The organism is Agrobacterium pusense, from assembly GCF_900102105.1.
GTDB lineage: Bacteria > Pseudomonadota > Alphaproteobacteria > Rhizobiales > Rhizobiaceae > Agrobacterium > Agrobacterium pusense.
The window spans coordinates 334,744-391,552 of the sequence record NZ_FNBB01000001.1 but is presented as its reverse complement, the minus strand read 5'-3'; the positions used below and the strand labels follow the sequence as shown (position 1 = coordinate 391,552).

At 59.9% G+C, this 56,809-nt stretch carries 53 protein-coding genes (1 of these 53 cut by a window edge); 28 read left to right on the top strand and 25 right to left on the bottom strand.

All coding sequences use genetic code 11. The annotated features are described in order from the left end of the window. Positions 1-259: 259 nt before the first annotated feature. The 4 genes from moaB to BLU28_RS01980 all read right to left on the bottom strand — a co-directional run bounded on the left by moaB (position 260) and on the right by BLU28_RS01980 (position 4,789). Positions 260-805 carry a molybdenum cofactor biosynthesis protein B gene (moaB, locus tag BLU28_RS01995; protein WP_072494866.1) on the bottom strand — a complete coding sequence of 182 codons (546 nt, stop codon included), beginning with the start codon at positions 803-805 and terminating at the stop codon, positions 260-262. Positions 806-831: 26 nt separating this feature from the next. Then, positions 832-1,731, bottom strand: coding sequence for a 4-(cytidine 5'-diphospho)-2-C-methyl-D-erythritol kinase (locus tag BLU28_RS01990; RefSeq protein ID WP_077986657.1), 900 nt, complete (start codon positions 1,729-1,731; stop codon positions 832-834). A gap of 6 nt (positions 1,732-1,737) precedes the next feature. Continuing rightward, positions 1,738-3,582, bottom strand: a complete 1,845-nt coding sequence (locus BLU28_RS01985; RefSeq protein ID WP_077986842.1) for a tetratricopeptide repeat protein — start codon at positions 3,580-3,582, stop codon at positions 1,738-1,740. Positions 3,583-3,772: 190 nt separating this feature from the next. After that, positions 3,773-4,789: a polyprenyl synthetase family protein gene (locus BLU28_RS01980; RefSeq protein WP_004440110.1), complete on the bottom strand. Its 1,017-nt coding sequence runs from the start codon at positions 4,787-4,789 to the stop codon at positions 3,773-3,775. Between the two features lie 111 nt (positions 4,790-4,900). Here BLU28_RS01980 and BLU28_RS01975 point away from each other — a divergent pair, with 111 nt between their 5' ends. The 12 genes from BLU28_RS01975 (at position 4,901) to BLU28_RS01920 (ending at position 16,803) form a co-directional block, all read left to right on the top strand. Then, positions 4,901-5,131: a putative signal transducing protein gene (locus tag BLU28_RS01975; protein ID WP_077986658.1), complete on the top strand. Its 231-nt coding sequence runs from the start codon at positions 4,901-4,903 to the stop codon at positions 5,129-5,131. 6 nt (positions 5,132-5,137) lie between these two features. After that, positions 5,138-5,938: a tRNA1(Val) (adenine(37)-N6)-methyltransferase gene (locus tag BLU28_RS01970; protein WP_004440112.1), complete on the top strand. Its 801-nt coding sequence runs from the start codon at positions 5,138-5,140 to the stop codon at positions 5,936-5,938. 90 nt (positions 5,939-6,028) lie between these two features. Next, positions 6,029-6,895 (top strand): S49 family peptidase, encoded by an 867-nt coding sequence (locus tag BLU28_RS01965; protein WP_006699473.1) that lies wholly within the window; start codon positions 6,029-6,031, stop codon positions 6,893-6,895. 20 nt (positions 6,896-6,915) lie between these two features. Next, positions 6,916-7,110 (top strand): NfeD family protein, encoded by a 195-nt coding sequence (locus BLU28_RS01960; RefSeq protein ID WP_004440115.1) that lies wholly within the window; start codon positions 6,916-6,918, stop codon positions 7,108-7,110. A 205-nt stretch (positions 7,111-7,315) separates the two neighbouring features. After that, complete coding sequence (locus BLU28_RS01955; RefSeq protein ID WP_077986659.1) at positions 7,316-8,296, top strand: acyltransferase family protein; 981 nt, start codon at positions 7,316-7,318, stop codon at positions 8,294-8,296. A 96-nt stretch (positions 8,297-8,392) separates the two neighbouring features. After that, positions 8,393-9,355 (top strand): glycine--tRNA ligase subunit alpha, encoded by a 963-nt coding sequence (locus BLU28_RS01950; protein ID WP_020813609.1) that lies wholly within the window; start codon positions 8,393-8,395, stop codon positions 9,353-9,355. Between the two features lie 107 nt (positions 9,356-9,462). Continuing rightward, complete coding sequence (locus BLU28_RS01945; protein ID WP_223215408.1) at positions 9,463-9,846, top strand: hypothetical protein; 384 nt, start codon at positions 9,463-9,465, stop codon at positions 9,844-9,846. Positions 9,847-9,965: 119 nt separating this feature from the next. Next, complete coding sequence (locus tag BLU28_RS01940; RefSeq protein ID WP_006699477.1) at positions 9,966-10,517, top strand: LemA family protein; 552 nt, start codon at positions 9,966-9,968, stop codon at positions 10,515-10,517. 74 nt (positions 10,518-10,591) lie between these two features. Then, positions 10,592-11,869 carry a 3-phosphoshikimate 1-carboxyvinyltransferase gene (gene aroA, locus BLU28_RS01935; RefSeq protein WP_022555660.1) on the top strand — a complete coding sequence of 426 codons (1,278 nt, stop codon included), beginning with the start codon at positions 10,592-10,594 and terminating at the stop codon, positions 11,867-11,869. Between the two features lie 21 nt (positions 11,870-11,890). Next, the gene (locus tag BLU28_RS01930) at positions 11,891-13,828 is read left to right on the top strand and encodes a DUF2207 domain-containing protein (RefSeq protein WP_077986660.1); all 1,938 of its coding nucleotides are present in this window, start codon (positions 11,891-11,893) and stop codon (positions 13,826-13,828) included. Positions 13,829-13,925: 97 nt separating this feature from the next. Next, on the top strand, positions 13,926-16,079 hold the full coding sequence (glyS, locus tag BLU28_RS01925; RefSeq protein WP_077986661.1) for a glycine--tRNA ligase subunit beta: 2,154 nt from the start codon (positions 13,926-13,928) through the stop codon (positions 16,077-16,079). Positions 16,080-16,308: 229 nt separating this feature from the next. Further along, complete coding sequence (locus BLU28_RS01920) at positions 16,309-16,803, top strand: 2-thiouracil desulfurase family protein (protein ID WP_077986662.1); 495 nt, start codon at positions 16,309-16,311, stop codon at positions 16,801-16,803. 55 nt (positions 16,804-16,858) lie between these two features. On the opposite strand, the gene BLU28_RS01915 is transcribed toward BLU28_RS01920, so the two are convergent. From BLU28_RS01915 to purD, 3 genes are all read right to left on the bottom strand, one after another. Further along, a complete protein-coding gene (locus BLU28_RS01915) occupies positions 16,859-18,682 on the bottom strand; it encodes a methyl-accepting chemotaxis protein (protein ID WP_004440129.1) in 1,824 nt (607 codons plus the stop codon). A gap of 316 nt (positions 18,683-18,998) precedes the next feature. Further along, on the bottom strand, positions 18,999-19,514 hold the full coding sequence (locus BLU28_RS01910) for a plant virulence effector HPE1-like domain-containing protein (protein ID WP_022555665.1): 516 nt from the start codon (positions 19,512-19,514) through the stop codon (positions 18,999-19,001). Positions 19,515-19,670: 156 nt separating this feature from the next. Further along, positions 19,671-20,942, bottom strand: coding sequence for a phosphoribosylamine--glycine ligase (gene purD, locus BLU28_RS01905; protein ID WP_077986664.1), 1,272 nt, complete (start codon positions 20,940-20,942; stop codon positions 19,671-19,673). A gap of 423 nt (positions 20,943-21,365) precedes the next feature. Here purD and BLU28_RS01900 point away from each other — a divergent pair, with 423 nt between their 5' ends. From BLU28_RS01900 to ubiA, 4 genes are all read left to right on the top strand, one after another. Then, complete coding sequence (locus BLU28_RS01900; RefSeq protein ID WP_077986665.1) at positions 21,366-23,690, top strand: Tex family protein; 2,325 nt, start codon at positions 21,366-21,368, stop codon at positions 23,688-23,690. Positions 23,691-23,858: 168 nt separating this feature from the next. Beyond that, the gene (locus BLU28_RS01895; RefSeq protein ID WP_022555668.1) at positions 23,859-25,115 is read left to right on the top strand and encodes an SAM-dependent methyltransferase; all 1,257 of its coding nucleotides are present in this window, start codon (positions 23,859-23,861) and stop codon (positions 25,113-25,115) included. Between the two features lie 283 nt (positions 25,116-25,398). Beyond that, entirely contained in the window at positions 25,399-26,199 is an 801-nt protein-coding gene (locus tag BLU28_RS01890; protein WP_077986845.1) for a MipA/OmpV family protein, read from the top strand. Positions 26,200-26,318: 119 nt separating this feature from the next. Then, positions 26,319-27,272: a 4-hydroxybenzoate octaprenyltransferase gene (ubiA, locus tag BLU28_RS01885; protein ID WP_037090847.1), complete on the top strand. Its 954-nt coding sequence runs from the start codon at positions 26,319-26,321 to the stop codon at positions 27,270-27,272. Between the two features lie 76 nt (positions 27,273-27,348). On the opposite strand, the gene BLU28_RS01880 is transcribed toward ubiA, so the two are convergent. Next, the gene (locus BLU28_RS01880; RefSeq protein ID WP_004440141.1) at positions 27,349-27,915 is read right to left on the bottom strand and encodes a DUF6101 family protein; all 567 of its coding nucleotides are present in this window, start codon (positions 27,913-27,915) and stop codon (positions 27,349-27,351) included. A 366-nt stretch (positions 27,916-28,281) separates the two neighbouring features. Between BLU28_RS01880 and BLU28_RS01875 the strand changes: the two genes are divergently transcribed. Continuing rightward, complete coding sequence (locus BLU28_RS01875; RefSeq protein ID WP_077986666.1) at positions 28,282-30,720, top strand: DUF1217 domain-containing protein; 2,439 nt, start codon at positions 28,282-28,284, stop codon at positions 30,718-30,720. Between the two features lie 52 nt (positions 30,721-30,772). Here the strand turns inward: BLU28_RS01875 and BLU28_RS01870 are convergent, their stop codons facing one another. Continuing rightward, positions 30,773-31,723 (bottom strand): LysR substrate-binding domain-containing protein, encoded by a 951-nt coding sequence (locus BLU28_RS01870; RefSeq protein ID WP_004440144.1) that lies wholly within the window; start codon positions 31,721-31,723, stop codon positions 30,773-30,775. Positions 31,724-31,926: 203 nt separating this feature from the next. Here BLU28_RS01870 and BLU28_RS01865 point away from each other — a divergent pair, with 203 nt between their 5' ends. After that, a complete protein-coding gene (locus BLU28_RS01865) occupies positions 31,927-32,208 on the top strand; it encodes a YjiS-like domain-containing protein (RefSeq protein WP_004440146.1) in 282 nt (93 codons plus the stop codon). A 178-nt stretch (positions 32,209-32,386) separates the two neighbouring features. On the opposite strand, the gene BLU28_RS01860 is transcribed toward BLU28_RS01865, so the two are convergent. From BLU28_RS01860 to BLU28_RS01830, 7 genes are all read right to left on the bottom strand, one after another. Then, complete coding sequence (locus tag BLU28_RS01860; protein WP_077986667.1) at positions 32,387-33,760, bottom strand: glutamate--cysteine ligase; 1,374 nt, start codon at positions 33,758-33,760, stop codon at positions 32,387-32,389. Between the two features lie 117 nt (positions 33,761-33,877). Further along, the gene (locus BLU28_RS01855) at positions 33,878-34,615 is read right to left on the bottom strand and encodes a 16S rRNA (uracil(1498)-N(3))-methyltransferase (protein WP_045532672.1); all 738 of its coding nucleotides are present in this window, start codon (positions 34,613-34,615) and stop codon (positions 33,878-33,880) included. 14 nt (positions 34,616-34,629) lie between these two features. Further along, positions 34,630-36,135: an inorganic phosphate transporter gene (locus BLU28_RS01850; RefSeq protein WP_006699491.1), complete on the bottom strand. Its 1,506-nt coding sequence runs from the start codon at positions 36,133-36,135 to the stop codon at positions 34,630-34,632. Positions 36,136-36,296: 161 nt separating this feature from the next. After that, entirely contained in the window at positions 36,297-36,737 is a 441-nt protein-coding gene (locus BLU28_RS01845; RefSeq protein WP_034495984.1) for an NUDIX hydrolase, read from the bottom strand. A 287-nt stretch (positions 36,738-37,024) separates the two neighbouring features. Continuing rightward, a complete protein-coding gene (locus BLU28_RS01840; RefSeq protein ID WP_077986669.1) occupies positions 37,025-37,771 on the bottom strand; it encodes an HAD-IIB family hydrolase in 747 nt (248 codons plus the stop codon). Beyond that, positions 37,768-39,114, bottom strand: coding sequence for a glycosyltransferase family 4 protein (locus BLU28_RS01835; protein WP_168247074.1), 1,347 nt, complete (start codon positions 39,112-39,114; stop codon positions 37,768-37,770). Before BLU28_RS01835 ends, BLU28_RS01840 begins: the two co-directional genes overlap by 4 nt. A gap of 103 nt (positions 39,115-39,217) precedes the next feature. Beyond that, the gene (locus BLU28_RS01830; RefSeq protein WP_077986670.1) at positions 39,218-39,991 is read right to left on the bottom strand and encodes a FadR/GntR family transcriptional regulator; all 774 of its coding nucleotides are present in this window, start codon (positions 39,989-39,991) and stop codon (positions 39,218-39,220) included. A 288-nt stretch (positions 39,992-40,279) separates the two neighbouring features. Between BLU28_RS01830 and BLU28_RS01825 the strand changes: the two genes are divergently transcribed. Next, entirely contained in the window at positions 40,280-41,554 is a 1,275-nt protein-coding gene (locus BLU28_RS01825; protein ID WP_077986847.1) for a DUF3422 family protein, read from the top strand. A 3-nt stretch (positions 41,555-41,557) separates the two neighbouring features. Here the strand turns inward: BLU28_RS01825 and BLU28_RS01820 are convergent, their stop codons facing one another. Further along, entirely contained in the window at positions 41,558-42,457 is a 900-nt protein-coding gene (locus tag BLU28_RS01820) for a LysR family transcriptional regulator (protein ID WP_035211467.1), read from the bottom strand. Between the two features lie 105 nt (positions 42,458-42,562). Between BLU28_RS01820 and BLU28_RS01815 the strand changes: the two genes are divergently transcribed. The 3 genes from BLU28_RS01815 (at position 42,563) to glcF (ending at position 46,718) form a co-directional block, all read left to right on the top strand. Continuing rightward, positions 42,563-43,996: an FAD-linked oxidase C-terminal domain-containing protein gene (locus tag BLU28_RS01815; protein ID WP_077986671.1), complete on the top strand. Its 1,434-nt coding sequence runs from the start codon at positions 42,563-42,565 to the stop codon at positions 43,994-43,996. Positions 43,997-44,198: 202 nt separating this feature from the next. Continuing rightward, on the top strand, positions 44,199-45,413 hold the full coding sequence (glcE, locus tag BLU28_RS01810) for a glycolate oxidase subunit GlcE (protein WP_077986848.1): 1,215 nt from the start codon (positions 44,199-44,201) through the stop codon (positions 45,411-45,413). A 3-nt stretch (positions 45,414-45,416) separates the two neighbouring features. Further along, on the top strand, positions 45,417-46,718 hold the full coding sequence (gene glcF / locus BLU28_RS01805; RefSeq protein WP_077986672.1) for a glycolate oxidase subunit GlcF: 1,302 nt from the start codon (positions 45,417-45,419) through the stop codon (positions 46,716-46,718). 232 nt (positions 46,719-46,950) lie between these two features. On the opposite strand, the gene BLU28_RS01800 is transcribed toward glcF, so the two are convergent. After that, a complete protein-coding gene (locus tag BLU28_RS01800) occupies positions 46,951-47,610 on the bottom strand; it encodes an outer membrane beta-barrel protein (RefSeq protein WP_077986673.1) in 660 nt (219 codons plus the stop codon). 263 nt (positions 47,611-47,873) lie between these two features. Then, the gene (locus BLU28_RS01795; protein ID WP_035211477.1) at positions 47,874-48,650 is read right to left on the bottom strand and encodes a L,D-transpeptidase; all 777 of its coding nucleotides are present in this window, start codon (positions 48,648-48,650) and stop codon (positions 47,874-47,876) included. A 234-nt stretch (positions 48,651-48,884) separates the two neighbouring features. On the opposite strand from BLU28_RS01795, the gene BLU28_RS01790 reads away from it, so the two are divergent. Together BLU28_RS01790 and BLU28_RS01785 are read left to right on the top strand one after the other, a co-directional pair. Beyond that, complete coding sequence (locus BLU28_RS01790) at positions 48,885-49,514, top strand: DNA-3-methyladenine glycosylase I (RefSeq protein ID WP_004440176.1); 630 nt, start codon at positions 48,885-48,887, stop codon at positions 49,512-49,514. Then, positions 49,511-49,954: a hypothetical protein gene (locus BLU28_RS01785; RefSeq protein WP_004440178.1), complete on the top strand. Its 444-nt coding sequence runs from the start codon at positions 49,511-49,513 to the stop codon at positions 49,952-49,954. The genes BLU28_RS01790 and BLU28_RS01785 overlap by 4 nt, the downstream gene beginning before the upstream one ends. Positions 49,955-49,968: 14 nt before the next feature. Here BLU28_RS01785 and BLU28_RS01780 read toward each other — a convergent pair whose 3' ends face one another. Next, entirely contained in the window at positions 49,969-51,012 is a 1,044-nt protein-coding gene (locus BLU28_RS01780) for a YeiH family protein (RefSeq protein WP_092651130.1), read from the bottom strand. Between the two features lie 81 nt (positions 51,013-51,093). Here BLU28_RS01780 and BLU28_RS01775 point away from each other — a divergent pair, with 81 nt between their 5' ends. Next, complete coding sequence (locus BLU28_RS01775; RefSeq protein ID WP_077986674.1) at positions 51,094-52,011, top strand: LysR substrate-binding domain-containing protein; 918 nt, start codon at positions 51,094-51,096, stop codon at positions 52,009-52,011. A 145-nt stretch (positions 52,012-52,156) separates the two neighbouring features. On the opposite strand, the gene copM is transcribed toward BLU28_RS01775, so the two are convergent. Genes copM through relB form a run of 5 tightly spaced genes read right to left on the bottom strand, consistent with a single transcriptional unit; the run spans position 52,157 to position 54,271 of the window. Beyond that, the gene (gene copM / locus BLU28_RS01770; RefSeq protein WP_004440183.1) at positions 52,157-52,531 is read right to left on the bottom strand and encodes a CopM family metallochaperone; all 375 of its coding nucleotides are present in this window, start codon (positions 52,529-52,531) and stop codon (positions 52,157-52,159) included. 57 nt (positions 52,532-52,588) lie between these two features. Further along, complete coding sequence (locus tag BLU28_RS01765) at positions 52,589-52,972, bottom strand: hypothetical protein (RefSeq protein WP_223215375.1); 384 nt, start codon at positions 52,970-52,972, stop codon at positions 52,589-52,591. A gap of 41 nt (positions 52,973-53,013) precedes the next feature. Further along, the gene (locus BLU28_RS01760; RefSeq protein WP_077986676.1) at positions 53,014-53,778 is read right to left on the bottom strand and encodes a hypothetical protein; all 765 of its coding nucleotides are present in this window, start codon (positions 53,776-53,778) and stop codon (positions 53,014-53,016) included. 18 nt (positions 53,779-53,796) lie between these two features. Next, a complete protein-coding gene (locus tag BLU28_RS01755) occupies positions 53,797-54,054 on the bottom strand; it encodes a type II toxin-antitoxin system RelE family toxin (RefSeq protein WP_077986677.1) in 258 nt (85 codons plus the stop codon). Continuing rightward, positions 54,038-54,271, bottom strand: coding sequence for a type II toxin-antitoxin system RelB family antitoxin (relB, locus tag BLU28_RS01750; protein ID WP_004440186.1), 234 nt, complete (start codon positions 54,269-54,271; stop codon positions 54,038-54,040). Before relB ends, BLU28_RS01755 begins: the two co-directional genes overlap by 17 nt. A 233-nt stretch (positions 54,272-54,504) precedes the next feature. Between relB and hisS the strand changes: the two genes are divergently transcribed. The 3 genes in view from hisS to BLU28_RS01735 are tightly spaced (at most 16 nt apart) and all read left to right on the top strand, a layout consistent with a single transcriptional unit that may run on beyond the window. Further along, complete coding sequence (gene hisS, locus BLU28_RS01745) at positions 54,505-56,028, top strand: histidine--tRNA ligase (protein WP_077986678.1); 1,524 nt, start codon at positions 54,505-54,507, stop codon at positions 56,026-56,028. Between the two features lie 4 nt (positions 56,029-56,032). Beyond that, positions 56,033-56,401 carry a VOC family protein gene (locus tag BLU28_RS01740; RefSeq protein WP_006699502.1) on the top strand — a complete coding sequence of 123 codons (369 nt, stop codon included), beginning with the start codon at positions 56,033-56,035 and terminating at the stop codon, positions 56,399-56,401. A gap of 16 nt (positions 56,402-56,417) precedes the next feature. Continuing rightward, positions 56,418-56,809, top strand: partial view of an ATP phosphoribosyltransferase regulatory subunit gene (locus tag BLU28_RS01735; protein ID WP_077986679.1) — the beginning only. The gene runs 733 nt beyond the window's last position; 392 of the gene's 1,125 nt are visible here — the first part of the coding sequence; its start codon is at positions 56,418-56,420; the stop codon falls past the right edge of the window.

The following is a 56,809-nucleotide window of genomic DNA, read 5'->3' as shown; positions in this document are numbered from 1 at the left end:
GGGGGAGGCGGACAGGTTTGGGATCTTGGCAACTGACAATGGACCGAAGATGCGTGGGGTTCACCCCCCTCTGCCCTGCCGGGCATCTCCCCCACAGGTGGGGAGATCGATCTGCGGCGATGTCTCGGTCATCTCGATGTTTGAGGATTGAGCTGCGAAAGCGCTCCTTGCCGATCTCCCCACCTGTGGGGGAGATGCCCGGCAGGGCAGAGGGGGGTGAACCCCACGCATCTTCGGTCCAACAACCCTGAATCCGACCCTAAACCCCACCAGCCCCACGCTTCAAATGCTCATCCAGCCGCGGCATGATTTCCACGAAATTACACGGCAGATGACGATAATCGAGTTGCGCCTTGAGGATGCCATCCCACGCATCCTTGCAAGCCCCCGGTGATCCCGGCAGCACGAAGATGAAGGTCGCATTCGCCACGCCACCGGTCGCGCGTGACTGGATGGTGGCGGTGCCGATCTTGTCGTAGGAAATGCGATGGAACAGCGCCGAAAACCCGTCCATGCGCTTTTCGAACAGCGGTTCCAGCGCCTCGGGTGTCACATCGCGGCCGGTAAAGCCGGTGCCGCCTGTCGTGATGACCACATCCACGCCGTCAGTGAGCGTCCATTCGCGCACCGTGTCTGCGATCGCCGCCTTGTCGTCAGGCACGATGGCGCGGGCGGCGAGCCTGTGGCCTGCCTCCTCCAGCCTTGTGACCAGCGTATCGCCGGACTTGTCATTCTCCAGCGTGCGGCTGTCCGAAACGGTCAGAACCGCAATGCCAAGGGGAATGAAGGGTCTATCGCCTGCCATGGCTTTGTCCTCGAAATATCCGGCCCTCAAATGGTCCGCGTTGCCTGAAAATACCAGCCTGGGCGCTTCTTCCGAAGCGATGTTTCCGCGTTTTGGGCGGCATCGAAGGAATGAAAAATCCCGAAACAGGTTGCCCCGGAACCGGACATGCGCACAAGGGTGGCGCCCTCCTCAGACAGCAACCCGATGATCTCGCCGATGTCAGGCAGAAGCGCCTGGGCCGGCGGTTGCAGATCGTTGCGACTTTCCGCGAGAAAATTCATCCAGCCTATTGTCACCTCGCCAACCTTGGCTGGCGTCGGCAAAGGCGGATTGGCCTTGTTCTGCAATCGCCGGAAAATCTCCGGCGTCGAGACCGCCTTCAGCGGGTTGGCCAGCACCAGAAACAGTTCCGGCAGGTCATTGACCGGTTCGATGTCCTCGCCGATGCCGCGCGCGATCAGCGATCGGCTTTCAAGACACATAGGCACATCCGCACCGAGCCTCAGCGCTATCGACGAAATCCTATCCGGTGTTATCCCGGCACGCCAGTGGCGCAGAAGCGCCCGCAGCGTTGCCGCCGCATCCGCCGAGCCGCCCCCTATACCTGATGCAACGGGCAGATTCTTTTCAAGATGAATGGCGACCGGGGGCGCTGGTTGACCAACTGATGCGAGCGCGTTGCGCAGCAAATCTCTGGCCCGGATAACGAGGTTATCGCCGCCATCGCCGGCGTGTAGAAGATCGCCAAACGGTCCTGAGATGGAAAAGCTGTCGACATCGGCGTCTTGGATATGGATCGTGTCGCCGGCTTCGGTAAACACCACCAGCGATTCAAGCAGATGGTAGCCATCCGCCCGCTGCCCGGTGACGTGAAGTGCCAGATTAACCTTGGCCGGGGCCGCCTCGACTGTCTCGGCCGCCCCGGAAATTCCCTGCATCGCCATGCGGCGTTAGGATTTCTTGTCCGGAGCAGGGGTCGCCGGGGCCGGAGGAGCCGGCGGCTGCGGCGCGACGTCCTTCTTGGCCGTATTCTCGGCATCCTTTTCGACTGGCGGCAGGCCGTTGGCAATCTTTTCCTTCACCTTGGCCTTGTCCACGTCGTCGCTGTCGCCGATCAATGCGCGGTTCCACTGATAGACCGCCTCGATCTTGCGGCCGACGCGCCAATAGGCATCGCCCAGATGGTCGTTGATGGTGGGATCACCGGCCTTGAGTTCGATTGCCCGTTCCAGTTCGGTCACGGCATCGTCGAAATCGCCGAGGCGATAATGCGCCCAGCCGAGCGAATCGACGATATAGCCGTCATTCGGACGAAGCTCGACGGCACGACTGATCATCTTCATGCCTTCATCGAGATTGATGCCCTTGTCCACCCAGGAATAACCCAGATAGTTCAGAACCTGCGGCTGCTCGGGGTTCAGCTCCAGCGCCCGCTTGAAATTCGGTTCGGCCTTGTCCCATTGCTTCAGGCGCTCGTAGGCGATGCCGCGCTGGAAAAACACCGTCCAGTCGGATTTCTGCGGCACGGCGCCGATCACTTCAACGGCCTTGTCGTAATTCTCCGCCATGGCCTTGTAGTCCTTGGCATCGGACAGCACGCTGCCATAGGCGAGGTAGGAACGAATATCCTTGGGGTCGGATTCGAGGAGCGACCTGAGGTGTTTGCGTGCCTCTTCCACCTTTTCGGTCTGCGCCAGCGTCAGTCCGAGCTGCAGCTCGGAGATGCGATACATCGGCGAGTCCTTCGGCACTTCACGATAGAAGGCGATGGCACGTTCCGGCTTCTTCATGGCTTCTGCAAGTCCGCCGAGAAGAATGAGCGTATCCGGGCTCTTCGGATCGAGCGCGCGCGACGTCTGCAGATAAAGCGTGACGATCTCTTCGGCGCCTTCGCGGTTCAACGCACCGGCGATGGAGAACATGACGCTGGCGGCGCCCTCCACGGCATTGGTGATCTGCTGCTCCGGCTTCTCACCCTTTTCGATGGACTGGCGGAGCGCTTTCAGCGGTGCGTAATTCGGCGCGAAAGTGTCGCCGACCGCGATCGCATCCAGTGCTTTCTGCTTGTTGCCGGCGGAAGCCTCCAGCCTTGCGAGCGCCATCACTGCGCGCATATAGGTATCGGAGGCGGTCGCTCCGCCTTCGCGGTCGGTTACCGCTTCGTTCAGGCTCTTGCGGGCGGCCTCGGTGTTGCCGGAAACAAGCGCGATGGCTGCCGCATTGTATTTCTGGAAGATCGAAATCCAGCCCGGGCCCTTCATGTTGTTGACGAGCGCCAGAGCCTCCTTCGGCTTGCCGGAACCCGCGCGCGCCCAGGCGGTCAGAAGCGTGTTGACCATGCGGTCCAGATCGTTTGGGCCGGAATATTTCAGGATTTTCTCGGCCTTGGCGAATTCCTTGTCCTTGATGGCGTCGAGGCCACGCACGATGGTCGTGACGCGTTCCACCGAGGTATCGTCCTTCATCGAATCGGCGATCTTGGCGCCGGCTTCGAAGTTGCCGCTCAGAAGTTCGGCGATCATCAGCCGCTGGCGGATTTCCGAGTTGGCAGGGTCGAATTCCAGCGCCTTCTTGTAGAGCGAAATTGCGGTGGGATAATCCTGATCGACATCGGCATTGCGTCCGGCGAGGAAGGCGCCGGAGAAGGTGTTGACCTTGCCGGGGTCGAACGTAACGGCCTTGTCTTCCGGTGTCGCCTTCGTCTCCGCAAAGCCGGGGCTTGCACCCGCGCCGATTGCGAGAGCGGCGGCAAGAGCCGCGCTGCAGAGAAGACGGAGTGCTGGTTTACGCCGCATGAGGGAACCTTTGCCTTTGTGCAGAAGCACGGAAAAATCAGTTTCCATTGTTTGGTCACTATAGAATGGCTTTTTTGAAGCAACCCCGCAAGAAATTATGGCCCCGGCCACAATCACGCCTCGCGGAGAGTCAGGCCCGCAACCTCGGGCGGATGCTGTGTTCCATCCGCCTTTCGCCTGGCCTGCGGCGTCAGTTCAGACGCTCGATGCAGAAGTCGATCACTTCCAGAAGCGCATTTTTCCAGGGGCTCTGCGGCAACGGTGCAAGTGCATCGCGGGCAATGGTGCCATAATGCGTTGCACGGCCTATCGTATCACCGAGGCCGTTATATTTTGTGATCAGGCCGAGCGCCTTTTCGAGGTTCTCGTCGCTGCTCTCGCCATTTTCGATGGCATTGCGCCAGAAAGCACGCTCATCCTGCGTGCCGCGGCGATAGGACAGGATGACCGGCAGAGTGATCTTGCCCTCGCGGAAGTCATCTCCGGTATTCTTGCCGAGATCAGCCGACTTGCCGCCATAGTCCAAGACGTCATCGACCAGCTGGAAGGCGAGGCCGAGATTCATGCCATAGGACTTCAGTGCACTGCGGGTCGCCTTGTCGGTCTTGGCGACGATGGGGCCGACTTCGGCGGCGGCGGCGAAGAGGGCAGCCGTCTTGGCGCGAATCACCTGAAGATAATCGTCCTCGGTCGTTTCCATGTTCTTGGCGACCGAAAGCTGCAGTACCTCACCCTCGGCGATGACCGAGGCGGCGGTGGAGAGCACGTCGAGTGCATCGAGAGAGCCGACATCCACCATCATGCGGAAAGCCTGGCCAAGCAGGAAGTCGCCGACGAGAACGCTTGCCTGGTTACCCCAGATGGTGCGTGCGGTGGATTTTCCGCGACGCAGATCGCTTTCATCCACCACGTCGTCATGCAGAAGCGTCGCCGTGTGCATGAACTCCACGCTGGTGGCGAGCTTGATGTGGTTGTCGCCCTCATAACCGAACATCGAGGCCGAGGCGAGCGTCAGCATCGGCCGCAGGCGCTTGCCGCCGGACGAGATGAGGTGGTTGGCCACCTCGGGTATCATCTGCACGTCGGAACCGGCCTTGGAAAGGATAAGCTGGTTCACCCGTTCCATATCGGGGCGGGTCAGGTCGACAAGCGGCTTGACGGATGCGAGTTTGTTTTTGCTTTCTTCAAGCGGTATGACGACGCCCAAGGGACAGGACTCCAGTTCGAATTTGAATTCGACAATAAAAACTGACGCCTTGCGCGGCAAGGGGCGAATTGCCGCTAGCCATTCAAAAAGATGGGAATTTAAGGTCTATCCATGCGTGAACTGATCCGTACCAACGATGCCGTGCTGCTCTCCTTCGCCGAACGCCTGATGAAGGATGCCGGCATCCATTGCCTCATTGCCGATCAGGCAATGAGCATTCTGGAGGGATCTCTCGGCCTTTTGCCCCGCCGGTTTCTGGTAGAGGAAGATCGGGCGGCTCAGGCCCGCCGTATCCTCATCGATGCCGGGCTGGGCGACGAGTTGCGCAACGAAGAGGCTTGAACGACGGTGGACGACGGCATTTCCGAAACGATCGATGCCTTTCATCGGGGCCGGTTTCATATCATCCAGCCGAAGGGCAGGGGGCATCGGGCCGGCATGGACGCCATGCTTCTGGCTTCGCTGGTGGCGGATGACCGCCCCTGCCGGATTGCCGATCTGGGTGCCGGTGCCGGTGCCGCCGGCATGGCGGTTGCGGCGCGGCTCGAAAAGGCCAGGGTGACGCTCTATGAGCGCTCGCCGGAAATGGCGCAATTTGCCCGCCGCAGTCTGGAACTGCTTGATAATGCAGCCTTTTCGGCCCGCGTCGAGGTGCGCGAAGCGGATGTGACGCTGCGCGCGAAAGCCCGTGTGGAAGCGGGTTTGCCCGACGATCATTTCCATCACGTCATCATGAATCCGCCCTATAATGATGCGGGCGACCGCCGCACGCCGGATGCTCTGAAGGCCGAGGCCCACGCGATGACGGACGGCCTGTTCGAAGACTGGATCAGGACCGCGGGTGCGATCATGATCCCGGGCGGGCAGCTTTCCCTGATTTCGAGGCCGCAATCAGTGGCGGAGATCATTGCTGCCTGCGGCAGCCGGTTCGGCGGTATCGAAATCACCCTCATCCATCCGCGTCCCGGCGAGGATGCGGTACGTATGCTCGTAACCGCCATCAAGGGATCGCGCGCACGGCTGTCCTTCCGCGCACCGCTCATCATGCATGAGACCGGCAGCCACGCCTTCACCCCCTTTGTTGATGACCTCAACAATGGTCGTGCGGCCTATTCCCGTAATGTAAGGGCAATCAGACCCGGCTTATAAAATCACCGTGACGCTAGCCGCATGCCATTGTGTTTTGCCCGGCGATACATACATCCGTGTCGATGAAGTCATTGCTGTGAGGATTGATTGGTGGGTTTGCTGAAGCTTCTTGTGCCGAAACGCTTTCGTAAAAAAGAGCTCGTCATTCCCGTGGTGCGCATGCATGGCGCGATTATGGCCGGCGGCAACCAGTTCCGCCCCGCCCTCAATCTCGCTTCCTATGCGCCGCTTCTCGAAAAGGCCTTCGCCGTCAAGGATGCTCCGGCCGTCGCCATTTCGCTCAATTCGCCCGGTGGTTCGCCGGTGCAGGCGCGGATGATCTATAACCGTATCCGCCAGCTTGCCGAGGAAAAGGACAAGAAAGTCCTCATCTTCGTGGAGGACGTCGCGGCCTCGGGCGGCTATATGATCGCTCTTGCCGGCGACGAGATCATCGCCGACCCCACCTCAATCGTCGGTTCGATCGGCGTCGTCTCCGGCGGCTTCGGTTTTCCGGAAATGTTGAAGAAGATCGGTGTGGAGCGGCGCGTTTATACGGCCGGCGAGAACAAGGTCATTCTCGATCCCTTCCAGCCGGAAAAGGAAGGCGACATCGATTACCTGAAGTCGCTTCAGGTCGAAATCCACAATGTTTTCATTGATATGGTCAAGATGCGCCGCGGCTCCAAGCTAAAGGGCGACGAGGCGATCTTCTCCGGTCTGTTCTGGACCGGCATGCGTGGCCTCGACCTTGGCTTGATCGATGGGCTGGGTGACATGCGCGAGGTTCTGCGCCGCCGTTATGGTGAAAAGGTGAAGCTCCAGCTCGTCAGCGGCGGGCGCACTTTGTTCGGTAAAAAAGTACCTGGTGTGAATGCTGCGTTTGGCCTCGACACGCCAAAGCTGGCGGCGGGCGCCGTCGCGGGTCTTGCGGAGGTCGCCGAAGAAAAGGCATTGTGGTCGCGTTTCGGTCTATGATGTCGCGGGAATAAAGCCTTATGGCGCAGCTTATTACAATCATTCTTCTGGTGGTGGGGGCCATCATCCTCTACCGCCGCTTCGTTCGCGATGCGGAAAAGCTCTCGGCAAAATCGAAACAGCGCGAGAAGGAACGAGAGACCGGAGCGATCGGCACGCTGATCAAGGATCCCGAGACGGGGGAGTACCGCGTGAAGCGTGAGGATGAGGCGTAAGGCGCAGTCATCCCGGACAATCTCGTTTGCCAGTCCTGAAGGATTGGGGGTTAACCCAAAAATCAGCTTTTTGGGACAGCCCTGAAATTCGCCGAGTATTTTCGTCCCGATTGTGCGATTAGTGATCCACAAATTTTAGGGTGATCTGCTTTGCTTCGGCCTAAGCCGGCTGAAGTCTCGCATTGCGCAGCCGGACGGGGTAGTTTTGCAAAAAGTTCATTCCATTCAGTTTTTGCGGGCGGTCGCCGCGCTTTCCGTCATGTTTTTTCACATTGCCGGGGCTCCTCTGACGATAGGCGCCGCCGGGGTGGATGTGTTTTTCGTAATATCGGGATTTGTGATGGGCATGGTCGGCGATAAGGCGACACCCACCAAATTCCTGCGTCATCGGCTTTTCCGTATCGTGCCGCTCTACTGGGCCGTTACATTGCTCATGTGCCTTGGCGCGCTGGCAGGCGTGTTTTCCACATTCACCTTTACCATGGACCATCTCTGGAAATCTTTGCTGTTCATCCCTTATGCGGATGCTTCGGGCCAGGTCACGCCTCTCGTGATGGTGGGCTGGACGTTGAATATGGAGATGTTCTTTTATCTCGTTTTTGCGTTGGGTCTTGCACTGCGCGCGCCCATTTCCGTGACGATCATTGTCCTGACGGGCATGGTCTGCCTGGGGCAACTGGCGGACTGGCAGTCTCCCTTCATGCATATCTGGGCCTCGCCGCTGCTGCTGGAATTCCTCGCCGGTCTTGTCCTGTCGCAGATTGCCTTTGCGGGCGTGCGCAGCGGCGCTGCGGCCCTCGTGCTTTCTTTTGTCGGCTTCGCTTTCGCGGCCGGTATCGGTGAGCAATCCGGCCTTCTGCGCATCGCGAGCTGGGGCGTGCCAGCCTTTCTGCTGGTGGCGGGCTGTGTGTGGATCGAAAGAGCGGGTGGCTGGCCCATCGCGTGGCTGAAGCCCTTTGAAATCATCGGGGACGCCTCCTATGCGCTTTATCTCCTGCACGGGCTGGTTATTTCCGTGGTCTACAAGATCATAGCGCCGGGCCCTGCGGCGGGGATCGTGGCCGTTTTTGCTGCATTGGCTGTCTCGGTTGCAGCACATCTCCTGTTTGAAAAACCGGTGATCAGGCTTCTCAGGAAATTCGCAGACCGTGGCATCGGTGGTCAACGTGCCGAGGCCGTGGGCTGATCGCCGCTTCGCATAAAACCTTGACCCTCAAGCCATGCCGTGGCACCAGTCCGCATCCGAAGTAAGTCAATGCTTACTTATCCTCCTAACGCCGCGATGACTGCAATGACCGATGTTCCCGACCATATGAACCCGAAGCGTTCCTTTCAGGCGCTGATCCTGACGCTGCATAATTACTGGGCCGACAAGGGCTGCGCGGTGCTGCAGCCTTACGATATGGAAGTGGGCGCGGGTACGTTCCATCCGGCCACGACGCTGCGCGCACTTGGGCCGAAGCCGTGGAAGGCCGCTTATGTGCAGCCCTCGCGCCGCCCGTCGGACGGCCGTTACGGGGAAAACCCCAACCGTCTGCAGCATTATTACCAGTATCAGGTCATCCTGAAGCCCAACCCTTCAAACCTGCAGGAACTCTATCTCGGTTCGCTGAAGGCCATCGGCCTCGATCCGCTGCTGCACGATGTGCGTTTCGTCGAAGACGACTGGGAAAGCCCGACGCTCGGTGCCTGGGGCCTTGGCTGGGAATGCTGGTGCGATGGCATGGAAGTGTCGCAGTTCACCTACTTCCAGCAGGTCTGCGGCATCGAATGCTCGCCGGTCGCGGGCGAACTGACCTATGGTCTGGAACGCCTCGCCATGTATGTCCAGGGCGTCGACAATGTCTACGACCTAAACTTCAACGGCCGCGAGGGCGAAGAGAAGATTTCCTATGGCGACGTCTTCCTGCAGGCCGAGCAGGAATATTCCCGCCACAACTTCGAATTCGCCGATACGGCCATGCTGCATCGCCATTTCATCGACGCCGAAAAGGAATGCCAGGCGCTTCTCGCTGCCGGTGCGCCCGGGGACAACGATAATCAGCGCCTGCACAAATGCGTGTTCCCGGCCTATGATCAGTGCATCAAGGCCAGCCACGTCTTCAACCTTCTGGATGCGCGCGGCGTGATCTCGGTAACGGAACGTCAAAGCTATATCCTGCGCGTGCGCACGCTGGCGAAAGCCTGCGGCGAAGCCTTCCTGCTTACGGATGCGGGCGGGCTGAACTGGAACAGGGCCGCTTGATTTTTAGCGGTAAGCTCTTGTCTAACTTTGATGATTTGAAAGGCCGTTCTTGACGGCCTTTTATTTTGTGTGGAGTCGTATGGCTGAATAGCGCAATGGGTTTAACCGTGAATAATATTAGAAATTTCTGTTTTCTATATGTGCTTACACTCGGATGCGTTCTCGGTAATGGCGCGGCTGCGGAAACGACAGACTGGATGAGCGGCAACGATGCCTTTGCCCGCGCCGACAAGCTGCGTTCTTTCGGAATGATCGTCACCCGCATGGAGTGCAAGGATAGCGGCCAGCGCTCTCTCGATGTGGGCAGCGCGCTCGTCCGCATGCACTACACGCGCAATACGAAAATGCTCGACTGGGTCATAGACGGCTGGAATCATCTGGAGGGAAACAAGGAATATTGGGCTGAGCGAGGCTACAGGCTTGCCTCCTATACTCTTTTTGTCCGTAAGGTATCCGGCCTGAAATTATATTGTACCGTCTTTTATAAATAACGGGCGCTGCTTCCTGCAGCGGGTCCGTTCCGCCAAAAGCGGACAGAATGAGCGAAGCCCCATGACTTTGCGGTAATGAGCGGTTATCGTGCGCGCAACGAAGCTGGGAATCGCAATTCATGTTCATCACGCTGGCAATCATCGCGGCAATCGCGCTTTATGTCGTCTTCATCTATAACGGTCTCGTCAAGGCGCGGCAGATGAAGGAAGAGGCGTGGTCGGGCATCGACGTGCAGCTGAAGCGCCGCGCTGATCTCATCCCCAACCTCATCGAGACCGTGAAAGGTTACGCGGCCCATGAAAAGAGCACCTTTGAAGAGGTGATCAACCTGCGCAACCGGGCGCAGGCCGTGCCGGCGGGCGATGTCGAAGGCCGCGCCCAGGCGGAAGGACTGCTGTCACAGGCGCTCGGTAAGCTCTTTGCGCTCGCCGAAGCCTATCCCGATCTGAAAGCCAATACGAACTTTCTGGAATTGCAGCGCTCGCTCGAAACCATCGAAAGCGAGATCCAGATGTCGCGCCGTTATTACAATGGCGCTGCCCGCGATCTTAACGTCAAGGTGGAGAGCTTCCCGTCCAATCTCGTGGCGGGGCAGTTCGGTTTTGCCAAGGCGCCCTATTTCGAGATCGACAACCCGGCCGACCGCGCCGTGCCGACGGTGAAGTTCTAAGCACCGGCTCACAAATTCCCGCCGATATTCCGATAGCCCGGCTTTGCGCCGCATTCTTTGACAAGACGACGATCATGATCGAACTGACCATCACCCCGCCCGGCCACCCGCTTTCCGGCAAGGTGGAGCCGCCCGGTTCCAAATCCATTACCAACCGTGCACTTCTGCTGGCCGGGCTCGCCAAGGGCAAAAGCCGTCTCACGGGCGCGCTGAAAAGCGACGATACGCTTTACATGGCAGAAGCGCTGCGTGAGATGGGTGTCAAGGTAACCGAGCCTGACGCCACCACCTTCGTGGTGGAGAGTTCAGGTGGGTTGCATCAGCCGGAAAAGCCGCTTTTCCTCGGCAATGCCGGCACAGCCACCCGCTTTCTCACCGCCGCTGCCGCCCTTGTGGATGGCGCCGTCATCATCGATGGCGACGAGCATATGCGCAAACGCCCGATCATGCCGCTGGTGGAAGCCCTGCGCTCCCTCGGCGTTGAGGCGGAGGCGCCGACCGGCTGCCCGCCCGTCACCGTCTGCGGCAAGGGTACTGGCTTCCCGAAGGGCAGCGTCACGATCGACGCCAATCTTTCCAGCCAGTATGTGTCCGCACTTCTGATGGCCGCCGCCTGCGGCGACAAGCCTGTCGATATCATCCTCAAAGGTGAGGATATCGGCGCGAAGGGCTATATCGATCTCACCACATCGGCCATGGAAGCCTTCGGTGCAAAGGTGGAGCGGGTGAGCAACGCCATCTGGCGCGTGCATCCGACCGGCTACACGGCGACCGATTTCCACATCGAGCCGGATGCCTCCGCCGCCACCTATCTCTGGGGCGCTGAACTTCTGACCGGCGGCGCCATCGATATCGGCACGCCGGCCGATAAGTTCACCCAGCCGGATGCCAAGGCCCATGAGGTCATGGCGCAGTTTCCCCACCTGCCCGCTGAAATCGACGGTTCGCAGATGCAGGATGCCATTCCCACCATTGCGGTTCTCGCCGCCTTTAACGAAACGCCGGTGCGTTTCGTCGGCATCGCCAATCTGCGCGTCAAGGAGTGCGACCGAATCCGCGCCGTCTCACTCGGCCTCAACGAAATCCGCGATGGTCTGGCGCATGAGGAAGGCGACGACTTGATTGTGCATTCCGATCCCTCGCTTGCGGGCCAGACGGTCAAGGCCTCCATCGACACTTTCGCCGACCACCGCATCGCCATGAGCTTTGCGCTGGCCGCACTGAAGATCGGCGGCATTGCCATCCAGAATCCGGCCTGCGTGGGCAAGACCTATCCCGGTTACTGGAAGGCGCTCGCCTCGCTGGGCGTCGACTATACCGAAAAGGAAAGCGCTGCCGAGCCGCAGCACTGAGCCATTGAGGAGGGATCGCTCGTGAAGACCATCGCCGCAAGATTTCTCGCGCTGTTCGTCTTCCTGGGCGCGGCCTTCCCGGCTTTCGCGGAAGAGTTCATCCGTTCGTATCATTCCGTCATCGAGGTTGCGCGAGACGGAAAGCTGACGGTGACGGAGACCATCACCGCCCGCGCCGAAGGCCAGAACATCAAGCGCGGCATTTTCCGCGATTTTCCGCTTTATGCGCTGGATGCGAATAACCGCCGCACCAAGGTGGATTTCAGCGTCGTTTCGGTGGAGCGCGATGGTGCGCCCGAGAACTGGCGCACCGAAAATATCGATGGCGGCATCCGCATCTATACCGGCAGCGCCGACCGTTTTCTGCCGACCGGCGAACATATCTTCCAGATCACCTACACCACCGCACGGCAGATCCGTTATTTCAGCGATTATGACGAGCTGACCTGGAATGTTACCGGCAATGGCTGGCAATTCCCCATGGGCGAGATTTCCGCTACCATCACGTTGCCTGATGGTGTCAAGGCGACGGATACCGCCGTCTTCACCGGTCCGCTTGGCGCAAAAGGCAAGGACGCCCGCATCCTCAGTGAGGGCAACGAGGTTTTCTTCGCCTCCACTCGCCCCTTTTCGGTGGGCGAGGGCATGACGGTTGCGGTGAAACTGCCCAAGGGGGCTATCACGGCTCCTGACACCACGCAGGAGGCGGGGTGGTGGCTGCGGGACAATCTCGCCATCCTCCTTTCGGGCGGCGGTCTCTTCGTCGTGCTCCTCTATTATCTGCGAGCCTGGTTCGCCGTGGGCCGCGATCCGGCAAAAGGCGTCGTCGTGCCGCGCTGGGACGCGCCGGATGGACTTTCCCCGGCGCTGGTCAATTACGTCGATAACCGCGGTTTTTCCGGCGCGGGCTGGACGGCGCTTTCCGCTTCGGCACTTGATCTGGCCGTAAAAGGTTATGTGGTTTTGGAGGATCTGAAGAACGCCATCGTCATCCGCCGCACGCAAAAGGCGACGGCCGACAACCTGCCGACGGGACAGAAGACGCTGCTTTCCTCCATCGGTGGGCCGGGGGAGACACTAACCATCGACAAGGCCCATGGGGCGGAGGTCGAGAAGGTCGGCAAACAGTTTCGCGCAGCGATAGAGAAAGAACATCGCGGCAAGTATTACCGCAGCAATGCCGGCTACACCGTCTTCGGTATCTTCCTCAGCCTCGCCCTCATCGTTGCGACGCTGGTCTTCGGCGATCTGGATGAGAGCGCCATCGCCGCTGTGCTGGTCTTTGGCTTTTTTGCTTTCTTTTTCAGCATCCTTTCGATTGGCATCGGCCGGCAGTTTTCGCGCGGCGCGCCGCTGCGCAAGCGGATCGGTGGCATCGTCATGCTCGCCTTTGCCGGTTTCCTGGCCTTTTCGGCCATTGGCGGCATCGCCACGCAAATCCTGCTTGACGTTACACATGACACCAAGTCACTGGCGCTCGCTGCCATCGGGGGAATCGTGCTCACCAATGCGCTGTTCCTGTTTCTGATGGGCGCACCGACGCCGCTCGGTCGCAAGCTGATGGATGGCATCGAAGGCCTGCGGACCTATCTGACGCTGGCCGAAAAGGACCGGATGAACATGGCGGGCGCGCCGGCCATGTCGCCGCAACATTTCGAAACGCTGCTGCCCTATGCCGTGGCGCTTGGCGTCGAAAAGCCCTGGAGCCGTACGTTCGAGACCTGGCTCGCGACCGCCGCCGCCGGTGCCGCCGCGGCAAGTTATGCGCCGGGCTGGTACCTGGGCAGCAATTACGGCAGCTTTGGCGACAGGATCGGCGGGTTCTCAACCTCTATGGCAAGCACAATCGCCTCCACCATTCCGCAGCCTGTCAGCTCTTCCGGCTCCAGCTTCTCAGGCGGGGGTGGGGGCGGTTTTTCCGGCTCTGGCGGCGGCGGTGGCGGTGGCGGCGGCTGGTGATGCCTGCCGCGGTAATTTAACCGATAGCTGGTGACTTTTGCCGCTGGTCTTGCTAAGTCCGCGACACTCTTTTGCAACAGATTAAAGTCCTTATCCCATGCCCGATCTTCTACTTGAACTTCGCTCCGAGGAAATCCCTGCCCGCATGCAGCGCAAGGCGGCGGGCGATCTGAAGAAACTCGTCACCGATGCCTTGGTGGAGAGAGGGCTGACCTATGAAGGTGCGCGTGAATATTGGACACCGCGTCGTCTGACGCTGGATATTCGTGGCCTCAACGCCCGCTCGGCCGATGTGCGTGAGGAAAAGAAGGGTCCGCGCACCGATGCCAATGAAAAGGCCATCGAAGGCTTTCTGCGTGGCGCGGGCCTCAACGATATCTCGGAAGCGCAGGTTGTTTCCGATCCGAAGAAGGGTGATTTCTACATCGCCATCATCAACAAGCCGGGCCGTCCGGCGGAAGAGATCATCGCCGAGGTGATGCCCGGCATCATCCGCTCTTTCCCCTGGCCGAAATCCATGCGCTCCGGCCCCGCTTCGATGCCGAAAGGCTCCAGCTATGCCGGTATCGAAGGCAAAGGTTCGGAAAGCCTGCGTTGGGTGCGGCCGCTGCAGTCCATCGTCTGCCTGTTCGGCCCCGAACACGATGAAACGCAGGTCATCCCGTTTGCCATCGATGGTATCGTTGCCGGCAACGTTACCTATGGCCATCGTTTCCATGCGCCGGGTCCGATCACCGTGCGCCGTTTCGAGGATTATGTCTCGAGCCTCGAAAAGGCGAAGGTCATTCTCGATGCCGAGCGCCGCAAGGACATCATCCTGCACGACGCCAAGGACCTCGCTTTCGCCAACGGCCTCGACCTTGTGGAAGACGAAGGCCTGCTGGAAGAAGTTTCCGGCCTGGTCGAATGGCCGCAGGTGCTGATGGGCACTTTCGAAGAGGACTATCTGCAAATCCCCGCAGAAATCATCCGCCTCACCATCAAGACCAACCAGAAGTGTTTCGTCACCCGCAACCAGGGTGCGGAAGAGGGCCTTTCCAACCGCTTCATCCTTGTCTCGAACATCGAAGCGAGTGATGGCGGCAAGGAAATCATCCACGGCAATGGCAAGGTCGTGCGCGCGCGCCTGTCCGATGCCCGCCATTTCTGGACCCGTGACCAGGGTGATCTGCCCGATCTTGAGACGCTGAAGGACTCGGCTGCAAAATTCGGCCTCGATCTTAAAAAGCCCCTCGACCAGCGCATGGCGAAGCTCGATGCGCTCAACGTCACCTTTCACGCCAAGCTCGGAACGCAGGGCGAGCGCGTATCCCGCATCCGCGAACTGGCGAAGACGCTGGCCCCGATCGTCGGCGCCGATGCCGCGCTGGTGGACCGCGCCGTTGTGCTGGCCAAGGCCGACCTGCGCACCGAAGCCGTCGGCGAATTCCCCGAGCTTCAGGGCTTGATGGGCCGCAAATATGCGGCGCTTCAGGGCGAAAACGAAAGCGTTGCGGCCGCCATCGAAGATCACTACAAGCCGCAGGGTCCTTCCGACCGCCTGCCGGCTGACAAGGTGGCGATCACGGTCGCTCTCGCTGACAAACTCGACACCCTCGCCGGCTTCTGGGCCATCGATGAGAAGCCCACCGGCTCGAAGGACCCCTTCGCGCTGCGCCGTGCGGCGCTGGGTGTGGTGCGTATTCTGCTTGAGAAGAACGTGCGGCTGCCACTGCTGAGCGTTGCCAAGGATCCGGACCTTCTCTCCTTCTTCCACGACCGTCTGAAGGTCTATCTCCGCGATCTCGGCGCGCGTTACGATCTGATCGACGCCGTCCTGACGCCGGAATCCGACGACCTGCTGATGATCGCCCGCCGTGTCGAAGCGCTCACCGCCTTCATCACCGGTGAGGATGGCCGTAACCTTCTGGCAGGCGCCAAGCGCGCCACCCAGCTTCTGGCCGCGGAGGAGAAGAAGGGGACTGTGGTGGCGGATGGCGTTTCGGAAGAGTTGTTGAAGCTCGATGCCGAAAAGGCGCTTTATGCGGCGATCAAGACCGCGTCTGCCGATGCCGCGAAGGCTGTTGCCGGCGAAGATTTCCGCTCTGCCATGCAGGCGCTTTCGACGCTTCGCGCGCCCGTCGATAAATTCTTCGAAGATGTGCTCGTCAACGACGAGGACGCGGCCATCCGCGCAAACCGTCTGGCGTTGCTGAAGGCCATTCGCGAGGCAACTGGCACGGTTGCGGATTTCTCGAAGATAACGGGCTGATAGGGTTGGGGTAGCCGTACATGTCAGTGTGCGCGGTTCACCCCCCTCTGTCCTGCCGGACATCTCCCCCTCAAGGGGGGAGATCGACTTGTGGCGAGCTCTCAACCACATTGAACGTTTCGGGAAGAGGGGGAGCATGCCTCTCGCCGATCTCCCCCCTTGAGGGGGAGATGCCCGGCAGGGCAGAGGGGTTAAGCCACAGCCTCAACTCCCGCAGGATAACTTCCCATTGACCCACCCCACCTCCAAAATCCTCATCAGCGCCTGCCTCCTCGGCCAACCTGTCCGTTACGACGGCAGAGGCAAGCCCTTCTTCCCCCCGGCGATCGACCGCTGGCGCAGCGAAGGCAGGCTGGTGGCGATCTGTCCGGAGATGGCGGGCGGTATGCCCGTGCCGCGCCCGCCGGCGGAAATCGAAGATCGTGCCTCCGGTCTCGATGTGCTGGAGGGCCGCGCCCGCGTGCTAGAGGTGACCGGCGGCGATGTCACGGCGCAATTCATTGCCGGCGCAGAAAGGGCGCTGGCCTTTGCGAGGGCCAATGCCTGCACATACGCGCTTCTGATCGACGGCAGCCCGTCCTGTGGATCGGTTGCGATCTATGACGGTTCGTTTTCTGGCGTCAAACATGCGGGCAATGGGGTGACGGCGGCGCTGCTCGAAAAAGCCGGTATTGCCGTTTTTTCACCTGCCGATATCGACCGGCTGGATGTGCTGACCCGTTAAAAGAAAAGCGCCGGAGTTCCCCGGCGCCTTTGTTCATCGATAGTCTTGCGGCGTATCACCCCGCCATGCGCAGCTCATGCGCCATGGCATGAAGCTGGTGACCGGACGACACGCGGAAGCCGCGGATGAGGTTCAGCAGTTCCTCGGTGTCCACGGCAAGCGCTTCCGCCGAAGCCGTGGTTTCTTCCGCCATGGCCGCATTGTGCTGGGTGGCGACGTCGAGCTGGTTGAGCGATGAGGAGATCGAGCGCAGCGTCGTATCCTGCTCGGCTGCCGAGTGGGCGATCTTGCTGACGATCTCGTTAGCGGATTTGATCTGGTCCGAGATACGCTTCAGTGCATCGCCGGCCTCGCCCACAAGCCGCACGCCATTTTCCACCTGGGCGGAAGAGCGGGCGATCTGGTCCTTGATCTCTTTGGCGGCAGCCGCGGATTTCTGTGCGAGTTCGCGCACTTCCTGCGCTACCACGGCAAAGCCCTTGCCAGCCTCACCCGCGCGAGCAGCTTCGACGCCGGCATTCAGTGCCAGAAGGTTGGTCTGGAAGGCGATATCGTCGATCACGCCGATGATGTTGGAAATCTGGTCGGAAGACTGCTCGATGCCGCTCATCGCCATGATCGCTTCTTCCACCACACGGTCGCTGCGCATGGCTTCCGAGCTGACGGTGGTGACACGCTTGGCGGCGTCAGCTGCCCCTTCCGCCGTCTGGCGCACCGCGACGGTCAGTTCGTCAAGCGCTGCGGAGGTCTCTTCCAGATTGGCAGCCTGCCGTTCGGTACGCTGTGATAGCTCGTTGGAGGCCTTGCGGATTTCTTCCTTTGAGCCGCCAATGTCGATGCTCTTGGAATTTACCTTGGCCATGGCGGCATCGAGATGGGTCAGGGCCTCGTTGAAATTGTCGCGCAGCGTTGCGTAACGGTTGCCGAGGTCGCCGCAGCGCACGGTCAGATCGCCGCCGGCCAGCTTTTCCAGCGCCTCGCCGATGGTGGCGACCACACGCGCCTGCAATTCTGCCTCGTCGCGCTGCATGTCGAGGTTGTTCTGGCGCTCGGCATTGAGCTGTTGCTGCTGTTCTTCCTCACGGCGCTGCATGGCATGGCGCTCGCGTACCTTGTCCTGAAGCGAGGCAGTAGCCTTCGCCATCATGCCCACTTCGTTGGTGAGGCCAGTATGGGGAATGGCGAGCGAGACGTTTTCATTGGCGACTTCGCCAAGCGCGCGGTGAATATCGCCGAGGGGCTTCGAGATACCACGGATGACATAGAAAGCGGCTGCAAGCGCCAGCACGAAGATCAACGCGCCGATGGATAGCGCCTTCATCACCTCGCCGCGCACCTGTGCGTTCAGATCATCGATGTAAACGCCGGTCACGACCACCACCTGCCAGGGTTCGAAGGCAAGTGCATAGGAGCTCTTGGCGTAGTCATTGCCTTCCATGCCGGGCTTCGGGCCGTAGAAATCTGTCTGGCCGCCGCCATTGCGACCAAGCCGCACCAGCTCGTCACGATAAGCGAAACCCTTGCTGTCAGGCTTGCCCTTGAAGTTCTCGCCGACGCGCTTGGCATCGGGATGGAACTTCATCGTCACATCGTAATCATAACCGAAGAGGTAGCCATCCGGGGTGAAGCGTATGGCGCTGACGGTCGCATAAGCCTGCTTCATGGCCTCGTCGCGCGAAAGGGTGCCGGCCTTTTCCTTGTCGTGGAAGGATTGCAGGATGGAGATGGCCGACTGCACCTGAGTCCGCAGCATACCGTAGCGTTCCTCATAGATCGCGTCGGTGGCGGACTTCAGCTGGTAGAAGGTTGCCACGGCGAAGGCGGCCATCAGGGCCACTACGAGAACGATCAACTGACGGGAAATGGAAAGGTTCTTCATGGGCGCTCACAAGCGTTTGGCCTCGCGCGCCTCGCTTTGCCGCGCGCTGCCGGTGTTTCGGAAAAGGGAGAAGCGCATGATGCGCCGGGAAGGGCCTGAAGAGCGGCATCCGCCCAAGGCCTCATGCTGTGCTGCATTGCACCATGAGATGACTTAGCAGCCAAAAATTTGAAGATATATTTAATTAGTGGAAGCTTTATCACGCCAGCCGGCGGAATAACCCCTCGGGGATTTTTAATTCCCCACATGGTTGCTGACGACCGTGAAAAATACAGCGCGGACGCGATTGTTTGACATTTGTCATCCAACCCGCAGGTCAGTTGCCGCGCAATTGGAAGTCCGGGAAGTTGGTCGGAGCGGGCAAGGCAGAAGCGCGTGAGGGGGCCGCCGCATCGGTACTCGAAATTTCCTTCGTAGCCGCAGTGGTGGTCGTCATGTCTATGCCGCCGGGCGTCGCAGCGGTTTCCTGCGTATGCGCCGTTGGCTCCACGTCGTCATAGGTGGCGATTGCGGTGCCAGACGCTTCCTTCGGCATCCATGCCGGATTGGTGCTGACAAATGTCACGGGCGCGCCGCCGAGCCATGCTTCCGTGCGCACCAGCGTCTGCTTGCCATCCACTTCCCGCATTTCCGTGTGCTGGGTCCCGGGTTCTATGGAAGGAATGCTGTAAACCTGCGCCGCGGTTTTCTCCTTGACCTGCTGGCAACCCGTGCAGTCGCGACGGATGAAGCTGCCATTGGTGGTGTGAACACCGTTGATATATTCGATGGAAGACGCCATGGCAGACCCGCCGGTCAGCACGACAATCGCTGTCAGAAGAAGACGCCGCATCGAAAAAGCCCCCAAATAACGGCGCCGCCTCGTGATACGGGCAAAGTGCGCCATTCCATGTTCGGGCAAGTATTACCGGCGTTTCGTTTCCATCGGGTCAGCAAACTTGGTAAAAATTGAACGAAATATTCGTTGCCGGCCCGTTTGATCTAAAAATCAGGCCTTTTCGCGCGCCACAGCCTGCCAGCCGATATCGCGCCGGCAAAAGCCGTTTTCCCACTCCACCCTGTCCGCCAGCGCATAGGCGTGGGCCTGCGCCTCCGTCACGGTCTTTCCAAGGGCGGTAACGTTCAGCACGCGGCCACCCGTAGCCACCAGCCTGTCGTCCTTCAACGCAGTCCCGGCATGGAACACCTTCGCTTCTTCGGTCGCTTCAGGAATATGCGCGATCGGCGTGTTCTTGTCGTATGCGCCGGGGTAACCCTTGGAAGCCAGGACGACGGTCAGTGCAGCCTCGTCGCGCCATTCCGCGTCAACCCTGTCCAGTGTGCCAGTGGCCGTGGCGTAGAGGATGGGCAGCAGATCACTTTTCAGGCGCATCATCAGCACCTGGCATTCTGGATCGCCGAAGCGCACGTTGTATTCAATGAGTTCCGGGCCCTTGGCGGTAATCATCAGTCCAGCAAAGAACACGCCGGAGAAGGGATTACCATCTTTCGCCATGCCCGAGATCGTCGGCTCGATGATTTCTTTCATGGTGCGCTCCACCATGGTCGCGGTCATTACGGGGGCGGGCGAATAGGCACCCATGCCGCCCGTATTCGGACCGGTATCACCATCACCGACGCGCTTGTGATCCTGCGCGGTTGCGAGCGCCAGCGCGGTCTTGCCGTCGGAAAGGCAGAAGAAGCTCGCTTCCTCGCCATCGAGGAAGGCCTCCACCACCACTTCGGCGCCGGCCGCGCCGAAAGCGCCGTCGAAGCAGTCGTCAATCGCGGCAAGCGCTTCCGCTTCCGTCATGGCCACGGTCACGCCCTTGCCGGCGGCAAGCCCGTCGGCCTTGATGACGATGGGCGCACCCTGTGCGCGGACGTAGTCCTTGGCCGGCTCTGCGGATTTGAAACGCTGGTAAGCGCCGGTCGGAATATCGTAGCGCGCGCAGAGATCCTTCGTGAAACCCTTGGAACCCTCCAGCTGGGCTGCCGCTTTCGATGGCCCGAAAGTGGCGATGCCGGCGGCACGCAGGTCATCCGCCAGACCGGCGACCAGCGGTGCTTCCGGGCCGATGACGACGAAGTCGATTGCCTTTTCTTTTGCAAAGGCGATGACGGCCGCGTGGTCCTCGACGTTTAGCTGTACGAGCGTCGCGTGGTCGGCGATGCCGGGATTGCCGGGGGCTGCGTAGAGCGCATCAAGCAGGGGAGACTGGGCGATTTTCCACGCCAGCGCATGTTCGCGTCCGCCGGAACCGATCAACAGAACTTTCATGGTCAATACCCCTGCAAATTCGCCAGTAACCTTGTGTCAGGGGCGTTAAGGGCAGGGGGGCGAAAGGTCAAGACGAATATGTGGCGATTGCCTCGCGTTTAGCCTGCGAACAGAGGCTGCAAATCCCTCCTCCGTCATGCCGGACTTGATCCGGCATCCAGCCACGGCGCGTCTGCGCCGTGAAAGAGCCTTAAGCGATCAAGGACTTGATCGCACTGGACCCCGGATCAAGTCCGGGGTGACGGTGTGCGGATGGTGCCGTTCTGCATCAGAAATCGCTTTTCGAGACGCCGCGGTCACTACGATGAATTGCCTGTCTTTCCCCTGAAGTCAGCCTTTCCTGTGGAATCGTTGTCGCCTCTTGTTGTCACGCCACAATCAGACATTATGGTCGCCGCTCCAGATATGACAGCAGAGACCCATATGACCGCAGACAACGCCCGCCTCACCACGCTCATCGCCTCCGAAATCAACGCCAGCCCCGATCAGGTAAAGGCGGCGGTGACCCTGCTGGACGAGGGCGCGACCGTTCCCTTCATCGCCAGATACCGCAAGGAAGTGACGGGAGGGCTTGACGATACCCAGCTGCGCACGCTTTCCGAACGCCTTGTCTATCTGCGCGAACTCAATGCACGTCGCTCTTCCATCGTCGATTCCATCAGCGGGCAGGGAAAGATGACCGATGAGCTGATGGTCAAGATCATGCAGGCGGGCACCAAGGCCGAGCTGGAAGACCTCTACCTGCCCTATAAGCCGAAGCGCCGCACCCGTGCCGAAATCGCCCGCGAGCGCGGTCTTGGCCCGCTTGCCGAAGCCATATGGGAAAACCGCGCCGCCGATCCGGCGAAACTGGCGGAGGCCTATGTGCAGGGAGAGGTGGCCGATGTGAAGGCGGCGCTCGAGGGCGCGCGAGACATCGTGGCTGAAACCATGACGGAAAATGCCGATCTGCTTGGCCGCCTGCGCGATTACATGCGCCAGAACGCCACCTTCCGCGCCAAGGTGGTGGATGGCAAACAGGCGGCGGGCGAGAAGTTTTCCGATTATTTCGACCATTCCGAACGCTGGGCAAGCGTGCCGGGCCACCGGGCGCTCGCCATGCTGCGCGGCTGGAACGAGGAAATTCTGACATTGACGATTGATGTCGATGCAGACGATCCCGCACCGGTGAAGCCGGCGCAGCGCACCATCGCCGCCGCCTTCGATATCCGCAATGCTGGCCCCGCCGATCAATGGCTGATGGAGGTCGCCGGCTGGACGTGGCGCGTGAAACTCTCCATGTCGCTGTCGCTCGACCTGATGCGCGAGTTGCGTGAGCGGGCGGAAGAAGAGGCGATCAATGTCTTCGCACGGAACCTCAAGGATCTCCTGCTGGCCGCCCCCGCCGGATCGCGCGCCACCATGGGTCTCGATCCGGGCATCCGCACCGGCGTCAAGGTGGCCGTGGTCGATGGCACCGGCAAGCTGCTGGACACCTCGACGGTTTACCCCTTCCAGCCGAAGAACGACGTGCGCGGCGCGCAGGCGGAACTCGCCTTGCTCATTCGCAAGCACAATGTCGAGCTAATCGCCATCGGCAATGGCACCGGCAGCCGCGAGACGGAAAAGCTGGTGGCCGATCTTCTGGCCCAGCTGCCGGCTTCCGCTTCAGGTACAAAGCCCACCAAGGTAATCGTGTCGGAGGCGGGCGCATCCGTCTATTCCGCTTCGGAGCGGGCGGCGGCCGAATTCCCCAATCTCGACGTTTCGCTACGTGGAGCAGTCTCCATTGCCCGCCGCCTTCAGGACCCGCTGGCGGAACTGGTGAAGATCGAGCCGAAATCTATCGGCGTCGGTCAATACCAGCACGATGTCGATCAGGGCCGCCTCAGCCGCTCGCTCGATGCTGTCGTGGAAGATGCCGTGAATGCCGTCGGCGTAGACCTCAACACGGCCTCGTCGCCGCTTCTGGCGCGCGTTTCCGGTCTCGGCGCCTCGATTGCCGATGCCATCGTTGCCCATCGCGATCAGACCGGTCCATTCGCGAGCCGCAAGGAATTGCTCAAAGTGCCGCGCCTCGGCCAGCGCACCTTCGAACAATGCGCGGGCTTCCTGCGCATTCCAAACGGCAAGGAGCCGCTGGATGCCTCGTCCGTTCACCCGGAAGCCTATGGCGTGGCGAAGAAGATCGTCGCCGCCTGCGGCCGCGATCTGCGCTCGCTGATGGGCGATAGCGCCACCTTGAAGTCGCTGGACCCTAAGAAGTTCATCGATGAGCAATTCGGCCTGCCGACCGTCAAGGACATCATCGCCGAACTGGAAAAGCCCGGCCGTGACCCGCGCCCGAGCTTCAAGACCGCGACCTTTGCCGAGGGCGTGGACGAGATCACCGATCTGAAACCCGGCATGTTGCTGGAAGGTACCGTTACCAATGTGGCTGCCTTCGGCGCCTTCGTGGATATCGGCGTGCATCAGGACGGGCTGGTGCATGTCTCGCAGCTCGCCGACCGTTTCGTCAAAGACCCGCATGAGGTCGTCAAGGCGGGTGATGTCGTCAAGGTGCGAGTCGTTGAAGTGGATGTGAAGCGCAAGCGCATCGGGCTGACCATGCGTAAGGATGGTGGCGAGGCTGCGCCGCAGCCGATGCGGGAGAGGGGCAATACAAACGCCATGCGCCACGCGACAGCCAAGCCCAAAGATCGCAACGAGGGGTCGCAATCCGGTGGTGCACTGGCAGCTGCCCTGGCTGAAGCCATGAAGCGGCGCTGACCTGCGGTTGAAATGATTTTTCTGAGTAAAGCCCTGCCATACACCTCGGCAGGGCTTTTTGCTTGATGAAATCGTTCAATTTTTTTGAAATAAGACTATCTTGCAACTTATGCCGAAAGGAATACGGTCAGCAAAATTGATAAGTGAGACTTAGCAATTGGGGGTGCCATGGCGTCGTCTCTGCATGTTCTTCTCGAAAAGATAATCAAGAACGGTGATCTGACCGTCAACAGCCCCGGCGGCAGCCGCACATTCGGCAATGGTGCCGGAAAGAAGGTGGTTCTCAACTTCGCCGACGAAGCCGCCATGCAGGAGATTGCCGCCGATCCGGCGCTCAAGCTTGCTGAAATGTACATGGAAGGCCGCATGAAGGTCGCGGAAGGCGACATTTATGATTTTCTGGCGCTGGTCAAAAGCAATACGCTGAGCGAAGCCCTGTCCTTCGGCATGATCTGGCGTGGCATGGCTCGCATCATCGCCGCCCGCATCAAGATGCATCTGCCGGTCAATCACAACAAGAGCAACGTCGCCCACCATTATGATCTGAGCGCAAAGCTGTTTGACCTCTTTCTCGATGAGGACTGGCAATATTCCTGCGCCTATTTCAATCCGCCCGGCATCAGCCTCTATGAGGCGCAGGTCGCGAAAAAGCGGCACATCGCCGCCAAGCTGATGACGGAGCCGGGCCAGAGTGTTCTGGAAATCGGCTCCGGCTGGGGCGGCATGGCCATGTATATCGCCGAGAGCGCCGGAGCCGATGTCACCGGCATCACGCTTAGCGAGGAACAGCTGCGCGTTTCCCGCGACCGAGCCGCAAAACGCGGTCTTGCCGGCAATGTCCGCTTCGAGTTGCAGGATTATCGTTATCTGCCTGCCTCGAAAAAATACGACCGCATCGTCTCCGTCGGCATGTTCGAACATGTCGGGCCGACCCATTATCGCGACTATTTCGAGAAGGTGGCGGAGGTGCTTGATGACAAGGGCGTGATGGTGCTGCATTCCATCGGTCAGCCCTATCCGGCACTGGCGACCAACCCCTTCATCGAAAAATATATTTTCCCCGGCGGCTATATCCCATCGCTCGCGGAAGTGTTGCCGGCCCTCGAGAAGTCGCGGCTGCTGGTAAAGGATATCGAAATTCTGCCCATGCATTATGCCCATACGCTTCGCCACTGGCGGGAACGTTTCGTGGCACGCAGGGCAGAAGCGATCGCGCTTTACGATGAGCGCTTCTTCCGCATGTGGGAGTTTTATCTGGCGGGGTCGGAAATGGCCTTCACCCATGAAAACTTCCACATCTTCCAGATCCAGATCGCCAAGGACCGCGATGCCGTGCCGCATAATCGCGACTACATTGCGCAGAACGAGGCAAAGCTGCTGGAGTTTGAGAAGACCCGGGCGCCGCTGGAGAAAGTGACATTCTGACGACGGTGTGGGCGACGAGTGACCGAATTGCGGAGAGTATTGACAAGCGTCTCCGCAATCTCGGCGTCACCCTCGGGCTTGTTCCGAAGATCTATCCACGTTGCGTAAAGTCCTTCGGTCGCAGATGCTCGGGACAGGCCCGAGCATGACGAACGAGAGGTTTGGCGCCGTGTCGTGAGCCTCGCAGTGGTGTCTGCTTCTTAACGCACTGGTTAATCGAATGGAAAGACAATCCCTCTAATTCTACGGACACCTGTCTGTATTGCGTTTCTGGGGTTCTTTCATGTTCAAGCCATCAGCGGCCGTTGCCGCCTGTGTTGTATCGCTTTTTGCCGTGGGCAATGCCCATGCGGATGGCTGGTTTTCCGGCGACTGGTATCTGAAACTCGGCGGCGCGGGTTTCACTGCGCCGAAATATCAGGGCGATAACAAGAATGAATTCGGCTTTTCGCCCATCGTTTCCCTCGGCCGTCAGGGGCAGGGCGCCCGTTTCACCTCCCGGAACGACAGCGCCTCCATCTCGCTTCTGGATAACGGTCCGATCAGCATGGGTCTCGCCGGCCGCCTGATTTCTCCACGTGATGAGGGTGATTCTGCCGATCTGAAGGGCATGACGCGTATCAAGCGCGGCGGCGAGCTTGGTGGTTTTGCCGAGGCTTATCCGACCGACTGGCTGCGCGTTCGCGGCGAAGTTCGTCAGGGCATCCGCAGCCACAGCGGCGTGGTCGGCGATGTCGCTGTCGATGCCTTCACCGATATCGCCCCCGGCATCCAGATTTCGGCCGGCCCGCGCGCCACGTGGGTGAGCAGCAAATACAATGAACGTTATTACGGTGTGAGTGCGGCACAGGCGGCCGCCGGCGCGCCATCGCCCTATAGCCCGGGCGGCGGCCTGCATTCGGCCGGTATCGGCGCCGCCATCACCTGGAAAGTCACCGAAAATGCCGAAGTCGGCTCCTTTGCGGAATATCGCCGCCTGACCGGCGATGCCGCGGACAGTTCGCTCGTGCGCGAGCGCGGTTCGAAGAACCAGTTCATCATCGGGGTTCAGGCGAGCTACAAATTCAATTTCTCCCTGCCCTGACACGAGTGGAGATATGCTCCTGAAAAGCCCCGCCGCGAACCGCTGCGGGGCTTTTCTGCGTGTACGGTCGGCTGCTGAAATCCATTCCGATTTTACGGCTGATGCTGTAGAACCATCCCATGGTTCACCACAGCGATTTGTCAGACCGCGTCTCCGACGCGCCATCCAATAACTGGGTCTATCGGATTTTGCCGAGGCCCCTCTGGCCCTATGCGCAGCTGGCCCGGTGGGATCGACCCATCGGCTGGCAATTGCTGATGTGGCCATGCTTCTGGTCCGCAGCCCTCGCGGCCAACGCGGCGGTGGCGACCGGCGGCTTTTCCTGGGGCACGCTGCTCTGGCATCTAGTGCTGTTCTTCATCGGCTCGGTGGCGATGCGCGGCGCGGGCTGCACCTATAATGATCTGGCCGACCACAAGATCGACATGGCAGTGGCGCGCACCCGCTCGCGACCGCTGCCGTCGGGCCGGGTGAGCCGCGGACAGGCCAAGGTCTTCATCGTCCTGCAGGCGCTTGCCGGGCTGGTCGTCCTCCTGCAGTTCAACAGTTTCGCAATCGCAACCGGTATGTTCTCGCTGTTCTTCGTGGCGATCTATCCCTTCGCCAAGCGCTTCACCAACTGGCCGCAATTTTTCCTCGGCCTTGCCTTTTCCTGGGGCGCGCTGATGGGCTGGGCGGGGCAGTTCGGATCGATTGCCTGGCCGGCTGTCCTGCTTTATGTCGGCTCCATCGCCTGGACGATCGGTTATGATACAATCTACGCCCACCAGGACAAGGAAGATGACACGGCGGTGGGCATCGGTTCTACCGCCCTCCTGTTTGGAGAAAACACACATCGCTGGCTGGTTTTCCTTTATGGCACAGCCCTTGCCATGATGTTCCTGTCGTTCTGGACGGCGGGTGTTAACGTCATTGCCTATAGCGGACTTGCCGCCGCGGCTCTCATGCTGTTCCGGCAGGTATGGGTGCTTGATATCGATGACGTTGACCAGTGTCTCGTGCTGTTCAAATCCAACAACCGCGTCGGCGTGCTGATTTTCGCAGGGCTCATTCTGCCGCTGCTGCTGGCGTAAGCTGCTGGGATAGCGAATACGAAAAAGCCCGGTCGCGTCATCCGCGCCGGGCTTTTGTGTTCTGGATTGAAGAAGATCAGTTGCGGGCGATGATTTCCTTGCCCTCGATCTTCATGCTCATGCCGAGCGAACCGGTGGAACGGCGAACGAGGAAGCGCGGGCGGCGCTCCGCGAAATAGGAATGGCGGCGGCGCGGACGGGTATTCTGGGTGCGCACCTTGCCGAGATGTTCTTCCAGCGGACGGGCGACGCCATCGGCTTCCACCATCAGCATGGGAATGCGGTAGGCCTCGGACCAGCTGCGCCAGTCGGCGGCGATATCGCACAGATCGTGGGCGACGAGAAGCGGAACGCAAAGATCCGGATCGTCGTGATGCAGTTCGAGAGTCACCGTCACCTGCCCGTCACCATGGTCGATGGCGCGGGCGGCAACACCCTTGAAGGCGCGGGCAGGCAGGGCGAAGGACAGAGGCAGGCCGGAAGAGGACAGAACCTTTCTCAGAACGGCGCCCCGTTCATCGAGGGTGACGGCGACATCGGTCGCGCCATTGCCTTTTCCATAGGTGACCTGTTGCGGAAAACGTGCCGGGTCTAACCTGAGAGTGGCGACGGCCCAGTCGGGCTTCAGAACGGTCTTGGTCATGTTTATTCTACCCTTGTTTTACCTGAGAGCCGGTTTCCGGTCTTCTCATCGGGACTTTTCGTCCTCTGATGTCAGGAGAATATCCGCCGCCTGTTCGAGACTGCTTAAAAATCGCGGTTAAGAAAACTTTGCATTCCCAAATGGTTAGCAAAACACACTGTGGCATGGTTTCGCTTGGGTAAAGGAGATCGGGACAATGCGGTTTTTATCCCGGTCGAAATTGTGCTCTTTCAAGCTCCGGGCAAGGCGCGTCCTGCATAGTCGCGTCGGGCCCTGCCGCGCTTCCGGATGGAGGCACGGCAGGGCGGATTCAAAGCGGAGTTTCGACGTTCCACGGGGACGAGCGAGGCTCCAGGGGGCATTCGGATGGTATCGACTTATCTCAGCTACGACCTCATCAACCGCGATATGAAGACAAGCATTTCGCGCGTGTCGCAGCAGGCAATCACCGAGCGTCAGACGAAATATTACAAGGAAAACATCGGCAATGTGAAAAGCGTCGATGAATTCCTCGATAACTATCAGCTCTATTCCTATGCCATGGATGCCTTCGGCCTCGGCGAGATGACCTATGCCAAGGCTTTCATGAAAAAGGTGCTGGAGAGCGACCTGAACGACCAGAACAGCTTCGCCAACAAGCTGACCGACGAGCGGTATCGGGAGTTCGCCGCTGCCTTCAATTTCACGGCGTCGACAAAGACGGTTCAGACGGAGGCACAGCTCGACAAGATGATCGGGCTCTACGGGACGTCGATCACCGACATGGATGACAGCCTTGCCGAAGAGACCCGCTATTACAAGGCGATCATCGGCACGGTCACCAACGTTGATCAGCTGCTCCAGAACGACAGGGCCCGCGCCTATATATTTCAGGTCTTCAGCATCGATGAGAAGACCTATACCTATTCCCATATCCGGGGATTGATGACGAGCGACATCGCCGATCCCGACAGCTACCTCAATCAGAAATTTGGCGCTGCCTATAATGATGCGGTCGAAAAGCTGACCATGAAGGGTAATATCGAACTGCACGCGGAGGTCACGGCGCGGATCGCCGCAATCGACACTTCGCTCGCGGGAACGGAACTGACAGACGAGCAGCGCACGGCGCTCGAGGCGGAAAAAGTTACCAGGCAGGACCAGCTGACGCAGCTCGAAGCCGTGTTGCCACCCAAGAGCGAGTGGGAAGCGAAGCTTGCCGCGATCACCGCAGAACAGACGACGCTTTCAAATGCCGTTACCCAATATAACAAGATGGCACAGCTCGCCGCCGCCTTCGAATTCAAAAACGATGGCACCGTTGCCGCCGGCGGGGCGCAGAAAGCTGACAATATCAAGGTGATGACGGATGCCTACATCAGCAGCGCACCGCGCGTAACGCCGACGGTCGCCACGCTGAACCGCGACTATTTCGAATCGAAGATCGGTTCGATCAAGACCGTGGACGAACTGCTCTCGGATACGCGTCTCCTCAACTATATCAAGGTTGCCTTTGACCTTAACGACCTGACGATCGTGACGGCGACGATCGAGAACATCCTGACCAGCGACCTGAACGACCCGAACAATTACATCGCGACTTTCGGCAAGAACGACAAGCGCTACCTCGCCATGAGGAACGCGTTCAATTTCAAGACGGACGGAACGCTTGCCGACGGCACGACGCCGCAGACGACGCTGCAGACCGCGACCACGACAAGCGGCTACATGACCCATTACGGCGAAAAGGATGACGCCGCCGACGAGAAGGCGCTGACCTTATTCAAGAGTGACATTAGAAGCGTCACGTCCGTCAAGGATTTCCTCGACAGCAGCGCAGTCTATAATTATGCGCTGAAGGCCGTCGGCCTCGATCCGGCCAAGGTGAATGCGGCGGATATCCGCAAGGTCCTCACCAGCGATCTTCAGGACAAAAAGAGCTACGTCTATACGCTGAAAGACGAGCGCTATGTCAAACTGGCGGAGCTTTTCAACTTCGCACCGGACGGAAGTCTGGGCTCCCCGGTGCTGGCACAGTCGGAAATCGAGATGCAGACCATGTCGGCTGACTACATCAAGAAGAAGTCGGCTTTCGGCACTGAGAAAGACAAGGAAACCGCCAAGAAGGAGGCGGAATATTTCACGGGCGAGATGCAGAAGATCAAGACGCTCAAGGATTTTCTGAGCAATGATCGTCTTACGGAATTCGCGATGGAATCGCTTGGCATCGATCCCAAAACTGTGACGAAGGAACAGCTGCAGAAGATGTTCTCGTCGAAACTGGATGATGGCGAAAGCTATCTCAACAAGGAAATGGATCCGGTCTTCCGCCGTCTCGTCACCGCCTTCAACTTCGATTCTGACGGCAATATCCTTCACGAAGACCGCAGCCTGATCCAGACACGGCGCGGTCTCTACGAGACACTGGACAATTATCTGACCCAGACCCTGGAGACGCAGGCGGGCGAAGAGAATGCCGGCGTCCGTCTGGCGCTTTATTTCAAGCGCATCGCGGCAGGCACGACGTCCTATTATTCCATTCTTGCCGATACCGCGATCCAGAGTTTCATCAACACCACCTTCGGCATTCCTGACGAACTCGGCAATGCCCCGGTCGATACGCAGGTGGCGGTGATGAAGAAATACTTCGACATCAAGGATTTTCAGGACCCGGAAAAGGTAAAGAAGCTCGTCGCGCGTTTTACCGTCATGTATGACAACGCGCAGAACACCACAGATCCCATCATGATGCTGTTCAATGGCAGCGGCTCTGCGGGAATCAGCGGCGATACGCTGCTGGCGGTAGCGACGCTGCGCGCGCGATAGGCGCGTTCAGACCGGCTTGTCAGCAGGGGGCGCTCCACGATCCGCCGCCGGACTACCAGCCCGGCAGCATATGCCCGGCGCGCAGGCGCGGCATCTTCGGATAGGTCTTCACATCGCTGTCCATCTCGTCGACCACGCTCATCGGTGAGATATTGTCGAGGCAGGCGGTGATATGGTCGGTGATGGCATTCACCAGCGATGGGGAAAGGCCCGGTCGTTTCATCAGGCCGATCTGCACCGGCGGCAGCGGCGGGAAGCCGTCTGCGGCGGTCAGAACCTTCATGCCGGTGCGCAGCGCCGATTCCGGCAGCACCGAAACAGCCATGCCCGCCAGCACGGCGGCGGCAACGACGGTTGAAGACCAGCTGGTGAACAGCACCTGGTAATCGCGCCCGTCGGCATCGAGCGCCGAACAGGCGAGCTGGCGCCAGTGGCAGTCACGTCGTCCGACGGCGAGGGGCACCGGGGCATCGTCCTTCAGCGGATGGTTGGCGGAAGCGACCCAGCACAGCGGTTCGGTGCGCACCACATCCGACGAGCGGGCCCGCGGATTGTGGGTGACGAGAGCGATATCCAGTTCGCCGCGCGCCATTTTTTCCGCAAGGCTAACCGACGGCTCGCAGACGATGTAAAGCTCGACATTCGGATGAGTCTTCGCGAAACGCCCGATGATCTCGGGCATGTAACGGTCGGCATAGTCATCGGGCGTGCCGATGCGCAGCGTGCCCTCCAGCCGGTTGTCATCGAAGGCGGCGATCGCCTCGTTATTGAGGCGGATGATACGGCGGGCATAGTTCATCAGCTTTTCGCCTTCCGCCGTCAGGCGGTTGCCCCGCCCGTCCTTGGCGAAGAGCTGTTTGCCGATGCGTTCTTCCAGCCGTCGCATCTGCATCGAGACGGCGGACTGTGTCTTGAAAACGCGGTCTGCGGCCTTGGTGAAGCTGCCCGTGTCGACGATGGCGATGAAGGTGTGCAGCTGGTCTATGTCGAGAGGTGCAGACATGGATGGTCATCCATCAGAATGATTGATGTCTTACATTAGAAACATTCGTTGGACTGATCAATAGTCTTGCGACATTTTGACACCAAGCAAATCAATCTCAACCCCGGGCCGGCGAAACGTCAGGCCCCCAACCCGAGGCAGCTTCTCGCGCGTGGTGCGCCGGGGGCGGTGCCGCATCGTGCCGTTACGAAAGGATAAGTGTCATGCGCACGGCAGAACGGAGAATGGAACTGGAACTTGCAACAGCACGGCCGAACGATACGTTCCGCCGCGTCGCTTTCCGCGTCAAGACCTTCGTGCAGCGCATTTACAATCGTATCGTGGCGAATGGCCTCACCGAGCTGGATGATCGTCTTCTCGCCGATATCGGCCTGGCAAGATCGGACGTCAGCGACGCCCTCAACACGGGCCTGCTGGAAGATCCCACCGCTCATCTGACCCGCGCGGCACGTCGACGGGCCGTAACACGGTTCAAGACCCTTTGAAATAGCGCCATCCGGCAGGCCTCCAGCTGCCGGAGAGGCCCTCCAGCCGAAAGGTTTCCCCGCAGGGTGATTTGCCAATAGCCCTGCCTTTGCCCGGTGTCAGGCCCCCTCGGCCGCACCGGGTTTTTTTATGTCTGCGATTGGCGCTCTCGCGAAACCCGAAGCGGTTCCGCTGGTTTTAATACTGGTATTCCTCGAACACAGGAAGAACCGAGCCGCCCCAGCGGCCATTGTAAAGCGCCAGCAAGTCTTCGGCGAGTGTCGTTTTCTTCGCCAATACCTCGTCCAGCGAGGACAGGAATACGGTCTCGTCCTGACCTTCGCCATTCAGCCGGTTGCGGTTTTTCAGTCCGGTGCGGGAAATATCGAGCACTTCGCGCGCGATACCGAGAAGCGGCTTGCCGGCGATTTCGGCATTCAGTCCCTTGGCCGGAACCGCATCACGAAGGGCGATGACCTCGTCGAAGCTCCAGGCCGCCGTCAGTGCGTCGGCAGCGTCCAGCGCTTGCCGATCGTAGAGAAGGCCGACCCAGAAGGCTGGCAGGGCGCATATGCGTCTCCACGGGCCGCCGTCGGCGCCGCGCATTTCCAGAAAACGCTTCAGGCGCACATCGGGGAACAGGGTGGAGAGATGGTTCGTCCAGTCACCCATGGTCGGTTCCCATGCGGCGATTTCGCCCTTGAGCGCACCATTCATGAACTGACGGAAGGTCACATGAGTGCAATCATGGTATTTGCCGTCGCGCACGATGAAATACATCGGCACGTCGAGCGCCCATTCCACATAGTCCTTGAACCCGAAATCCTCGTTGAAGGTGAAGGGCAAGACGCCCGAGCGGCGATTGTCAGTATCGCGCCAGATATCGCCGCGCCACGAGAGAAGACCGTTCGGCTTGCCCTCCGTAAAGGGCGATGAGGCGAAAAGCGCCGTTGCCAGAGACTGCAGCTTCATGGAAACGCGCATCTTCTGACGCATGTCGGCTTCGGATGAAAAGTCGAGATTAACCTGAATGGTGCAGGTGCGGTACATCATGTCGAGACCCTTGGTCCCGACTTTCGGCATGTAGCGCGTCATGATCGCGTAGCGCGATTTCGGCATGCGTGGCGTTTCGTCAAAGGTCCACAGCGGGCTGCCGCCGATGCCGAGGAAACGGATGCCCATCGGCTCTGCCACTTCGCGCAGCGTCGCCAGATGCTGGTTGGATTCCTTGCAGGTCTGGTGCAGGTTCTCAAGCGGCGCGCCCGAAAGTTCGAACTGCCCGCCCGGTTCGATGGAGATGGCACCCATGCCGTGCTGTTCGCCGAGGCCGATGATGTTTTCACCGTCCATTATCGGGTCCCAGCCGAGCTTCTCCTGCATGCCCTTCAAAAGTGCGGAAATGCTGGCATCGCCGAAATAAGGAACCGGCCGGTTGTTCTCGCGGAAAAAGGCGAATTTTTCGTGCTCGGTGCCGATACGGAAATCGGCTTCAGCTTTGTTACCGCCCGCCAGATAATCGGTAAGCTCCGTAACGGAGGAAAGGGGGGTCTGGTCGGTCGTGTCGCGTGCCATGGCTTACCTTGTTATGACGTCTCTGTTGCGGCGAGGCATATGATTGGCAGATAGGGCCGTATCGTAGCTGGAGGCAAATGAATTTCTTTTAAAGATGCATGAAGAGCAACGGAGCATTCAGTTCCAGTCGCCGACCGTGGCCTGAATGACCGCCAGTGCGGCAACCGCAGCCGTATCTGCCCTCAGAATGCGCGGCCCGAGCGGAATGGGGGTGACGAAGTCGAGGCTGCGCAGAAGCTCCCTTTCTTCCTCCGAAAATCCACCTTCCGGACCCACCAGCAATGCGATTTTGCGTTCCTTCACTGCCTGCAGGATCGGCAGCGGATTTTGCCCCGTGTCGCCTTCGTCGCAATAGATGATGCGCCGGTCGTGGGGCCAGGTGTCCAGCATGTCCTTCAGTTTCACCGGCTCGGCCACCTCGGGCAGGGACAGTATGCCGCACTGCTCGGCGGCCTCGATGGCGTTGGCGCGCAATTTTTCGGTGTTGTGGATCTTGCCTTGGACATGCTGTGTCATCACCGGCTGCAACAGGCCGGCCCCCATCTCCACCGCCTTCTGCACCAGGTAATCCATGCGCCCGACTTTCAGCGGCGCGAAAAGATAATGCAGGTCCGCGGGGTTTGGCTGAGGCCGCGTCTGTTCGAGCGGGATGAGCACGATCTTCTTGCGGCTCGGAAAGGCGAGTTGCGCTTTCCACTCGCCATCGTGACCGTTGAACAGCAGGATTTCCGCACCATCGGTCATCCGCAGCACATTGGCGAGATAGTTGAACTGTTCGGCGGTCGCCTCCAGCGCGACGCCTTCGGCAAGGCTGGCTTCGATATACAGGCGTTGCATCCGGAAATTGGCGCGCATGGGATTTTTCGGCTTTAGAGAAAGAGGAAGGACATGAACCAGTAGAGCAGCGCCGCGAGCGCTGCACTGGAGGGAACGGTGACCAGCCACGCGGCGATGATCGTCATGAAGTGGGAGCGGCGGACAAGATATCGGCGGCGTATCTCCGAAGGATTGTCGGCATATTTGTCAGACCGGCGGGGTCGGCCGTCACCAACCTGGACCAGATCCTGTCGCCTGCGGGACGATTGCGTGTACCATTCGCGGAAAAAGCCGACGCCGAACACCGCGCCGATCGCCGTATGGGTTGTGCTGACCGGCAGACCAAAACGCGAGGCGACGAGAACGGTGAGCGCAGTTGCCACCGAAACGCAGAAGGCACGCATCGGGTTGAGCTTGGTGATCTGCTCACCGACGAGGCGGATGAGGCGTGGGCCATAAAGAAGGATACCGCAGGAGAGCCCGAAGGCGCCGACCAGCATCACCCACAGCGGCGCACGTGCAGAGGTGCTCACCGCCTCGTCATGCAGGGCCCGCACGATGGCCACGACTGGGCCAATGGCGTTCGAAACGTCATTAGCCCCATGCGCGAAGGACATCAGGCCGGCGGCGAGAACGAGCGGCCACTGGAACAGGATGCGAAGCGACTGGTTGCGGTTTTCCAGTCCTTCCGACTGCTTGCGGATGATCGGCACGCCAAGCCGCCAGACGACAAGCCCGGTCACCAGCCCAATCAGGCTGGCGTGGCCAAGCGACACATGCATGAGCTGCCGCAACCCGACCCAGATGAGATAAGCCGTGAAAACACCCGCCATCAAACCGATGAGGACCGGCACCCACCGCTGCGCCGCGCCAATCTTGTCCTCGCGGTAAATGATGAATTCCTTGATGAAAGCAAGGATGATGATGGCTATGGCGGCGCTGATGAAAGGCGCGAGGACCCATGCGAAGGCGATGCTGCCGAGCGACAGCCAGTCCACCGCTTTTGCTCCGTAGGCGGCCATGCCCGCGCCCGCGACTCCGCCCACGACCGTATGAGTGGTTGAAATCGGTGCTCTGGTCCAGGTCGAGATATTGACGAGAAGGCCGGCGGCGAGAAGCGCAGACAGCATTGCCCAGGAGAAAACGGTTCTGTCGGGAATGGTCTCGATGTTGATGATGCCGCTGGAAATGGTTTCGACGACATTGCCGCCGGTGATCAGCGCCCCCGCAATCTCGCAGATCGCGGCGATGATGAGCGCAACGGCAAGCGGCATCGCCTTGGCACCGACCGCGGGGCCGACATTGTTCGTCACGTCATTGGCGCCGATATTGATTGCCATATAGGCGCCGATGGCGACGGCGGCGATGATGATGACGGCGCCCGAAGTGCCCACGACAAAAGCACCGGCGAAGACCGCCGCCAGAACGACGAACATGAAGCCGGCGCCAAGGCCCGCAAGCTGCTGTGTGACATGCAGCGTCGCTTCTTCGACACGGGTAATCTTGTCGAGATCCTTGTCGAGCGTCGGCTTCATGTTTGATGGCGGCTTCAATGCCATTCAGACCTCGTTTGCCAGCATTCCCTTTCGTCCGGCAGTGTCGCAGGTTGAAGGCAATTTACAGAAAGACTGTTACATCTCGTACATCTTTCCAAAAGGAAAGACGATAAAAGCCGTGTTGGAAAAACAAACTGCAAATTGCCACACCTGGGGCGGCCGCACTATTTTGAATGCGTCATCCGTTTGTCGAAAGCGAGCATCAGCGCTTTCAGTTCCGGCTCGTTGACCCGTCTGGTCGCCTCCTGGGGGCTGACCCATTCCAGTCGCCTGGATTCCTTTTCAGGAAAGCTATCCTGCATTTCGGAAACTTCGAGCAGATGCACCTGAACCCTGCATGGCACATTGATGCCGCTGTTCAGTTTTTTCTCGTATTCGTAGTAACCGAAGGGGGCCTTCTCCACCGTGCCCTTGACGCCTGCTTCCTCATAGGCTTCCTGCTCGGCTACCGCATGGGCCTTTTTATGCGCCATGGGCCAGCCTTTGGGAATGACCCATCGTCCCGTGTCCCTGCTTGTCAGCAGCAGCACTTCAGGCCCCGGATTTTTCTTGGAGAACCGATAGCACAGCGCCGCATATTGCTGCCGCGGCGGTCTGCGCAACATCAAGCCAACATCTGTCGCCAATCGATTCAAAATCTTCAATCCGAATAGGTCCTTCTTTGCCTGCCTATGATAATTGCTAATATAGATATCCCGTAAATTCCGCCAATCCCCCAACCTCCATAACCCACTACTGTCTTCACGCTGATGAAGCCTGCGGAAAAGATGATGCGGCAGATTTGCGAACAAAGTTTCGACCGGGTGGTTCCCCGGCCGAACAGCCCGATTGCGGTCTCACGGATGCGTCCTTTTCACACCGTTCGCAACCAAAGCATCGATAACGGAACGCTTCAGGCGGGGCGCAGTCCCCAATGGCGCAGGCCTTCAAGCACGCCGTCCGCTTCGGACGCGCCCGAGCGGAAATAACGGCTGTCGAGATCAGCCAGCGATACAAGCTCCGGCAGGGCATTACCGACAATGACGCCACGAATGTCCGTTAACTCGAACATCGCCCGATCATTGCCAGTATCGCCTGCGACCACTGATTCGTCGAGGCCGATACGCAATTGTCCACATAACCATGCGAGCGCCGCGCCCTTGTCGGCGGCCTTCGGTAATATATCCAGATCGCGCCCGCTAGAATATACGATCCGGGCTTCGATATCAGCCCCAATCAGCGCAGCCTCGATATCGGCCAGTGCCGCTTCATCTGCATCATGCAGGAACCAGCTGGACTTGAGGCCATGCTGGTAACGCTCCTCCTGCATCGTCACGCCCGGAACAGCGCTCATTACATCGGCAATTTTTTTTGGGTCGAATCCGGTGCCGAGGGAATGTGTGTAGGCGCTCTCCAGGTCGCTGCGCTCCTTGGCATGCAGCATGGTGCCGACCCCGCCGATGATGTAATCAGGTCGGGGCAGCGGCACTTCTTCCAGAAGGGCAAGCTGGTCATCCACCAGCCTGCCGCTGTTGAACACCAGAACCGGACGGCGATCGTCCGGCAATGATTGCCAGAAATCCCGGAACCGCCGCGTGGCGTCATTATCGCCCACGACGGTGCCGTCGAGATCCGTTGAAAAAAGGCGAAGCGGTCTCAATCGCCGTCATTCCATGGTTCGGCCCAGTCGGCTTCCTCGAGGACCGGCATCATGGTCCTGCCTTCCACCACGGCCAGAAGCTGCTGAGCAATCCCGGTCCATGTGAAGAGGCTGCGCGCCTTATGCGCGCCCATGCGGGAGAGGCGTCCATAGAGTCGCTCGTGCTTGAACGGCTTCATCATGGTGATGCCAAGATCCTCCTTGTCGAAAGGATCGGCGAATAACGCATGGCGACCATAGCTGACGGCTCGGAACAATCCGCCGTGAATGGTAACAACGGTCGGTGTGCCGCTTGCCATCGCCTCGATGGCCGTCATGCCGAAGGGCTCGTAGCGGCTGGACAGCACGAAGAGATCGGCCGCGCGATAGATGTCGGGCAGGTCTTCATCCGCGACATAGCCGGAGAATACCACCTTGTCCTCCAGTCCGAGCGATTTCACCCGCTCCTTGAGCTGGTTGAGGATGGTGGTTTCCTGCTCGTCCATGTTCTCGCCGCCCACGGCAAGATGCAGGCGGGCCTCCGGCTCGCGCTCGGCAAGAACCGAAAAGCCGTCGATCAGCAGGTCATAGCCCTTGTTGGTAGCAAGTCGCCCGAGCGCCAGCACCACCTTGCCTTCAAATCCGAAACGCTGGCGTATCATCTGCCGTGTCGCATCCGATACCGGGAAAAAGCGGTTGTCGTCATAACCCGGCGGAATCATGTGGATGTGCTTGCGCTTTTGCCCGTAGTCTTCAATGAGGACGTCGAGCTGCACCGGCGTGGTGGCGATCACCATGTCGCAGCTGCGGTAGATGATGAGTTCGTGCTGGATGCGTTCCTTGAAATTGAATTCCAGTTCGAACGTATCGGCCTTTTCCGGATAGTCGGTTTCCATCTGGCGTTTTTTCCAGATGCCCAGCGAATGCGGCGTATGCAGATGCGGGATTTTCAGCGCCTCGGAAAGCCGCTGACCGGCGACGCCTGCGTCCCAGTAATGGCTGTTGATGAAGGAGTAGTTGAGATCGTTTTTCTTGATGAAACGCAGGGCGTTTTCGCACCATTCCATCAGGTGGCGGTGCAGATATTCCTTGGGAATGAAGTCACGCCCGCCGCAGGGAATGCGCACCACGCGGACGCGCTCATCGACCTCGTCGAATTCCGGCTGGTCTTCGAAGCGGCGCGTATAAAGATCGACGGTATAACCGAGTTGGCCGAGTTTGCGTGCAAGCTCAAGCACATAAACCACCTGCCCCCCGGTATCAGCCGCGCCCAGTGGCGGATGCGCGGCGACATAGCCATGCGTCGATATGAGAGCTATCCGCGGATAGCGTTCAGTTTCGCTCGTGGTTGTCATGGGTCCCATCTTGGTAAATTTTTCCAATTAACCCGATAAAAAGACCAAAGAGCACAAAAGGTTCCATCAAAACCTGAATAAAATGGATTGCGTATTTCGCCTGAGGGCGTTTTTAACTACCCCGCTGCTGCTGCCGCAAACGGGAAATCCGGTCCCATTCCCGCGCCTGATGCGCCCTGGATGTCGTCTCAACGATGAAGTCGATGTGGGCCTCTGCCGCCGCCCGTGCCGATGCCGGATCGCCGGCGACGATGGCGTCGTGAATGGCGACATGCTGTCTCAGCACCTCGTCATGGGCGCCTGCGATACTGAAGATGATGTGGCGATTATAAAAGATGTCGTCGCTCAACAGCCGGTAGCAGGAGCGAAGCGTGTGCATAAGGACGATGTTGTGCGCCGCTTCGCCGATGGCGTTGTGAAACTCCACATCCCCCGCCAGTTCCTCTTCGAAGCGGCCTGCCTCGTGCGCATCGCGCATCCGCTCGACAATGGCGGCAAGGTTGCGCCTGTCCGGTTCTGTCGCCCGCTGCGCGGCAAGTTCGGCGGTCATGCCTTCAATATAACGGCGATATTCGAGAAAATCCCGCGTCGCCCGGCTGTGGCGGGTGATCAGCGCGCTCAAGGGATCGGAAAAGACCGCCCCGACAATATCGGCGACATAAGTGCCGCCGCCATGCCGGCTCACGAGAAGTCCGCGGGTTTCGAGTTCTTTCAGCGCTTCGCGCAGGATAGGCCGCGAGACGTCGAGTTTCTGCGCCAGTTCCCGCTCGCCGGGCAGCCGGTCGCCATCGCGCAATATGCCGTCGAGGATTAGTTCTTCGAAACGTAAGATCACCTCCTGCGATGTGCGGCTGTGCTCGATGCGCGCAAAAAGCGTTTCGTCCATCGCAGAAGTCCCCGGCGAAATCCGCCCGTGTTTGATATCGTATAAAGTATCAGGCAAGTCTCGCACTGGTCAAATATTCTGTCCAGTTCTCTCGCTCGCTGTATCAATGCCTGCGGCAACACGGCATCTGCCTTTTTGAATTGGCTTTTGTTAAAGCGGTCCCGACAGGGGCACTACAGCGGATTTTTCTGTCAGGTGGATCAAAACAGTGACATCGGCGTCGATCGTGGTGTTGTCATCACAAACGATGCCTTAGACATCAGCCATAAAAGCGGGGACGATATCGCAATGGCAAAGGGTAGATTTGCATTCGCAAGCGCGCCGGAACGGTCGCTGGCATTGGGCGAGGTGCATGCGCGGCCGACGGTGCTGCTCGCCCCGTCGCGCATCATCATCCAGCTTGCCTTCATGATGGATGGCGGCTCGGCCGTGCACCATTCCGTCATTGCGGAAATGTCGCGCAGCCGCGGTGTTGCGCCGCCGGAACGCGATGCGCGTCACCACGCCATGCCGTGGGGGCAGGGGACATTGCGCTGGGAGCGGCATACCGAATTCTCGACCTGGTTCTGGGACGGCCCTGCGCCGGAAAAATTTGGCGGGGAGATTGCCGGCGATCCCTTCGGTGACGGCTTTTCGCCGCCCGGCTCGCTGATCTCGGGCGTGCGGCTGGAAATTCGCCCGGAGAGTGGTTTTACCTCGCAGGCGGAAACAATCTTCGAGCCGACCAGCCTCTGTCATAGCGACGTGCGCGACGGTCAGGCGGCCATCCTCACCGATTTCAGGCAGGATCGCGACGGGCTGACGCAGATATTGGTGATCGACCGGGGCCTTAGTGATTACAGCCGCGGCGCGCTGGTGCAGCGGCTGCTGGATATTGAAACCTATCGCACGCTTGCCATGCTCGGCCTGCCGATGGCGCAGACGCTCTCGCCGGAAATCCGGCGCATCGAGGATGGCTTGACGGGCATCACCCAGCGCATGAAAAACGGCGCGCGTGACGAGGCGGATGCGCTGCTGGCCGAAATGACCCGGCTTGCTGCGGAACTCGAAGCCAATGCCGCCCTCAGCCTCTATCGTTTCGGCGCCAGCCGCGCCTATGACGGCATCGTGCGCGAACGCATCCGGGCGCTCGCGGAAACGCCTGTTCAGGGCCATGAGACGATGGGCAGCTTTCTGGAACGGCGTATGGCGCCCGCCATGCGCACCTGCCAGTCGGTGGAAGAGCGGCAGGCCAACCTGTCGCGCAAGCTCTATCGCGCCACGGCTCTGGTTCGAAGCTGGATCGATGTGGAGCTGGAACGGCAGAACACCGTGCTGCTCAATACCATGAACAAGCGCGCCGCCATGCAGCTTCGCCTGCAGCAGACGGTGGAAGGCCTGTCTGTCGCCGCCATCTCCTATTATGTCGTCGGGCTTATCGGTTATCTCACCAAGGCAATCAGCCATGATGTGCTGCCGGTCGACCCGGCCGTGGTCACCGGCGTTTCTGTGCCATTCGCCGTGCTTGGCGTCTGGTGGGTGGTGCGCCGCATCCGCCGCTCCCATGCGGAGGGCGGGCACTGAGTGTCAGCCCTGCTCCCAATAGGGTGAAGGACCGTAGAGTGCAGCGAGATAATCGATGAACAGCCGCACCTTTGCCGGCAGAAACTGCCGGCTTGGGTAGACCGCAGACAGCGTCACGTTGCGCGACCCTTCATAGTCAGGCAGGACCTGCACCAGCTTCCCGCTGCGCAATTCGTGGCCGATATCCCATGTGGAGCGCAGCGCAATGCCGAGGCCCGATATGACGGCCTCGCGGATCACCTCGCTTGAGTTGGTGATGAGCATCCCCTCCGGGCGAAGGCTGAGCGCGCCGCCGGGTCCTTCCAGTCGCCAGATGTCGTTATTATGCGCGGGCAGGCAGCGATGCTTCCTGATGTCTTCGATCGTGGCCGGCATGCCGTACGCCTTTACATACTCCGCCGAGGCGCAAAGCACGCGCCGCACCGGTGCCAGCCTGCGGGCCACGAGGCTGGAGGAGTTGAGATCGGCGATACGGATCGCCAGATCGTAACCGCCCTCGATAATATCGATGAACTCATCGCTCAGCACCAGATTGACCGACAGGTCCGGATGCCGCTCCATGAATGTCTTCAGATGTGGCGCGATATGCATGCGCCCGAAAGAGGTGGGTGCGGAAACCTTCAGCGTGCCGTTGACGGTATTGGCCCGGCCGGAGACGAAATCCTCCGCCTCTTCCAGCCCTTCGAGAACAGCCAGCACCCGTTCGTAAAAGCCTTGCCCCGATTCGGTCAAAGAGATTTGTCGCGTGGTGCGCTGGAACAGCCGGGCACCGAGCTTTTCTTCCAATCGCTTGATGCGCTTGGAAATGACGGCGGGCGAATAACCAAGCTCCTTGGCAGCAAGCGACATGCTGCCGGAGGCGGCAACGCTGGCAAAGACTTCGAGATCACCCAGATTTGTCATAGTTGCCCTCGATTGTTTCCAGAATGGAAAAAATCCATAACATTTGATTGCGCAGCTTCAAAGTGGTAAAGAAACAATACCAGTTATCGGCACGGAGGAGCGGCGGTGACGCAGCCTATAAAGTTTCTGGAGCCGCGCGCTCAGGTCTTGGCGGATCGCGAACGAATTATCGCCGACCTCAAGACCGTCCTGCCTGATGACTGTCTTGTGCACGAGCCCCGCGAACTCGTGCCTTTCGAGACCGATGCTTTCGTTTCCTATCGCCGTCTGCCGCTCGCCGTCGCTTTGCCGAGAACGACGGAGGAGGTGGCGGCTGTCATGACATATTGCCATCGCTCCGGCATTCCGGTCGTGCCGCGCGGTGCCGGCACCTCGCTTTCCGGCGGCGCCATCCCGCAGGAAGACGCCGTGGTAATCGGCTTGTCGAAGATGAGTGCGATCCTTGAGCTTGATTTTTACAATCGCACGGCGCGGGTGCAGGCGGGCGTAACCAATCTCTCCATCTCCGATGCCGCAGGCGCGGAGGGTTTCTTTTATGCACCCGACCCCAGCTCGCAGCTTGCCTGCACCATCGGCGGCAATATCGGTATGAATTCCGGCGGCGCGCACTGTCTGAAATATGGCGTCACCACCAATAACCTGCTTGGCGTAAAGATGGTGCTGGTCGATGGCACGGTGCTGGAGCTGGGCGGCAAGCATCTGGATGCTGCAGGTTACGACCTGCTCGCGCTTGTCTGCGGCTCGGAGGGCCAGCTCGGTATCGTGACGGAGGCAACGGTGCGCCTCATCGCCAAGCCGGAGGGCGCGCGCCCGGTGCTGTTCGGTTTCGAAACCTCCGAAGAAGCGGGCTCCTGCGTCGCGGATATCATTGGCGCGGGCATCATCCCTGTTGCCATCGAGTTCATGGACAAACCGGCAATCGAAATCTGCGAGGCCTTCGCCAAAGCGGGATATCCGCTTGACGTCGGTGCGCTTCTGATCGTGGAGGTCGAAGGCTCCGAGGCGGACATGGACGCCATGCTGGCCGATATCGTGGCCATTGCCCGACGACATGGCGTGAAGACGGTGAAGGAATGTCAGTCGGCCATGGAGGCGGCGGCGATCTGGAAAGGCCGCAAATCCGCCTTCGGTGCCACTGGCCGCATTGCGGATTATATCTGCATGGACGGCACGGTGCCGCTCTCCCAGCTTTCCCATGTGCTGAAAAAGACGAGCGAAATCACCGATCGCCTCGGCCTGCGCGTCGCCAATGTCTTCCATGCGGGGGATGGTAACATGCACCCGCTGATCCTGTTCAACGCCAATGACCCTGACGATGCGGCCCGTGCGGAAGAAGCGGGCAACGAAATTTTGAAGCTCTGCGTGGATGCCGGCGGCTGTTTGACCGGTGAACATGGTGTGGGCATCGAAAAGCGTGACCTGATGCGGCACCAATATGGCGAGGCCGATCTCGCCCAGCAGATGGCGGTGCGGGCAGCCTTTGACGAGGGCTGGTTGATGAACCCTTCCAAGGTGTTTCCGCTGGAGGGGAGGGGTTGATGGGCGCTGGATTTATGATGTTGCAGGGTGTGGCTTACCCCCCTCTGTCCTGCCGGGCATCTCCCCCTCAAGCGCGGAGATCGGCAAGGGGAGAACACCCTGCCCATGGAACGGGTGGGTGCGGCATATCGATCTCCCCCCTTGAGGGGGAGATGCCCGGCAGGGCAGAGGGGGGTATCACTTGCTCGAAGGCAACAATCGCATGCTGACGCCCTACGCAGAAACCCAGGTCGCCGACATCATCCGCGATCATGCCACGCGCAAAACCCCGCTGAAAATCTTCGGCGGCAACACTCGCTCCGGTTTCGGCAATGCGGTGACGGCGGAGACCCTGCTAACCTCCCGTGCGATGAACGGTATCGTTTCCTACGTCCCCGCCGAAATGGTCATGACTGCCAAGGCTGGCACGCCGCTCGCAACTGTCGAAGCGGCGCTGGCAGAAAATCGCCAGATGATGGCCTTCGAACCGATGGACCATCGCCCCATCATGGGCACCCATGGCGAACCGACCATTGGCGGCGTCTTTGCCGCCAATGTTTCCGGTCCGCGCCGCTACGTGGCGGGTGCGGCGCGCGACAGCCTGCTGGGCATCCGTTTCGTTAATGGCAGTGGCGAGATCATCAAAGCCGGCGGCCGGGTGATGAAGAATGTCACCGGTCTCGATCTGTCGAAGTTTCTCGCTGGTTCTTTCGGCACGCTTGGGTTCCTCACCGAAGTCACATTCCGCGTGCTGCCGAAACCGCCCGTCGAAAAAACCGTTGTCGTGTCCGGCCTTGATGACGAGGCGGCGACACGCATCATGGCGGCGGCGATGGCGATGAGCGTCGAGGTCTCCGGCGCGGCGCATCTGCCTGAAAGCGTGCGTTCCAGCTTTATCGATGGCGGCTTGCCGGAAGGACCGGCCACCATTCTGCGTCTGGAAGGCCTTGCGGCCTCGGTGGAGGCCCGCACGGCTAAACTCCTGTCGGTCATGGATCGCGTCGGACCCTGGGCGCTGCTGGAGGGCGAGGAAAGCAGTCTTTTGTGGCGGCAGGTCCGGGATGTCGCGCCCTATGTCGGCCAATCCGCCAAGCCGCTCTGGAAAGTCTCGGTAGCGCCTTCGATGGGCCACCAGCTTGTTGCGGCGCTGCGCATGGAGGCAGGCATCGACGCCTTCTATGACTGGCAGGGCGGCCTGGTCTGGATGCAGATGGAGGCGGACCCCGAAGCCGATCTGCTGCGCGGCGCAATCCGTGCGCTCGGCGGTGGCCATGCCACGCTGATGAGGGCGAGCGATGCTGTGCGCGCCAAAGTCGCGGCCTTCGAACCGCGCCCGGCGGCGGAAGCGCTGCTTTCCGCGCGTATCAGGGAGAAGCTCGATCCCGTGGGCATCTTCAATCCCGGCAAGATGGCCGTAACGATGGAAAGGGCCGTCTGAACCATGCAAACATCCTTCACGCCTGAGCAGCTGGCCGATCCGCATGTGGCGGAATCCGAAAAAATCCTGCGCAAATGTGTGCATTGCGGTTTCTGCACGGCCACCTGTCCCACCTATGTCACGCTTGGCAACGAGCTGGACAGCCCGCGCGGCCGCATCTACCTCATCAAGGACATGCTGGAAAACAGCCGTCCGGCCGACCGCGAGGTGGTCACCCATATCGACCGCTGTCTTTCCTGTCTTGCCTGCACCACCACCTGTCCCTCCGGCGTGGATTACATGCATCTGGTCGATCATGCCCGCGCCCATATCGAGCAGACGTACAAGCGCCCCTTCATGGATCGGCTGATCCGCAATCTTCTGGTCGGCATATTACCCCATCCTGCCCGTTTCCGGCTGGCCCTGCATCTGGCCCGTCTGGCACGGCCTTTCGCCGGTCTTTTTGCAAAGGCTCCTGCGCTGAAACCGCTGCAGTCCATGCTTGCTCTCGCACCGGCCGCGGTCCCTCCAGCGTCGGCGTCAAGCCGCCCGGGCGCGCGACCGGCCGAAGGTGAAAGGCGCGGGCGCGTCGCCATTCTCACCGGCTGCGCCCAGCCGGTGCTTGATCCCGGTATCAATGAGGCGACGCTGCGGCTGCTTACGCGGCTCGGTATCGAGGTCGCTGTGCCGAAAGGGGAGGGCTGCTGCGGTTCGCTGGTGCATCATATGGGGCGGGAGGAAGAGGCGCTGGCTTCTGCTCGGCGGAATGTCGATGTCTGGACGCGCGAGATGGAGAATGGCGGTCTCGACGCCATCATCATCACAGCGTCGGGCTGCGGCACCACCATCAAGGATTACGGCCATATGCTTAGGCTTGATCCGGCCTATGCCGAAAAAGCCGCGCGGGTCTCGGCTCTGGCAAAGGACATCACCGAATACCTCGCCACGCTCGATCTGCCGCAACAGCAAAGCCAGGGGCTGACGGTCGCCTATCACTCCGCCTGCTCCATGCAGCACGGTCAGAAGATCACGCTTGCGCCGAAACAACTGCTGAAGGCGGCGGGTTTTGCTGTGCGTGATCCGGCGGAAGGGCATCTCTGCTGCGGCTCGGCCGGAACCTACAACATCCTGCAACCGGAAATTTCCGGCAAGCTCAAGGCGCGCAAGGTGAAGAACATCGAGGCCACGCGGGCAGATGTCATCGCGACAGGAAATATCGGCTGCATCACGCAGATCGGAACCGGCACGGACATGCCGATCCTGCACACTGTCGAGCTTTTGGACTGGGCTTATGGCGGGCCGAAGCCGGCTAGACTCTCGGTGTAGAACGCCGCGCATCAGTGAAGCCCGCCGTGCATGAGAAAAGATTCGCCTGAGCGTCGTCGCTCTCGTTTCCTCATCCCTGTGCTCGTCACGGGGATCCAGCCAGTCCTTGGGCCGAGAAGATTCTTTCCGTCACGCAGACGCGCATCGCCCAGATTCCTGTGACAAGCACAGGGAATGAGGGTGAGGGGATGCCCAGCGGCTGCCAAGATGCGCCCCGCTTCCCCAGCCACCACTAAAACTTATACGCCACACCGAAATTCACCGCATTGGTGATGATGTCGGTCTTCAACGAGCCGCCGTTGTCAATATCGACATCGACGAAGGAATAGGTGCCCTTATATTCCACGAAGGTCGACCAGCTGTCGGTGATGCGGTAGCTGAGGCCGGCCTGCGCCTGCAGCGTTGCGCCGCCGAACTGGTATTCGAAAGTCTTGCCCGAGGGGCGGTACACTTCCACATGCGGCACGTTGATGCCGACGCCGGCGCCGACGTACGGGGTGACCGGCAGGGATTCCAGCGGAAAGCGGTAGAGCGCGTTCAGCGTCAGTAGGTTCAGGCCGTCGGTGAATTCGAAATGCGACCAGCCTGAGCGGGCAAGCGTCTGGTCATCGGCATAGACCTTGTCATGGGTGAAATCGAGCGAGATACCGAAATTCCGGAGCTGACCCTCATCGAACCAGTAGGTGCCGCGCACGCCCCAGTAGGGCGGGCTGGAAAAGGACTTGCCTTCCCATCCGGCCCGGAAATCCGGACCGTCGGAAACTTTCACATCGCTGTGCGGTGCGCTTTGCCAGCCGCCGTAACCGGAAATTTCAAATTCGCCGGCGATTGCGGCAGAGAAGGTAACGCCGCTGAAGAGCAGGGCGCAAACAAATGAAGTATGGCGCGGCATGAAGTGAATCCAGATTGATATCAGTAATTCACCAAACCGTTTTTTGATAACATTTGAATGACAGAAACGAAAAACGGGCGGTCGATTGACCACCCGCTTTAAGGCCGTTCCGTCATCCCCCTGAGAGAGGTTCGGCGCCTGGCGTCCCCCGCCAAGTCTCATTCCGCTGAAGTGAGCCGGATTGTACCGCCGCAGGGCGGTAATTCAAGCGGATAAGCCAATACGCCCGTTCCGAAGCGGCCGGAAAGGCTGAACCGTTGCCGTCATATCACAATGACCTTGGTTCCGACGTTGACGCGCTCATAGAGATCGGTGACATCCTCGTTGCGCATGCGGATGCAGCCGGAGGAATTGTTGCTGCCGATCGTCCAGGGCTGGTTGGTGCCGTGGATCCGGTAAAGCGTCGAGCCGAGATACATGGCGCGCGCGCCCATCGGGTTGGCGGGGCCGCCTTCCATGAAGGCCGGCAGGTAATGTCCTTTTGCCGCCTCTCGGGTGATCATTTCCTTCGGCGGGGTCCAGCTCGGCCATTCCGCCTTACGGGTCACCTTGTGAGTTCCAGCCCATTCGAAACCGGGCTTGCCGACGCCGACGCCATAACGCCGGGCCTTGCCATCAGCAAGCACGAGATAGAGGAAACGGTTCGGCGTATCGATGACGATAGTGCCGGGTTTTTCATTGGTCGGATAGGTGACGATCTGCGGCAGGAATTGCGGCGCGATCTGGGTACGCACCGGCGCATTGGGGCGTACGGCGGCATTCTGCACCCGTGCCGGGCGCTGCGATGTGACGCCGGAGCTGGGTCGCTGCGGCATCGCGGCCTGGCGCTGCTGGAAAAACGGCTGGCGTGCGGCAGGTGAGCGCGGATAGACAACGGGGCGCACGTTGCCGCGGCCGCCGAGCTGGGTTACCCATGGCGCAGAAAGATCCGGGCTGACGACGACGGGCGGACGCTCGCGATAACGTTCATTGGCCATGGCGGCAGGGACGGCGAGGGTGGAAACAAGGCTCAGCGCCAGGAAAACGGACTTCATCGTCATCGGGTGGACTCTCTCTGCGGGACGTCGCAACTATGGATTTGCGGGATCATTCTCCCGCTTTGCCCGACACGTTCGCACCTTGACGCCAGCGAATCGTAAATGGCTGTTCATTAAAAAGCGCTTGATTAAGGAAAGCTGATTTTAGGGTTAGCACCCCGTTTTGAAACGTGGTGAATGAGTGGTAAGTGCAGTCTTTAAGTGGTCGCAGGTGGAGTGGAAAAGGTGGTCGCGGAAATGATCGAGGCGGGACTTGAAACGGGCGCGGATGGCCTTGTTCGGTGCTTCTGGCAGCAGGGGCTTGCGGATTACAGCCGATATCACGACGAGGAATGGGGTTATCCCGTCACCGATGATCGCCGCCTGTTTGAGAAAATTTGCCTGGAGGGCTTTCAGTCCGGCCTCTCCTGGCTGACGGTGCTGCGCAAGCGGGAGGCTTTCCGTCTTGCATTCGCCAATTTCGAGTTCGAAAAAGTGGCCGAGTTCGGCGAGGCCGATATCGAGCGCTGCCTTGCCGACAAGGGCATTATCCGCCATCGCGGCAAGATTGTTTCCACCATCAACAACGCCCGCCGCGCCGTGGCTCTGCGGGACGAGTTCGGGTCGCTCGCCCGATATTTCTGGGGTTTCGAACCGGCTGCCGCAGAAAGGCCGCAAAGGCTGGACTATGCGACTTTAAGGGCCAACCCGACCAGCGCCGCCTCCATCCGCCTTTCCAAGGATCTGAAGAAGCGGGGCTGGACCTTCGTCGGCCCGACGACCGTCTATGCATTCATGCAGGCCATGGGTATGGTCAACGACCATATCGAAGGCTGTCATTGCCGCCAGCCGATAGAGGTCATGCGGCGGGAGTTTGTACGTCCATGAAGGTAACCCCCCTTCTCCTGGCGCTTGCCATGGCCATGGCCGCCGTGCCGCACCCCTCCTTTGCGGAAGGCCGCAACGTTGACGGTATCTGGCTGGATGACGGCGAAAGGCTTAAGGAGGTGGCGTTGCCACCGGCCGGCCCGCTGAAGCTCGAGGGCTGGACGCGTCGCGGGCGCGGCGATGTTTATCGTCTGAAGGTGAAGGCAGGGCAGACGGTGAAGGTCGAGCTCGCCGCCTCGAGCGAATTCGTGTTGATGGCGATCTTCGATTTTTCGACCCCGGATGAAGATGCGATTTTCTTCAGCGATTCCCAGGGCAAGGTGGCGACGCTGACACCAAAGGCAGATACTGAGTGGTTGATTCGCCCGACGCTCATTCTCGGTTCGCCGCGCCGCGGGCTCGGTGCGCATTATACACTTACTGTCAGCGCCGGCGAATAAAGCCGGAAGCTGGCTCAGGCCGTCTGGGTCAATATGATCAGGCCAAAGCTCAGGATACCCAGCAGCAAGAGAGACAGGCTGGCAGCGAGGATGACCTTGCCGCCGGCGTGGCGAAGGCTGCGGATATCGACCGACAGGCCCAACGCCGCCATCGACATGATGGTGAGGATGTTTGAGAGAGAGGCGACGGGGGCAAGCAGGACTTCAGGGATGAGACCGAATGACCGGGCCATGATCATCAGCACGAAGCCGATGATGAACCACGGAACCATCTGCTGCAATCTGAGGCGTCCCTTGTCCGACCGGCCGTGGACGACGGAGAGGGTGGCGATGACAGGCCCCAGCATCAGCACGCGGATGAGCTTCACGATGGTGCCGGTTTGCACGGCAATCGCGCCAAGCGGGGCGGTGGCGGCCAGAACCTGCGGCACGGCATAGACCGTAAGCCCGGCGAAGATGCCGTATTGGGTGGCGTCGAGCCCGAGAAGCTGCGGCAGGAACGGCATCAAAAGCACGGCGGCGACACCGAGAACCGCGGTAAAGGCAATCGAGGCGGCGACATCTTCCGGCTTGGCGCCGATGGCAGGGGCCGCAGCGGCAATGGCGGAATTGCCGCAGATGGAATTGCCGCAGGCAATCAACGTCGCGAGCTTGGGCGGGAGGCCGAGCATCCGCCCGGCGGCATAGCTGACGACCAGCGACAGCGCGACGATCAGCGCAATGCCACCTATCAGCAATCCGCCGGCGCCCTTGAGGATGGACAGGCTGAGTGATGCACCGAGAAGCGCCACGGCGATTTCAAGCAGGGTCTTGGCGCTGAACTTTATGCCGGCGGAAGCGGCTGCGGGCAGAGCCACCAGCGAACGCAGCATGGTCCCGATCAGAATGGCGAGAACGAGATCGCCAAGCCAGGCATGGCCCGCAAGCCGCACCTGAAAGCGCTCCGCCAGAATGGCGGCGCAGCTGACGGCCGCACAGATGAGAATGCCCGGAAGAAGCGGGGCGAGCCAGCGGAGCGAAAACTGGAAGGGATGAGCAAGGGTGCGATGTTGGGCCATGGCCAGACCATGCCGCAGTAGCCTGTTTTGTTCTATCAAATAATATGGCATATATTATTCGATAAAATCGAATGAAAAACCATGACCTTTGAGCAGCTCCGTATTTTCATAGCCGTAGCCGAACGCGAGCACCTGACAAGGGCTGCGGAAGCCATCGGTCTGACCGCCTCCGCCGTCAGCTCCGCCATCAAAAATCTCGAAGCCTTTTATAATGTCGAACTGTTCCACCGCGTCGGACGCAACATTGAGTTGACTGAAAGCGGCCGGCTGTTTCTGGGTGAAGCAAAGGCGACATTGGCGCGTGTGCGCAATGCGGAACTAATTCTCTCCGAAATGGGCGGGCTGACGCGCGGTGAAATCACCGTCTGCGCCAGCCAGACCATTGCGAGCTACTGGCTGCCGCCGATCCTGATGCAGTTTAAGAAGCTCTATCCCGGTGTCACCGTGCGGCTGGATATCGGTAATACCAAGACCGTGACGCAGGCTGTGCTGGACGGTCTTGCGGAGGTGGGTTTCATTGAAGGCAGGATCGATGAGCCGGCTCTGATGGTGCAGCCGGTGGTGTCTGACAAGCTTCTGGTCGTCACGGGCTCCGCCCACCCCTTTGCCGATGGCCGTTATCTCACCGCGCTGGATATCCTCTACGGCACTTCGTGGGTTCTGCGCGAGCAGGGCTCCGGCACCCGCTCCGCCTTCGAGGCGGCGGTGCGGCAGATGGGCGTGGATCCGGGTGAACTCTCGGTCATGCTTGAACTGCCGTCCAACGAGGCGGTGGTGATGGCGGCACGCTCCGGCGGGGCTGCGACGGCGGTTTCAGCCTCAGTGGCATCCCTCTTCCTGCGGCAAGGCCTGCTCGTTCGCGCTGGTATTGATCTGCCCGCCCGCAACTTCGCTTTGTTGCGCCACAAGGAACGCCACACCAGCCGGGCAGCCATGGAGCTGGAACGCCTCAGCCGCGCGGCATCGGAGGATTACAAGGCCGGTCTTGCGGGGTTATAGTAAAGCGCGGGGTGGCAGGTGGCGTTCGCGCGTTCGCCGTTGTATGGGAAAGCTGTCGCAAGTTTCTTCTCCCCGCGGGGGAAGAAATATGCCGCAAAGTTGCCGGAGGAGCGCCATAGCCGGCGCTCCCCTTCAACAATAGCAATCACTTGCCCCTGGACTTCAGCCAGGCCTTCATCATGGCGATTTCGCCTTCCTGCGCCTTGATCACTTCTTCGGCCAGCTTGCGGATTTCCGGGTCCTTGCCGTATTGCAGTTGGACCTTGGCCATATCGATCGCCCCCTGATGATGCGGGATCATGCCGCGCACGAAATCGACGTCGGCATCGCCACTATAATCGATTGCCATATTGCCATGCATCTTTTTGCTGGCTTCCATGAACGCCTGGGTGGAGGCGCTGTCGCTCATGCTGCCTTTTGACATGTCGTGTCCGGCATGGCCGCCCGCGTCCTGTGCAAAAGCGGGCATGGCTAGAGAGGCCGCAAAAGCGGCGGCGAGCGTAATGGTCTTGATAGACATGGATTATCCTTCCTGTGTCTGACGGATTTTTCGAAAGTCGGTCTGAAAAATCTGCGGTCAGGCGCGGGGAGGCGGTAGCGGCGGCGCGAAAGCCTTGCCGTCAAAGACAGTGCCGCGTTGCGGCTTCGAATAGGCGAATGCCATCCGCCCGGCATCGGCAAAGATCATTCGTGGAACCACGATCAGGCAGGCGGCGCAGGAATCCGGATGTGAAGCATCGTTGCCGTGGGGGCAGCAACCGCCCGTTCCCGCTTCATGAGCGGCATTCTCCGCAGGCGTTTGAGAACCGTGATCTTGCGGGTGTGATTGGGCATCTTGATGTTTCATCGGCAATTGCGAGGAAACAACCATGCCTGTCGGCATGCTCATCGCCATCTGCGCCGGCATCGCGCCGTAAAGCAGGCAGGCAAGGAACATCAATGTGCGGACCACATGGGGCATGATGTGAAGTTACCGCTGAAATTATGGAATAAGCATGACGATCAGGTAAGTTCGCGTGCAATGACGTGGTGCACGATGCGATAATCCCTGCTTTCCTCGCCAAGCGGCGCGAGCGGCCACTCCCATGCAGCGGCGGGCGCGGCAAGCTCAATGCCGTGCAGCAGGTCTTCGTGCTGGTGCAGGCTTCCATCCTTGCCGATGACATCGAAGGCGGTGTCCGTCACCAGGCACACCTTGCAGGGCAGACCGGCCAGCGCATCGAGATGCGTATGAATGAGTTTCGGCAGGAGATCATCAGGCGCAGCCGCTATTTTCTGCCGTTCCAGCCGATGCTGTGCACCCGTACCGAGCTGCGACAGCAGGTTGGCCGAGACGACAAAATCGAGATAGGGCACCCGCCGCAGGAAATCGAGCGGTTCCGCCGGTCGGCCGGCCATGAGATCATCGAAGCCGGAAAGATCGCGATTGGCGATGCGGACGTTCTTTTTGGCATTGAGCCGCAACTTCGCCTGCACGCTGGCGAGATGTACCAGATCGACCAGAACGACGGTATCGAACATCGCCACCAGCGCCTCATGGGGCACATCCCGCAACAGGCCGGACCCCAGCACCACGGCGGTCCGTCTCTGCTTCAGCTTTCTCGCCGATTGCAGCACGAATTGCCGGCTGTTGTTTTCATGCTCCGCCCAGGCTTTGGCGCAACGATTGGCGCGTGCCCAGAGATTGACGGAATAGCGGATATGCGGCCGGAATTCTTTCGGCGTGACCGCGCGTGTCGCGGCATATTGCAGGGCTTCGAGGATCATGAATGCCTAACGGTAAATTTAGCGGCGATGGCCGATTTCGACCACCAGCACGACGAGCTTATGATCCTGTATATCGCAGATGATGCGGTAATCGCCCACCCGGTAGCGCCAATAATTGCCGAGTTCGGAGCCTTGCAGGGCGGCACCAGTCTGGCGGGGATTTTCATTTTGCACCACCCTGTCTGCCAGAAACGAAACGATGCGGTTCGCATCTTGCTTCGCCAGCTTTTCGAGCTCCTTGACGGCGCGGTGCTGAAACTCAATTTTCCAGATCAAGATTGCGCATCACTTCTTCCAGAGTATAGGTGCGCTCATTGTTTGCGATCCGTCGCCGCGTCGCCTCTTCGGCGAGATAAAGATCTTCCATATCTTCGATATGCTTCTCGATCGCCTCGCGAATGTAATAGGCAGATGTGCGTCCGGTGCGCTCGGAAAGCGCTTTCAGCCGCTCGTAGGTCTCATCCGGGAGGCGGATGGCCGTCTGTTTGCTCATCGCTTGCGTCCTTTCCGAGTAAAATGGGATACATGCATCCCATATAGCATCGCTTGTCCTTCGCGGCCAGTAAACCGGAGCCTTTGCGGCTTGCCGCACAGGGCTTCATCCTCTAAAGCATGTCTCCCAAAAGTGCGCAGCGGTTTTGGGATAAAGACATGCGTAAAAACAGAATTTAATGCGCGGCGCGCTTTAACACCGGCATAATTTCAGGAAAATATCGGATCGGCATCATGAGCGAAAAAGCAAAAAAGCCTCAGAAACTGAAAGCCCGCCTGCCGCGCGGCTTCGTGGACCGCTCGGCTGCAGATATCCATGCCACCAACGAGATGATCGACAAGATCCGCAGGGTTTATGAGCTTTACGGGTTCGACCCGATCGAAACGCCGCAGTTCGAATATACCGATGCGCTCGGCAAGTTCCTGCCGGACAGCGATCGTCCGAACGAGGGCGTGTTTTCGTTGCAGGATGACGACGACCAGTGGATGAGCCTGCGCTACGATCTGACGGCGCCGCTCGCCCGCCATGTGGCTGAAAACTTCAACGAAATCCAGCTGCCATACCGCACCTATCGCGCCGGTTATGTCTTCCGCAATGAAAAGCCCGGCCCCGGCCGTTTCCGGCAGTTCATGCAGTTCGATGCCGATACGGTGGGTGCATCCGGCGTGCAGGCGGATGCCGAAATGTGCATGATGATGGCGGATACGCTGGAAGCACTCGGCATCAAGCGCGGCGATTACGTTATCCGAGTCAACAACCGCAAGGTGCTCGATGGCGTCATGGAAGCCATCGGTCTCGGTGGCGAGGAAAATGCCGGTCGTCGTCTGAACGTGCTGCGCGCTATTGATAAGCTCGACAAGTTCGGCCCTGAGGGTGTGAAGTTGCTGCTCGGCCCCGGCCGCAAGGACGAGTCCGGTGACTTTACTAAGGGTGCCGGTCTCGGTGACGAGCAGATCGAAAAGGTCCTGTTTTTTGTCGGCATCAAGGATTATGCGGCGAGCGCCGATGATCTGGCGAAACTGGTCACGGGCACCTCGAAAGGCGAGGAAGGCGTTGATGAACTGAATGTCATCGGCGCTCTGGTCTCCACTGCCGGTTACGATGCGGATCGCATCAAGATCGACCCCTCGGTCGTTCGCGGCCTCGAATATTATACAGGCCCGGTCTATGAGGCCGAGCTCACCTTCGATGTCACAAACGAAAAGGGCGAAAAGGTCGTGTTCGGCTCCGTCGGCGGCGGCGGCCGTTATGACGGCCTCGTCTCCCGCTTCATGGGCCAGCCGGTTCCCGCCACGGGCTTCTCCATCGGCGTTTCGCGTCTGATGACGGCGCTGAAGAACCTCGGAAAGCTCGGTCAGGTGAAGCCGCTCGCGCCTGTTCTCATCACCGTCATGGATGGTGATGTGGAGAGTATGAGCCGTTATCAGCGCTTCACCCAGGCGCTGCGGGCCGAAGGCATCCGCGCCGAAATGTATCAGGGCAACTGGAAGAAATTCGGCAACCAGCTGAAATACGCCGACCGCCTCGGTTCCCCCATTGCCATCATTCAGGGCGGTGACGAGCGCGCCGAAGGCGTGGTGCAGATCAAGGACCTGATCGAAGGCAAGCGCCTCTCCGGCGAGATCGAGGACAATGCCAGCTGGCGCGAGGCGCGTGTGGCCCAGGTCAGCGTGCCGGAGGCCGAGCTGGTGGCAAAGGTCCGCGAGATTCTGGAGCATCAGGCAGAGGACGTTCGCCGCGCCGCCGAAGGGCGCTGAAGCCATGGGGATCTTTGCGCTCGACCATGTTCAACTGGCGATGCCGGCTGGCCGTGAAAAAGAGGCGCGGGCTTTTTACGGGAGCCTGCTCGGCTTTGCGGAACAGGCAAAACCGGCCAATCTGGTTGCCCGCGGCGGCTGTTGGTTCAGCCGGGGTTCGATAAAACTGCACCTGGGCATCGAGCAGGATTTCCGACCGGCGAAGAAAGCCCATCCGGCGTTTCTGGTCGATGATTTGGCAGACTTGCGAAAAACACTTGAAACAGCGGGCTGCCATGTGGTTGAGGATGAGCCGCTTGAGGGATATCACCGGTTTTATGTCCATGATCCCTTCGGAAACCGCATCGAAATGATGCAGCCGCTCGAACCGTGACGAAAAGTACCGTTCCATGCCCCTGATCGACATGCCGGAGTTTTCCGGAGAGCTACTGGAAGAATTCGCCGCGCGCCGCACGAGTCGCGTGAACACGCCCGTCATCCAGCCTGCGGAACCGTTTCTGGATATGGCTGGCGAGGATTTGCGCCGCCGTATCTTCATGACGGAAAGCGAGACGGGTGAGAGCCTGTGCCTGCGGCCCGAATTCACCATTCCCGTCTGCCTGCGCCATATTGAGACGGCGACCGGCACACCCAAACGTTATTCCTATCTCGGTGAAGTCTTCCGCCAGCGCCGCGAAGGTGCGAACGAATTTTATCAGGCCGGCATCGAGGATCTCGGCGATACCGATATTGCCGCCGCCGATGCGCGTGCCGTCATCGATGCCACCGGGATTCTGCAGCG

What these genes read in the sequence shown, in the direction of transcription:
- glcE (WP_077986848.1), top strand. Translation starts at nt 44,199, where the DNA reads ATGCTGACGCCCTACGCAGAAACCCAGGTCGCCGACATCATCCGCGAT.
- aroA (WP_022555660.1), top strand. Translation starts at nt 10,592, where the DNA reads ATGATCGAACTGACCATCACCCCGCCCGGCCACCCGCTTTCCGGCAAG.
- BLU28_RS01765 (WP_223215375.1), bottom strand. Translation starts at nt 52,972, where the DNA reads ATGCCCCATGTGGTCCGCACATTGATGTTCCTTGCCTGCCTGCTTTAC.
- BLU28_RS01915 (WP_004440129.1), bottom strand. Translation starts at nt 18,682, where the DNA reads ATGAAGAACCTTTCCATTTCCCGTCAGTTGATCGTTCTCGTAGTGGCC.
- BLU28_RS01825 (WP_077986847.1), top strand. Translation starts at nt 40,280, where the DNA reads ATGGCAAAGGGTAGATTTGCATTCGCAAGCGCGCCGGAACGGTCGCTG.
- BLU28_RS01940 (WP_006699477.1), top strand. Translation starts at nt 9,966, where the DNA reads ATGTTCATCACGCTGGCAATCATCGCGGCAATCGCGCTTTATGTCGTC.
- BLU28_RS01740 (WP_006699502.1), top strand. Translation starts at nt 56,033, where the DNA reads ATGGGGATCTTTGCGCTCGACCATGTTCAACTGGCGATGCCGGCTGGC.
- BLU28_RS01820 (WP_035211467.1), bottom strand. Translation starts at nt 42,457, where the DNA reads ATGACAAATCTGGGTGATCTCGAAGTCTTTGCCAGCGTTGCCGCCTCC.
- glyS (WP_077986661.1), top strand. Translation starts at nt 13,926, where the DNA reads ATGCCCGATCTTCTACTTGAACTTCGCTCCGAGGAAATCCCTGCCCGC.
- BLU28_RS01990 (WP_077986657.1), bottom strand. Translation starts at nt 1,731, where the DNA reads ATGGCGATGCAGGGAATTTCCGGGGCGGCCGAGACAGTCGAGGCGGCC.
- BLU28_RS01775 (WP_077986674.1), top strand. Translation starts at nt 51,094, where the DNA reads ATGACCTTTGAGCAGCTCCGTATTTTCATAGCCGTAGCCGAACGCGAG.
- BLU28_RS01870 (WP_004440144.1), bottom strand. Translation starts at nt 31,723, where the DNA reads ATGTCTGCACCTCTCGACATAGACCAGCTGCACACCTTCATCGCCATC.
- BLU28_RS01780 (WP_092651130.1), bottom strand. Translation starts at nt 51,012, where the DNA reads ATGGCCCAACATCGCACCCTTGCTCATCCCTTCCAGTTTTCGCTCCGC.
- copM (WP_004440183.1), bottom strand. Translation starts at nt 52,531, where the DNA reads ATGTCTATCAAGACCATTACGCTCGCCGCCGCTTTTGCGGCCTCTCTA.
- BLU28_RS01875 (WP_077986666.1), top strand. Translation starts at nt 28,282, where the DNA reads ATGGTATCGACTTATCTCAGCTACGACCTCATCAACCGCGATATGAAG.
- BLU28_RS01975 (WP_077986658.1), top strand. Translation starts at nt 4,901, where the DNA reads ATGCGTGAACTGATCCGTACCAACGATGCCGTGCTGCTCTCCTTCGCC.
- hisS (WP_077986678.1), top strand. Translation starts at nt 54,505, where the DNA reads ATGAGCGAAAAAGCAAAAAAGCCTCAGAAACTGAAAGCCCGCCTGCCG.
- glcF (WP_077986672.1), top strand. Translation starts at nt 45,417, where the DNA reads ATGCAAACATCCTTCACGCCTGAGCAGCTGGCCGATCCGCATGTGGCG.
- BLU28_RS01910 (WP_022555665.1), bottom strand. Translation starts at nt 19,514, where the DNA reads ATGCGGCGTCTTCTTCTGACAGCGATTGTCGTGCTGACCGGCGGGTCT.
- BLU28_RS01850 (WP_006699491.1), bottom strand. Translation starts at nt 36,135, where the DNA reads ATGGCATTGAAGCCGCCATCAAACATGAAGCCGACGCTCGACAAGGAT.
- BLU28_RS01880 (WP_004440141.1), bottom strand. Translation starts at nt 27,915, where the DNA reads ATGACCAAGACCGTTCTGAAGCCCGACTGGGCCGTCGCCACTCTCAGG.
- BLU28_RS01835 (WP_168247074.1), bottom strand. Translation starts at nt 39,114, where the DNA reads ATGGGACCCATGACAACCACGAGCGAAACTGAACGCTATCCGCGGATA.
- BLU28_RS01855 (WP_045532672.1), bottom strand. Translation starts at nt 34,615, where the DNA reads ATGCGCGCCAATTTCCGGATGCAACGCCTGTATATCGAAGCCAGCCTT.
- BLU28_RS01865 (WP_004440146.1), top strand. Translation starts at nt 31,927, where the DNA reads ATGCGCACGGCAGAACGGAGAATGGAACTGGAACTTGCAACAGCACGG.
- ubiA (WP_037090847.1), top strand. Translation starts at nt 26,319, where the DNA reads ATGGTTCACCACAGCGATTTGTCAGACCGCGTCTCCGACGCGCCATCC.
- BLU28_RS01830 (WP_077986670.1), bottom strand. Translation starts at nt 39,991, where the DNA reads ATGGACGAAACGCTTTTTGCGCGCATCGAGCACAGCCGCACATCGCAG.
- BLU28_RS01800 (WP_077986673.1), bottom strand. Translation starts at nt 47,610, where the DNA reads ATGCCGCGCCATACTTCATTTGTTTGCGCCCTGCTCTTCAGCGGCGTT.
- purD (WP_077986664.1), bottom strand. Translation starts at nt 20,942, where the DNA reads ATGAAAGTTCTGTTGATCGGTTCCGGCGGACGCGAACATGCGCTGGCG.
- BLU28_RS01845 (WP_034495984.1), bottom strand. Translation starts at nt 36,737, where the DNA reads ATGTTGCGCAGACCGCCGCGGCAGCAATATGCGGCGCTGTGCTATCGG.
- BLU28_RS01900 (WP_077986665.1), top strand. Translation starts at nt 21,366, where the DNA reads ATGACCGCAGACAACGCCCGCCTCACCACGCTCATCGCCTCCGAAATC.
- BLU28_RS01985 (WP_077986842.1), bottom strand. Translation starts at nt 3,582, where the DNA reads ATGCGGCGTAAACCAGCACTCCGTCTTCTCTGCAGCGCGGCTCTTGCC.
- BLU28_RS01895 (WP_022555668.1), top strand. Translation starts at nt 23,859, where the DNA reads ATGGCGTCGTCTCTGCATGTTCTTCTCGAAAAGATAATCAAGAACGGT.
- BLU28_RS01860 (WP_077986667.1), bottom strand. Translation starts at nt 33,760, where the DNA reads ATGGCACGCGACACGACCGACCAGACCCCCCTTTCCTCCGTTACGGAG.
- BLU28_RS01790 (WP_004440176.1), top strand. Translation starts at nt 48,885, where the DNA reads ATGATCGAGGCGGGACTTGAAACGGGCGCGGATGGCCTTGTTCGGTGC.
- BLU28_RS01760 (WP_077986676.1), bottom strand. Translation starts at nt 53,778, where the DNA reads ATGATCCTCGAAGCCCTGCAATATGCCGCGACACGCGCGGTCACGCCG.
- moaB (WP_072494866.1), bottom strand. Translation starts at nt 805, where the DNA reads ATGGCAGGCGATAGACCCTTCATTCCCCTTGGCATTGCGGTTCTGACC.
- relB (WP_004440186.1), bottom strand. Translation starts at nt 54,271, where the DNA reads ATGAGCAAACAGACGGCCATCCGCCTCCCGGATGAGACCTACGAGCGG.
- BLU28_RS01795 (WP_035211477.1), bottom strand. Translation starts at nt 48,650, where the DNA reads ATGACGATGAAGTCCGTTTTCCTGGCGCTGAGCCTTGTTTCCACCCTC.
- BLU28_RS01785 (WP_004440178.1), top strand. Translation starts at nt 49,511, where the DNA reads ATGAAGGTAACCCCCCTTCTCCTGGCGCTTGCCATGGCCATGGCCGCC.
- BLU28_RS01890 (WP_077986845.1), top strand. Translation starts at nt 25,399, where the DNA reads ATGTTCAAGCCATCAGCGGCCGTTGCCGCCTGTGTTGTATCGCTTTTT.
- BLU28_RS01950 (WP_020813609.1), top strand. Translation starts at nt 8,393, where the DNA reads ATGACTGCAATGACCGATGTTCCCGACCATATGAACCCGAAGCGTTCC.
- BLU28_RS01960 (WP_004440115.1), top strand. Translation starts at nt 6,916, where the DNA reads ATGGCGCAGCTTATTACAATCATTCTTCTGGTGGTGGGGGCCATCATC.